The following is a 56203-nucleotide window of genomic DNA, read 5'->3' on the forward strand; positions in this document are numbered from 1 at the left end:
CAGGCGGAAGAAGGTGACGAGGATCTTGATGATCACACGGTCCTTGAAGTGGATCTGCCCGGCGTACTGCTTGGTGACGAGATCGTGCTGCACTGACACGATTCAGGTCTGATTCCCGTCTCTTTGGCGACATACACCGCAGCACACTATCGCAATCTGTTCCGCAACCTTCTCCGCAGCCCCTCTCCGCACCCTCTCTCCGCTATTTCTGCAGCGGGCCTGCCGCACGATAGATATCGATCAGGTCATTGCGGCCGAGTATCGTCTGTAGCGCATGCAGGGCGGTGTCCGGCGCCGTGACCTTGATGGTATGCATGCCCAGCGCACGGGCTGATTTCAGGTTTATGCCAAGATCGTCCAGAAAAACCACGGCCTCGGCGGGCACGCCCGCCTTCTCGCAGGCCAGTTGATAAAACGCCGCTTCCGGTTTTCGCACGCCGGCCTTGCTCGACTCCAGTACGAAGTCAAAGCGTGTCATGGCATCAGCCACGGTGCTTGCCCCTTCGGTGTCCAGACTCATGCCTGCACCATGCCCCACTGGCAGATTATTGGTCAGGCAGGCCAACTGATAGCCATCGCGCAGCGCGTCCAGCACGCGCAGCATGCCGGGGCGCACCTGCGTTGCCAGCAGGGGAGGCAGGTCACGGCCGGGTACTGCGTGCCCGCGGGCGCGGGTCTCGGCCAGAAATGCCGCATCGAATTCCGGCAAGGTGATGTCGCCTCGTTCGAAGCGGGCCCAGGCGTTGCTGTCGGGGTTGATGGCATTGGTCTGGCGCAAAAAGTCCGTCGGCAGCCCTCTGGCGTGCTCATAGTCGCGCAGCGCATCGAACGGACTGGTGCTGATGACGCCGCCAAAATCGAAAAATATCGCTCTGATCGCAGTAGTCATGGTGGTGTTTGCTGCCATGGTTTAGTCTCGCAGAAAGCCTGATGGAGACATTGATGAAGACCCGCATAGCATCTGTGGATGAAGTCCGCGAGAGTTTCAAAGGGCAAGGCTATATCTGTAATGATGAAATCGCCACCGCCGTCTTCCTCGCGGCCCAGCTGCGCAAACCCATTCTGGTCGAAGGGCCGCCAGGTGTTGGCAAGACGGAGCTGGCCAAGGCATCAGCCGCCTTTCTGGAGGCGCCGCTGATCCGGCTGCAGTGCTATGAGGGGCTGGATGAAGCCAAGGCGCTGTATGAGTGGAAATACGGCAAGCAGTTGCTCTATACCCAGTTGCTCAAGGAGCGTCTGGGTGATCTGCTCGGCGATGCCGTGACCCTGGAAGAATGCATGGCGCGCCTGTCCGGCTTTGGTGATGCCTTCTACGCCGAAACCTTCCTGGAGCCGCGACCGCTGTTACAGGCCTTGCGCTCGGAAGAAGCACCGGTCTTGCTGATCGATGAAATTGACAAGGCAGACCAGGAATTCGAGGCGTTTCTGCTCGAGCTGCTGTCGGATTACCAGATATCCATTCCCGAGCTGGGTACCGTGACGGCGCGTACCGAGCCGCTGGTGTTTCTCACCAGTAACAACACCCGCGAACTTTCCGATGCGCTCAAACGGCGCTGCTTGCATCTGTATATCCCATTCCCGGACATGCGACTTGAGCAGCAGATCATTGCCGCGCGCGTGCCTGAGGTTGCCGAAGGGCTGCGCAAGCAGCTGACATTGTTCGTCTCGCGCCTGCGGGATATGGATCTGAAGAAGCAACCGGCGATATCGGAAACCATCGACTGGGCCAGAGCGTTGGTGCTGATGCATGCCGATGTGCTGTCTCCCGCGACGGTGGACGCGACATTGCGGCTGCTGCTCAAGCACGAAGAGGATATGGTTACCGTGCGGGGCGAGATACATCGGTTGCTCAAAGACTGATGGCGACGCAGGTACTGACAGAATTCATCAAGGCGCTACGCGGTGCAGACATCAATGTCTCGACCGCAGAAAGCCTGGATGCCGTGCAGGTGGCGGAGAAGATCGGTTATGCCGATCGGGCCCGGCTGCGCACGGCGCTGTCTCTGGCATTGGCCAAGTCGGTGCCGGACAAGATGCGCTTTGAAAAATGCTTCGATGACTTTTTCCGTTTTACCGACGCCCCGCAGGTGTCGCCGCCGGCATCCGGCACTGCTGCAGCGATGCCGCCGCAGCAAGAGGATGTCAGTAGCGGGCAGGGCGCGGGCGCTGCGGGTGGCGCCGGTGGCAGCGGCGACGGAGAATCCGCGGCAGCGGGATCCGAGTTGGGCCAGTTGCTTGAGCGGGGCGACAATGCCGAGATCGCACAGCGCATGGCTGCAGCGGCGCGACAGGTGGACCTCACCCGTATTACCGTAATTACCCAGAAAGGGCTTTTTGCCCGGCGCATGATGATGGCCATGGGGCTTGAGGCGCTGGATCAGGAAATTTTCCAGCTGACCGCTGCCCGTGACCCCAGAGCATTGTCGCTGCGCGCGGCACGTAACGCGCTACGGGAAGCGAGCATCGAGGAAGTGAACCGGCAGTTCCTGCTGCATGCGCGGGAGACCCGGCAACAACTCCGTGAGGAAGTGATGCGGGAGGTCAGCTTGCGGGACCTGGCGGAGTTCCGCGATGTGCGTTTGTTGGTGGAAAAAATGGCGCGGCGGCTGGTGAGTTTGCACGGTCGCCAGAAGCGGCGCGCGCGGCGTGGCGTCCTTGATGCACGCCGCACGCTGGTGGCCAGCGTGCGGCATGATGCGTTGCCAACAGAGCTCCACTGGAAAGCGCGCCGGCCTCGAAAGCCGAAGCTGTTTGTGATCTGTGATGTCTCCAGCTCGGTTGCGGCGGCGTCGCGCTTCCTGTTGTTGTTCCTGTCTGCGGTTAACGAGGTGCTGCCGCGTGTGCGCAGCTTTGCCTTTGCCTCCCGGACAGGCGAGGTGACGGACTATTTCAACGAAGCGGGCCCGTCAGGGGTGGAGGCGGCCGTTGATCGCGTGCTCAGCGAGTATGCGGGAAGTGGTACAGACTACGGGGAAATGCTCGCGTATTTCTGGCGCCAGTGCGAGTCGAACCTGGACAGGCAAAGCACCGTGATCATTCTGGGAGATGCCCGCAATAACGACCTGCCCGCAGCGCAGCAGGACCTGGCGCGTATCGCGGAACGTAGTCGTCAGGTGTTGTGGCTCAATCCCGAAGGGCGAAATCGGTGGGGGAGTGGTGACTCCGTGATGCCGATGTATCTGCCTTACTGTCGCCGGGCGATGCCGTGTCGGAACCTGAACCAGCTTGAGCGATTCGTTGAGGCCTTGCTGCGTGATATGAAATAGCACAGAGGCGCGCCGTCACCGCTGCTTCATGATGTTTCGCAGCCCCTGTGCGAGCTTTTCGAGGGTGACGGGTTTGGCGATGTGGCTGATCATGCCGGCCTCATGGCAGGCACGGATCTTGTCCGTCACCGCATGGGCTGTCAGCGCGACAATCGGCGTATCCGGGATCCGCCCGTCCTGCTGCATCTGTATGATCTGCCGCGCTGTGGTAAAGCCGTCCATGCCGGGCATTTCGCAATCCATCAGGATAAGATCAAACGCTTCTTTCTTGCCGAGTAATACCGCCAGGGCCTCCATGCCGCTTTCTGCAACATCGACGGTGTGACCGAGTTTGCGCAGCAGCCCTTCGGCGACCATCAGATTGATATGATTGTCATCGACGACCAATACCCTTCCCGACTTCATGTCCGTGGGCGCTTCAATATAGGTGCCGGGATTCTCGGCTACGCTGGAAACAGGCAGCGGCAGACGGAACCAGAAGCAGGAGCCATTCCCTGCGGAGCTGCGCACACCGATTTCGCCGCCCATCATTTCTACCAGTTGACGACTGATGGCCAGGCCCAGACCGGTGCCGCCATAACGACGGCTGGTGGAGTTGTCGACTTGATGGAAGTGTTCAAACAGGCGGGGAAGCTTGCTTTCCGGTATGCCGATGCCGTTGTCCTCGACTTCAAACCGGACATAGTCAGGGCTGGCCTCCTCGCGCCGGGCGCGCACTGTGATGGTTCCCTCTTCCGTAAATTTCACTGCGTTGCTGATGAGATTGACCAGTACCTGCCGTAACCGCATGGCGTCACCGCAGCTATGCTGTCCGTGCGGAACGGAGGATTGTTGTTGTAGCTGGTTTCCGCTCACCTGAGCACGGTGCTGGAACAGTTCAACGCATTCGCTGATCAGTGCCTCCAGATCGAAGGCTGTCTGCTCCAGGGGCATTTTCCCCGCCTCGATACGGGCATAGTCCAGAACGTCATTGATCAGATCAAGCAGGCTGTTGCCGGATTGCTCGATGACGTGCAGATGGCGTTGCTGCGCATCATTCAAACCCGTGTCCCGTAGCAGATCAAGGGTGCCTATGATGCCGTTCAGTGGTGTACGTATTTCGTGGCTCATCACGGCGAGGAATTCACTGCGCGCACTCAGCGCCTCATTCAGTTCGCGCGTGCGTTCGCGTACACGCAGTTCGAGCACCTCATTGGCCTCTCGCTGTATGCGCTCGTTTTCATCTTTCAGTGCCGTCATCCGGCTCGCCAGGGCGAATGACAGCAGCAGAGCCTCGAGGGCCGTGCCTATCTGCATGGAATGTTCCAGCCACCAGCTGCCGGGCAGTACCTGGAAGACTTTGAGTACGTAAAGGGATGCGGCGATGGCGAGAGTCAGAAACGCCGCCAGGAAGTAGCGCGCGGCACGAAAACCCTGTCGTGCCTCAATGGCGGCGATGCCTGAAATGATGATGATCCAGATCAATGCCAGGGCGCTCGAGGCCTGGATGAAGAAGCTGAAATTCAGCAGCGACAAGGGGGCACTGATCAACAACAGGACGCCACAGATGACAAGGCCACGGTTCAGCCGGGGCTTATGCCGTGATAGCTGAAGAAAGCTGCATGCAAAGAGGATGGAAAAGCCCACTGATAAAAGATTCAGTACGGGCAGACTGTGGTGATTCCACCAGAGCGCTTCGGGCCATAACCATTGATAGGCCAGGCCTTCCCGTGCGAAAAGATTAAGACCCAGTGTGCCGAGGTAGAGAACGTACAACAAAAAACTTCTGTCCCGCAGTGACAGGAATATCAGCAGATTGAACAGGCACATGATGGCGATGGCGCCATAGTACAGCCCGTTGCCAAGCTGACGGCGGCTGTCCTGTTGCTGAAAGGCACGATTGCTGGACAGGGACAGGGGCATCTCTATGGCATTGTCCCCCTGGGCACGTAACAGGATCGTTGATTTGCCTTCGGGCAGATGCAAGGGGATCACGAGATGAGGGTGGGGGATAGGACGTTTGTTGAAGGCGACTCTGTCGCCGACGTGCCAATGGCCTATGGCGCGGTCATGTGCATCCAGCAGGTGGATATCAAGATAGTCCAGGTGCGGGCGACCGGCCTGCAGAATCCATTCCGACTCACCCGACTGGTTATCCAGGGTCAACAGAAACCACTGCTGTCCCCGCCGGAACCCCAGGGAGGGAAACGGACGGTCCAGCGGGGCGCCGTTGCCCTCGCGGAACTGACTCAGGGCCAGTTCGGCTGTTAATTCGGCATCGCTGTCATCAATCCACAGCAGGCCTTCCGGGGTGTCGTAGCGCTGCTCCACGGTGGCGAGCTGCTGAGCAGCGAACGCCCCGGCCGATAACATTGATCCAGTAAGGACTATCAGGCCGATTACTAATAGGGGTTGCCAGAATCGCATGTTGTTATGGTCCATTCCCTGTCCCTGGACCTTGATGGTAGCGCGTCCTTGCGAGGACACCAACATCTGTAGTCGTCAATTCCGGATTACCTTGTTTTACAGCGGCCAGGATAAAAGAACGTTAAGTTACCGCTACGATCACAACTTTGTGGATTGGCGCGATAATCACCTGAACAAACTCTGCGGCTCCTCCTCAAAGCATGTGTTACCAGGTGACATTCAATGAAGCATGTCGCGCAATGCAACATCAGTGACTGAAACACATCAGTATCTGAAACAGGAGTACCGCACCATGAAACACAACTATCTGAAGCTACTCGTAGCCGCCGTCGCGTTGGGTGGAAGCAGTGTTGCACTGGCCGCTGGCCCCTACATCGGTGCAAACTACACCCAGTTCCAGTTCGAAGGTGAAGACACTGACAACAAGCTCAAGCCGGAAGGTGTCACGATTCGCGGTGGTTTTGAGTTCAATGATTTCGTAGGTCTGGAAGCACGTGGTGCCATGGGTGTGCGCTCTGATGAGCGGAGCAATGCGCTCGGCAGCGTCAAGTATGACCTTGATCATCTTTACGGCGGCTATCTCAAGCTGTCCGCACCGGTTGGCGAGCATGTGCGCCCCTACGTTGTGGGTGGCTACACAGAGGCGCGTGGCAAGGTGACAGTCAGCTCCGGCGTTGGCAGTGCCTCACGTGAATCAGATACGGTCAGCGATGAGTCTTATGGCGCAGGCGTGGATCTGAAGCTGAGTGATGCGGTGGCGTTGAACGTGGAATACATGCGCTATCTTGACAAGAGCGATTACGATCTCAACGGTATCAGTGTTGGTTTCCGTTCTGCATTCTGAACCGCCAGAATAAAAAGGGCCGCGAAAGCGGCCTTTTTTTCATGTATCTCCTGGTTCATGGTTGCTATGCGTTAACGCGGTCAGCTGCTCATGGATTCACTCATGATAGCTTCCAGTTTTGGCCGGAAACTGGCAACAACGCCCAGATTAACGAGTGTCCAGTAGTGCCCGCCGAGCACCCGGTCAACCAGTAAAGTGCGAGCTGAGGGCTGGAATGACTCCAGATACTTCCATGATGTTTCCCGTGTCTTCTTTGCCAGTTTCAGGTGCAGGCGCGAGCCGGCAAAATCGAAAGGCTGGTCGCCGAAAGGAGGGAGCAGTAATTGCGCCCAGCCGGCGTAGAACTCTGCACTGACCTCCGGTCCTCGGGATTTGCGGATGCCCAGTTCTTTCAGTACGCCCTCGAGTGCGGCGTAGTCTTCAGCGTAGCCGGCTTGTGTCAGGCGGCGTAGTGCGTTCAGATCCTCTTCCGGGATGCGCTTGATGGCACCAAAGTCGTAAATCACGATACTGCCGTCCGGACGATAGGCAAAGTTGCCCGGGTGCGGATCACAGTGGACTTCGCGCAGCACAAAGATCTGGCGCGCGATAGCATCGAAAAGGCGCTCACCGAGTTGATTGCGGAGTGCCTGACCATAAACATGATTGCTGCTGCGTACCGTATCCATGTCATCGCCGGATTCGTACGTCAGCGTCAGCACCTTGTCGCTGCTTAATGCATCGACCACGTCAGGAATGATGAGCCAGCTCTGGTCGGCATGGAAGGCACGAAAGCGCCGCAGATTGTCGGCTTCCTGCCGATAGTCGAGTTCTTCTTCCAGCTGGTTACGGATTTCGCTGAAAATGGCATCCAGTGTTGCTTCCTCCACCTTGAGCAGGCCGCCCAGGCGCAGGATGCGACGCAGGTGGCGCATGTCGGAATCGATGGACTCCTTCACCGCCGGGTATTGCACCTTGACTACAACATCCTGACCCTCGTGAGTCGTGGCCCGGTGAACCTGGCCGATGGACGCGGCAGCGAAGGGCTTCTCGTCAAAGCGTGCAAACAGGGCTTCCGGTACGTCGCCCAGCTCCCGCCGGACCTGCTTTCGGATGACCGAAAAGGGCATTGGTGCCGATGCCTTTTGCAGGACGGACAGCGCTTCGGCGATTTCATCGGGCAGCAAATCCTGCATCTGGGATGCGATCTGGCCGACCTTCATGACGGCGCCTTTCATTTCGCCCAGCGTAGAGGCGACCTCACGGCCAATGTGGCGCATGAGTTTTTCACGGTCCCGAGACTGGGCTTCTTCAGACTGGAACAGTTTCTTGACGGAATGGGTGGCGACCCTTGAGGCGATGGAGGTCGTCATGCCGGTCAGGCGCAGGAGTCTGCCGGTTTGGGTGGTAGTGCGGAATGAAGGTTTGTCGCGAGCCACGATGATCCCGGGTCAGCTTACAGAGGCCCTCAATCTGTGCTTCGCTCGCTAATGTGTCAATGCCCACAGGGGCCAAAACGAATAAAGGGCCCGCAGGCCCTTTATTCGTTACACGTGTCACGGACAGTTCACCAGGAATCGGCCGTAACGGTCATGCTACAGCGTGCTCAGGCGCGCTCTTCGCCGGCAGAGACCAGCTCGTTGAAGAACTTCTCGCTTTCGGCACGGGCGGTCTTCACGGCGCCCAGGCCAGCCAGTACGAATTCACTGGTGCTCTCTGCCTTCTCGCCACGCTCGGCTTTGCCGGTTTCGACAAAACGCTCGTACAGCGCTTTGCGCTTGTCCGGGGCGGTTTCGACCAGCTCGCGTGCTGCTTCGAGCAGACCGCGGCCTGCCAGCAGTGCCTTTGGCTTGCCTTCGGCGCTTTCACCCAGCACCGTTGCACCGGTGGCAGCATACTTTTCATACAGCTCGCCGGAAGAGCCTTCCGCTTTGCTGTAGGCGCCCAGGCCGGCCAGGTAGATCTTGCGGTTCAGGTCTTTGGCGCGTGCGACCAGAGTTTCCTGCTGTTCGCGGAGTTGTTTCAGTTCGCCCATCACTCGATTCCTTCTCAGTGGCTGCAGTTAAAAGGGTATTCTGCATGCGCCGACTGCGATGTCGTCTCATGCAATGGGCGCAGGATAACGACTGAATGCGGTGCTTGCCGGTCTGCTGTCTGACAATCGCACACAGGGCCTCGCCCAGAGAGAAGAGACCGCAAGGCCAGAGAAGTGTGCCACGCTGTGATCTGGGTCATAGAGTCAGGGTTACGTGGTACACGCGAGCTTCATGGATGAGTGATAGACTGCGAAAAAAGAATGAGGTCGCCCCCTCAAACACGCTCTGGAGTCCGCATGATCGAAAAATTCATAGCCAAAGTGCCCGCCAGGATCTGGGAAGAGGGCAGACCGGCCCGATTGCGGGTCTGGGACGGCGAGTACAATATCGCGTCCTGGGTGCGCGTGTCAGGGGCTGTCGGGTCGATCGAGTTGTGCGTGACCTACAGTGATGAGGCTGGTGAGCACCGCGTGCGGGTGGACGGGGCAGAGATCGCCAGCGATGGCAGTGCGTTGCTCTCTGGGACAGCGAAATTGCGTTTCACCGGCCAGGTAGAGCAGGTACAGGCCGTATTGGTGCTGAGTGATCCGGGCATGCGTTTTGTGGTGGAGGAGCTGTATGTACAGCGCCGCGGCAGCACGCTCAGCCGCACCGACAAGCTGATTTCCAACTTCTGAGCAAAAGCGCCGAGCAAAAAAAGGCCGGCTCTTCCTCTCGAAGGCCGGCTTGACTCCCCGTTTTTCTTTCTGCTTCTGCCTACTACCGTTTTGCATTGGCGGCTGGTGCCGCCACGTACTCGCCCCCCGGCGCTGAACACTTTGCGTCGACCTCGGATGGAGGCCCGCCCTGTACCGATTCGCGTAGCAGCGACTCAGGCCAGCTTTCGAAATCGAGACCGGTCAGGCGCTGAAGGCGTTCCAGCGCGGCGTCCGGTGCTCTGTCCTGTATTCTGATGACCTTGCCCATGTCCGTATCCCCCGAAGGCGTATACGGTGATTGATGCGAGAAGCATGCCAGCAGCTGAATTATTATTTAATCCATTTATTTCAATGGGTTGCGATTTCTTTTGGCGACGACCCGCAGGCGCCTGACGAATCAGGCGTCTGCGGGCTGACAGGAAGTGACACTTTGTGTTCGTGGTGGTCCTGGTGCTCGTGAGGGGCCGGTTTGGGCTCAGTCGAGGAAAAAGTCCGGTAGCAGGGTCTTCTCGTCCATGGACGGGTCTACCTGGTACTGCCGGAGATCCGTGACCCCGGCTTCGCGCATGACCTCATCATCAATGAAGAAGTTGCCGCTGCAGGTTCGGGCATCCTGGCACAGGATGTGATACGCGGCATCTGCCATGATCTCGGGCTGTCGCGCGGCAGCCACGCTTTCCTGCCCGCCAAGATGGTTCTGAACGGCCGCTGTGTTGATGGCCGTGCGAGGCCATAGCGCATTGAAGGCGACTTTGCCCCGGTATTCTTCTGCCATGCCATAGACGCACAGGCTCATCCCGTATTTGGCCATGGTGTAGGCGCAATGCCGGGCGAACCAGCCCGCGCTGAAGTGCAGTGGCGGGGACAGGTTCAGGACATGGGGGTTGGCGGCTTTCTTCAGATGGGGCAGGCAGCGCTGGCTGGCGAGAAACGTGCCGCGAGTGTTGATCTGGTGCATCAGGTCAAACCGCTTCATGTCCGTGGCTTCGGTGGGCGTGAGGCTGATGGCGCTGGCGTTGTTGACCAGGATATCGATGCCACCGAAGGTGGCGACGGCCTGGTCGACGGCCGCTTGTACCTGGTCCTCTTCGCGGATGTCGCCGACACAGATCAGGGTCTTGCCGCCTGCCGCTTCCATTTCTTCTGCCGCTGTGTAGAGCGTGCCGGGCAGTTTCGGGTGCGGGGTGGTGGTCTTGGCAAACAGTACGATGTTGGCGCCATCCCGGGCGGCGCGGACACCGATGGCTTTGCCGATACCGCGGCTGGCGCCGGTGATGAAGAGCGTTTTGCCGGACAGGTTGCTCATGGTTGATCTCCTTGTGAAATGCGCAATCAGACTGTAAAGGCCAAACCTAGCAAGCGCTTGGTTATTGGGCCATGACCGAAAAGTTCAGCCCTTGTTCTCATGATGCGCCTCTCGCGACTTGCGGACACCCGTTCACTGACGGTATTGTGTGCGCTCTTCGGTCATTTCGGGCCACCGCCTGGTGCGCGAGGCAACAATAAAATGACAATTCTGAAAATGAACCCGGATGAATATTCGGTTGCAGCAGAATACGTGCCCCTGCTCGTCGGTCTGATGGAGCAGCGCAAGATTTCCCGGGAGGTGTTGTTCCGGGACACGGACATTGCCCCGGATTGCTGGCGTGAGCCTGGCGCCCGGGTTGCTGCCCATCAGTTCGAACAACTGATCAGTCGGGCTATGGCGCTGACCGGCGACGACTGGCTGGGCTGGGAGTTCGGCGCAGCCATGACCATGTCCACCCATGGCTTCCTCGGCTATGCCGCGTTGTCCAGCGAAACGCTGGGCGATGCCATCGAGCTGGCGGTGAAGTTCTTCCGCACGCGCAGCACGGTGGTTGATCTGCAATTCGTGGTGGAGGGCGATACGGCGGTATTGCAGCTGGAGGAGATGATCGCACTGAACGAGTTGGCGCCCTTCGTGGTGGAGAGCCTGTTCAGCAGTTTCCATTTCATGGCATTGAAAGTGCTGCCGGATCTGGAGATGGATGGCGAACTGCGCTTTGCCTACCCGGAGCCCCATTATTTTCGCAAGCTGAAGCCGATGGTGCCGGTCCCGTGTCTGTTTGATTGCGCCTATCACCAGATGCGTTTCCCGGCGCACCGCCTGGAGCGCCGCCTGCGGTTCGCCGATCCGCGTCTGGCGCGTATGGCGGCAGCCCAGTGCGAGCAGGAGCTGGCCAATATCAAGGCTCCACCGCGCTTGCTGGGGCAGGTGCGGCGCATCGTGCTCAGCCGCGCTGGCCGCTTCCCCGGCGTGGATGAGGTGGCCTCGGATCTTCACATGTCCTCGCGTACCCTCAAGCGCAAACTGCAGCAACTGGGCACCAGTTATCAGAAGGTGCTGGATGACCTGCGCAAGGGGCTGGCGGTGGAGCACCTGACCCAGACCAGCGCCACTGTGGACGATATTGCGTTATTTCTGGGGTATTCCGATGCCTCGAATTTTGCCAGGGCGTTTCGTCGCTGGACGGGCAGAAGCCCCACTGACTATCGGGAGTAATTGATGCTGCTGCACCCGCGTCTTGCTGCGGACACTCAGGCAATCGGCGAAACCGGTGAATACTGGCTACGCTGGATGAACGACCAGCGCTTCCCCTGGGTGGTGATCGTGCCCCGCAAGGCGGCGGTGCGCGAATGGCACGAGCTGGACGAGCCGGCCCAGCAGGACCTGCTGACCATGGTGAATCGCTGCAGCCTGCATCTGCAGCGCCTGACCGGCGCAGAGAAGATGAATATCGGTGCCCTGGGCAATGTGGTGCCACAACTGCATGTGCACGTCATCGCTCGCCATCAGGGGGACCCCTGCTGGCCCGGTCCGGTCTGGGGGCAGGGTAGTGCCGAGCCCTGGGCAGACGGGCAGCAGCCTGCATGGCTGCCGGCACTGCGCGATGCCCTGGCCTGGCGGTGCGCCTGACCATGCAGCAGGAGTCGGCTTACATCACCTGCCCCTACTGCTGGGAAACCATTGAGATACTGGTGGACCCGTCAGAGCCCGCCCAGCAGTACGTGGAGGATTGCTCGGTATGTTGTCACCCGATCGAGTTGTCGGTGTCTGTCGCGCCGGGCGGGGATATTGCCGTAGAGGCGCACAGCGACGACGACTGAGGTGGGTGCAGGTGTGGTCGCCGGCTATTGGCCGGAAGAGCGGGGCTTGTCGATGTGGCCCAGGTGCCGTTCCGGCGCGACGACATCACGGACTCGTCGCTTCAGTTCGGTGATTTCCGGAAAGCCGCCATCGCGCTGCCGCTCCCAGATCAACTGCTCATCCGCATGGACGGTGAAAATGCCGCCGGTGCCAGGACGCAGGGCGACTTCCGCCAACTCGTCACTGAAGCTGCTGAGCAGCTCCTGTGCCATCCAGCCCGCCCGCAGCAGCCAGTTGCACTGGCTGCAGTAGGTGATGACGACACGGTGGGCGGGGTTGTCCGGAGAGGTCATGGCGTGCCGGCTTCAGGGATTGTCGTTGCCAGCAAGAAACGACAGCAGTTTCGGGTCTGACAGCAGCCGCACCAGTGTGCGTTCCAGCACGTCATTGATCATCACTTCGTTGCGTCGTGCGCTGGGGGTGATGGGCATGTCGTGGGTGACGCTGCTCTGGTAGCGTCCGGTGTGCTCGACGCTGCCGTCCGGGCTCTCGCGGCGGCCGATGGCTTCGATGCGGGCCGAGACTTCGATACGGTTGACCACAGAGGTGTCAGCTGGCACATAGCTCAGCTCGGTCAGGCGCACTTCCAGTGTGGTGGCGTCTGCCGAGGGGTTGAGCGCGTTGAAGCCCTGTTGGTGCAGCCCCTGCGTGACCGCTTCGTACAGTGCTTTGGGCACGTCATTGGCTGGCCGGATCAGGCTGGTTTCCTGGTAGATGCCGCCACGCGAACCAAAGGCATCACCCTCGCGGGCATCGCGGGCCGTCACGGAAACGGAGGCGTTGCCGCCCAGGGATGAGCGGGAGACTTCGGGCTCAGGCTGGATATTGATGACCTGGGGGCTCAGACCACAGGCGCTGAGCAGTGCTGCCAGGCATGCGACCAGCCATACCCGGGTCGCTGTGCTGCGAATGCCTGCATGGGAAGACATCATTACCGGTTTCTCCATCGAAGGGTGGGGGTGCAGTGTCAGGCCGCGTCAGAACGTGCGTTCTGTGGCCTCGCGTGCCAGACGCTCAAGGGATTCCTTGTACCGGGAGTCGGGTACATCCGCAAGGGACTGTAGCGCAATACCGGTATGTTTGCGCGCCATGTCACGGGTGTACTCCAGGCCGCCGGCCTGCTGCACGGTATTGATGATCTCGTCGAGCTGGTCCAGGCCGCCGGTGCGGATGGCATGGCGGATCAGCGCTGCCTGCTCCGGTGAGCCTTCACGCATGGTGTAGATCAGCGGCAGGGTGGGTTTGCCCTCGGCCAGATCGTCGCCGACGTTCTTGCCCAGCGCCTCGGCGTCGCCAGTGTAGTCCAGCACATCGTCGATCAGCTGGAAGGCGATGCCCATGTGGCGGCCGTAGGCACCGAACACGTCCTGGGCGCGGGCCGCATCGGCATCGTTGTCGGCGGCCAGCACGGCGCCAGTCTGCGCGGCAGACTCGAACATCTTGGCGGTCTTGTGGTGAATCACGCGCATGTAGCGCTCTTCCGTGGTGTCCGGATCGCGGCAGTTGATCAACTGCAGCACTTCACCCTCGGAAATGACATTGGTGCTGGCGGACAGGATATTGAGCAGTGTCTGGTTGCCGATGCGCACCAGCAGCTCGAAGGCCCGGGAAATCAGGAAGTCGCCCACCAGCACGCTGGCGGCGTTGCCCCACACGGCGTTTACCGTGGGGCGGCCACGCCGCATGCTCGACTCGTCCACCACATCGTCATGCAGCAGGGTAGCGGTGTGCAGGAATTCGATCACGGCGGCGATATCCACATGCCGTTCGCCCTGATAGCCGCTGGCTCGGGCGCTGAGAATGGCGACCAGCGGACGCAGGCGCTTGCCGCCGCCGCTGACAATATAGTCGCCGACCTCCCGGATCATGGGGACATTGGAGTCGAGATGGTGGGCAATGAAGCGATTGACGGCGTCGAAGTCGTCCGCCACAACGGCTGAGATGGCCTTGAAGTCCATTGGACCCTCATCATTAGACAGGCTGATCGCACTAAATCGGGGAGAGAGGCTACCCGCCCGAGCGCGAGGATGGCGGCAATGCTAACAGCCGCGGGCGCTGAGTCAAGAAATGCCGGGAGCGCGGGCCTTGCCGCGGTGGCGGTCATGGCGTAGAATCCGCGACCCGCAGTGGCCTTTGCTATAAGGTTGCTGGCAGATCACTAAACCGTTGCAGTGGCCGCCAAGTGGTTATGTCCTTACTGATGTTCCCGGTAAGGGTCGACCCGCCACCCGTGACTCGCTCGGAGTAACAGCAGATGTACGCAGTCATCAAGACCGGTGGCAAGCAGTATCGCGTGGAAGAGGGTGACCTCCTGCGCATTGAGAAGCTTGAAGTTGGCACCGGTGAAACCCTCGAATTCGACGAGGTGCTTCTGGTCGCCGATGGCGACAATATCACGGTAGGTCAGCCGCTGATCGAAGGCGCGAAAGTGACCGCCGAGGTTGTCGAGCAGGGCCGCCACAAGAAAATCAGAATCGTGAAGTTCCGTCGCCGCAAGCACTATCGCAAGCAGCAGGGCCACCGTCAGTGGTTTACGGAAGTGAAGATCACCGGCATCACCGGCTGATCCGGGCACAGCGAGAGGTATAGGACAATGGCACATAAGAAAGCGGGTGGTAGTACTCGTAACGGTCGCGATTCAGAAAGCAAACGTCTTGGCGTCAAGCGCTACGGCGGCCAGGTGGTGCAGGCAGGCGAAATCATCGTCCGCCAGCGCGGCACCCGGTTTCACTCAGGTGCCAACACGGGCCTGGGTCGTGACCACACCATTTTCGCCACGGCGACCGGCCGGGTGAAGTTCGAGACCAAGGGTCCCGAAAACCGCAAGTTTGTCACCATCGATCCGGTGGCCTGACAGACTACTGATCAGCGCTTCCCAGCCTGAGCAGTCAAGGGCCCCGCCGGGTAATGCCGGCGGGGCTTTTTGGTTTATTATTTGTTGTCCGGCACTGACAAGCGCCGGGCATTGACGCTACAGGAGCGCCTCCGAGCGCAATCGCCATGAAGTTTGTAGATGAAGCCGTTATCGATGTGCACGCAGGAAAGGGGGGCGATGGCTGCCTCAGTTTCCGCCGTGAGAAATACATTGAGTACGGCGGCCCTGACGGTGGCGATGGTGGCGCTGGCGGCCATGTCTGGATCGAGGCTGACAGCAATATCAACACGCTGGTGGATTACCGCTACGATCGGCTGTTCCGCGCCGCCAATGGCGCCGGTGGACAGGGTCGCCAGTGTACCGGCAAGTCTGCGGACGACATCGTATTGCGCGTGCCGGTCGGCACTACTGTGGTAGATACGGCCATCGACGAAGTGCTGGCCGACCTTGCCACGCCGGGCGAGCGTATCCTGGTGGCGCGCGGTGGCCGCGGTGGCCTGGGCAACACCCACTTCAAGAGCAGTACCAATCGCGCGCCACGGCGCACGATTCCCGGCTCGCCGGGCGAGTCCCGCCAGTTGCGGCTGGAATTGAAGGTGCTGGCGGATGTCGGCCTGCTGGGTCTGCCCAATGCCGGCAAAAGCACACTGATTCGTGCCGTGTCTGCGGCCAAGCCCAAAGTGGCAGATTATCCCTTTACCACCCTGGTGCCGAATCTCGGGGTGGTGAAGGCCGACCGGTACCGCAGCTTCGTGATGGCCGACATTCCCGGTCTGATTGAGGGCGCCGCCGAGGGTGCGGGGCTGGGGATTCGCTTTCTCAAGCATCTGGCGCGCACCCGGCTGCTGCTGCATCTGGTGGATGTGGCGCCTGCCGACGACGGTGATCCGGTGGCGCACGTCAATGCCATCGCGGCCGAGCTGGACAAGTTTTCCCCGGCGCTGGCGGCCCAGGAGCGCTGGCTGATTCTGAACAAGCTGGACCTGGTGCCGGCCGATCTGCGTGATGAATACTGCAACGACCTGATTCAGCGGCTCGGCTGGGAGGGTGAGGTGTACCGCATCTCGGCCGCCACCGGTGAGGGCTGCGAGGCGCTGGTGTTTGCCCTGATGAATGCCATCGAAGAGCGCCGCCTGCAGGAACAGGAAGACCCGGAATATGCTGCCGAGCAGGAAGCGCTGCGGGCCCAGCTGGAGCAGGAGGCGCGCGAGCGGGTGCAGTTGCTCAAGGCGCAGGCGCGTCTCGAGCGGCTGGCGCAGGAAAGCGATGACGATGATGATGATGACGACGATGATCACGATGTGGAGATCATCTACACCCCGTAAGTGCGGATGTGAAGCGGCATGACAGCCACCAGCAAGCAGGATAACGAGAATATTGCCGCAGCGCGGCCCGCACGTTGGGTCATCAAGATCGGCAGCGCGCTGCTGACCAATGACGGCCAGGGGCTGGACCTGTCCCTGATGCAGCGCTGGGTCGACCAGATGGTGGCCCTGCGGGCGCTGGGCGTGGAAATCGTGGTGGTGTCCTCCGGCGCGGTGGCCGAGGGCATGCGGCGCCTGGGCTGGGCGCGCCGTCCCGATTCAGTACATGCGTTGCAGGCCGCCGCTGCCGTCGGCCAGATGGGTCTGGTGCAGGCCTGGGAATCCCGCTTTCAGGTGCATGGGCTGCATACCGCCCAGGTGCTGCTGACCCATGATGATCTGTCCCACCGCACCCGTTATCTGAATGCGCGCACTACACTGCTGACCCTGCTGGGTCTGGATGTCATTCCCGTGGTCAACGAGAACGACACAGTCGTCACGGATGAAATCCGTTTCGGCGACAACGATACCCTGGCCGCGCTGGTGGCCAATCTGGTGGAGGCCGATCGGCTGGTCATTCTCACCGACCAGAGCGGCCTCTACGAGCGTGACCCGCGCAAGGACCCGGAAGCGCCGATGATTCGTGAGGCACAGGCTTCCGACCCGCGCTTGCTTGAGGTGGCCGGAGATGGCGGGCATCTGGGGCGTGGCGGCATGATCACCAAGGTGCGGGCCGCAACGCTCGCAGCCCGAAGTGGCGCACGCACTACCATCGCCAGTGGCCGCAGCCCGGAAGTGCTGGCGGCGCTGGCGGCGGGCGAGGCGCCCGGGACCACGCTGCTGCCGGATACCACCCCCTACAATGCACGCAAGCAGTGGCTGGCGGGCCATCTGCAGATGCGCGGCCGTCTGGTGCTGGATGCCGGCGCGGTGCGGCGTTTGCGCGAGGCAGGTTCGAGCCTGCTGCCGGTGGGCGTGATCAGCGCCCATGGCCAGTTTTCCCGTGGCGAAATGGTGGCCTGCGAGGATGAATCGGGTCAGCGCGTGGCCTGTGGGCTGGTCAACTATGATGTGGACGAGGCGGCGAAACTGGTGCGCCGCAAGAGCAGCGAGATTCAGGCGATCCTGGGCTACATGAACGAAGAAGAGCTGATCCACCGGGACAACATGGTAGTGCTGTGAGAGATGGTGGTGCTTTGATTTGACGGGCAGTGCTTTGATGCGGGCATAAAAAAACCGGCCAGAAGGCCGGTTTTTTGTCGTGCTGTGCGTCAGATCAGGCTTGCTTCAGGCTGCTGCTGCACCCAGTGCCTTGATCTTGGTGTTCAGGCGGCTCTTGTGACGCGCTGCCTTGTTCGGGTGGTACTTGCCCTTGCGGGTTGCCTTGTCCAGGACCGAAACAGCTGACTTGTATGCTTCCTGAGCAGACTGCTGGTCACCGGACGCAATGGCAGCGTTTACCTTCTTGAGGTAGGTCCGCACCATGGAGCGCATTGCTGCATTGTGCTGACGACGCTTCTCCGCCTGACGAGCACGCTTTCGCGCTTGCGGTGAGTTAGCCAAGGTCCTGCTCCTGTCGAAATTAGGTTGTCATCGCGAGCAGCTGACGGACGATAATCCGCCACCTGCCGGAAAGACGCGCAACTATGCCCACGCAGGGGGCGGTTGTCAAGGCGATCAGGGCAGGATTCGTGTCTTTCTGGTGTGGTTTGTGCGCCGGCATGCTGGCGTGAATCCGCGTATCCGGCTACGCTTCCCCGGTTTCAGGGCATCAGACCTCAAGCACAGACCTCAGGGAGGCCCCGGCGGCATGAGCCAGCCCACTGCAACGCCGACACCTCCTCCGGGAGACGCGCCGCCGCCCACAGGGCCGAGCCGATTGCTGGCCTCCACGCTGGTGGTCAGCAGCATGACCCTGCTGTCGCGCATCCTCGGGCTGGTGCGGGACGTCGTGCTGGCGCGCATGTTCGGCGTGTCGGCGGGGACGGATGCCTTCTTTGTCGCGTTCCGCATTCCCAATTTCCTGCGCCGCCTGTTTGCCGAGGGGGCATTCAACCAGGCGTTTGTGCCGGTGCTCAGCGAGTACAAGAGCGGTGGCTCGCCCGCCGCAACCCGGCTGCTGATCAATCGGGTTGCGGGCTCCCTCGGCTCGATACTGATCCCGGTGACGGTGCTCGGCGTGGTGGGGGCCCCGGTGCTGATTTCGATATTCGCGCCGGGCTTCGGGGATGACCCCTACAAGCGGGGCCTGGCCATCGAGATGCTGCGGCTGACCTTCCCGTATCTGTTCTTTATCGCCCTGACCGCCTTTGCTGGCAGCATTCTCAATACCTGGGGCCGTTTTGCCGTGCCCGCGTTTACGCCGGTGGTGCTGAACCTGTGCCTGATCTCTGCGGCCCTGTTTGTGGCGCCGCTGTTTGCCGAGGAGCGCATGGCGGTTGCGCTGGCCTGGGGGGTGCTGGCGGCGGGCATGCTGCAATTGATGTTGCAGTTGCCTTTCCTGGCGCGCCTGGGGCTGATGCCGAAACCGGCAGTCGCCTTCAAGGACCCGGGGGTGAAAAAAATCATGGCCCTGATGGCGCCAGCGCTGTTTGGCGTCTCGGTCAGCCAGATCAACCTGTTGCTGGATACGGTGCTGGCGTCCTTGCTGGAGACCGGCAGCGTGACCTGGCTCTATTATTCTGATCGGCTGGTGGAGTTGCCGCTGGGGATTTTTGCCATTGCCATCGGTACGGTCATCCTGCCCAGTCTGTCGAAGACCCATGCCACCTCCTCGCCGGCGGAGTTCTCCCGCACGCTGGACTGGGGCATTCGCCTGGTGTTGCTGCTGGGGCTGCCTGCGGCGTTGGCATTGATGGTGATCAGCGAGCCGCTGCTGGCGGCCCTGTTCCTGTATGGCGACTTCACGCTTTTTGATGTGCAGCAGGCATCGCTGTCGCTGCGGGCCTACGCCTTCGGCGTCGTGGCCTTCATGCTGATCAAGATCCTGGCGCCGGGTTTCTTTGCCCGCCAGGACACGCGCACCCCGGTGAAGATCGGCATTATCGCCATGGTGGCGAACATGGTCTTCAACCTGATACTGGTCTGGCACCTGCGGCACATGGGGCTGGCGCTCGCCACGGCGCTGTCAGCGTGGCTCAATGCCTGGCTGTTGTGGCGTGGTCTGCGGCTGGCCGGCTTCTACCAGCCCGCGCCGGGTTGGTGGCAGACGATCCTGCGCATGCTGGTGGCGGGCCTGACCATGGCGGTGGCCATCCATTTCCTGGCGGCGGCGACCGGTATCTGGTTTGACGGCACGGCAGTGATGCGCGCCGCCTGGTTGTTGCTGGTAGTGGCCTCCGGCGTGCTCGTGTATGGTCTTGCCCTGATGTTACTGGGCTTCAGGCCTCGTCACTTGCGCCGCTGATCCTCTATACTTTCCGGCTTCCGCCGTTTGTTCGCCAGCCGCCCTTATCGGGCGGTACCAGGGCCGCGGCCTCACGACTAAACCGAACGCCGTTACCCTGCACAGGGGCGGCGCTCCAGAACCCAGGCTGTGCAATTCCGGCATGCAGTTGATTCGCGGCACACACAATCTCCACCACGCCCAGTTCGGCTGCGTCGCCACCATTGGCAATTTTGATGGTGTGCACCTCGGCCACCGCAAGATACTGGCGCGGGTCAGGGAGCAGGCACGGGATCTGGGCGTGGTCAGCACCGTGATGCTGTTTGAGCCTCAGCCCCAGGAATTCTTCGTGCCCGAGCAGGCGCCAGCCCGGCTGATGTCGCTGCGTGATAAACTGCGCACGCTCGCTGCCCTGGGCGTGGACCAGGTGTTCTGCGCCCGTTTTGACAACAGCTTCCGCAGCCAGAGTGCGGATGCGTTTGTGCGGGATCTGCTGGTGGATGGCCTGGGTGTGCGGCACCTGGTCGTGGGCGACGATTTTCGCTTTGGCAGTGGCCGCGAAGGGGATTTTGCCTACCTGTGTGAGGCCGGGCGCCGCTTCGATTTCAGTGTCGAGGATACCCCGACCTGCGAGTTGCTGGGCGCGCGGGTGTCCAGCACCCGGGTTCGCGAGGCGCTGGCCGTCGGTGATGTGGCGCTCACGGAGCAACTGCTGGGCAGGCCTTACGTTATCAGCGGGCGGGTGCATCAGGGCGACAGGATCGGCCGCACCATCGGTGTACCCACGGCGAACCTGCCGTTGCGGCGTTTGCGGGTACCCATCTCCGGTGTGTTTGCCGTGACGGTGACCGGCGCCGGGCTCAAGGATGCGCCGGCGGTGGCCAATATGGGCTACCGGCCCACAGTGGGCGGTGTTGACTGGCGCCTGGAAGTGCATCTGCTGGATTACACCGGTGATCTGTATGGCCGCCACCTTGAGGTGGCGTTACGGCATTACATCCGGCCGGAACAGAAATTCGACGGGCTCGAAGCACTGCGCTCGGCGATCCACAATGACATCGACAACGCCAGACACTGGTTTGCAGAGACTGGTTTGTGAGAGAAGGCATCAGGTTATGACCGACTACAAAGCCACGCTGAATTTGCCGGATACCTCCTTCCCCATGAAAGCGGGGCTGGCTCAGCGTGAACCGGCACAGCTCGATATCTGGCAGCAGAAAAAGCTGTACCAGGCGATTCGCGAGCGCTTTGCCGGCAAGCCGAAATACGTGCTGCACGATGGCCCGCCGTACGCCAACGGCAGCATTCATATCGGCCACTCGGTCAACAAGATCCTCAAGGACATCATCGTCAAGTCGCGCACGCTCAGCGGCTTTGATGCGCCCTATGTGCCTGGCTGGGACTGTCATGGTCTGCCCATCGAGCACAAGGTCGAGCAGAAAGTCGGCAAGCCGGGTCACAAGGTAGACGCGCGCACCTTCCGGGCGGAATGTCGCAAATATGCTGCCAGCCAGGTAGACGGCCAGCGGGAAGATTTCAAGCGGCTGGGCGTCTTCGGTGACTGGGACAATCCGTACCTGACCATGGATTTCGGCTTTGAAGCCAATATCATCCGGGGGCTCGGTCGTATCGTTGATAACGGGCACCTGCAGAAAGGCTTCAAGCCGGTGCACTGGTGCCTGGATTGCGGCTCCGCGCTGGCGGAAGCCGAAGTGGAATATCAGGACAAGCAGTCCTATTCCATTGATGTCGCATTTCCGCTGGTTGATGTCTCCGACTTTTCCAAGCGCACCGGAGTCAGCGCAAGCAATTATCGCTTGGGGCTGGGTGGGCCGACGCTCGACGAAGCTTATTTAACAAAACTGGCCGTCGCCATTTGGACCACCACACCGTGGACGCTGCCAGCTAACAAGGCTGTGGCGGTGCACCCGGAACTGGATTACGTAGTACTTAGCGGCAGCAACGAACAGGGACCGCAGATACTGATTGTCGCGGCGGAATTGGCCGAGGCAGTTACGCAGCGGGCCGAGTTGACCGAAGCCAGTACCTCGGCGCCTTTCAAGGGCGCGGTGCTGGAACACCTGCAGTTGCAGCATCCGTTTCTGGATGTGGCGGTGCCCGTTATTCTTGGTGAGCACGTCACCACGGACGCCGGTACCGGCTGCGTGCACACCGCGCCTGGCCATGGCCAGGATGACTTTATCGTCGGGCAGCGCTACGGCCTGGAGACTGACAGCCCATTGCTGGACAACGGCCTGTTTGCCGAGAGTGCGCCGGTGGTGGGTGGCCAGCATGTGACCAAGGCCAATGAACCGGTGCTGGATGCGCTGCGCGAGGGCGGCCGTCTGGTGGCCTGCGAAAAGATTACCCACAGCTATCCCCATTGCTGGCGCCACAAGACACCGCTGATTTTCCGCGCCACGGCGCAGTGGTTCGTGAGCATGGATCAGGCCGGTCTGCATGCGCGCGCCAACGAGGCCGTCAACGAAGTGACCTGGCTGCCGGATTGGGGCAAGGCGCGCATCGAAGGCATGCTGCGAGACCGCCCTGACTGGTGCATCTCGCGTCAGCGCACCTGGGGTGTGCCCATTGCATTGTTTGTCGATCGCGAAACCAGCACGCCACATCCTGAAACGCTGCGTCTTATTGAAGCTGTGGCAAAGAAGGTGGAAGGCGAGGGCATCGATGCCTGGTTTGACCTGGATGCGGAAGCGTTTCTTGCCGAACAAGGGCTGGCGGATGATGCCGCACGCTACCAGAAAGTGACCGACACGCTGGACGTGTGGTTCGATTCCGGTGTCACACATTTCTGCGTGCTGGATCAGAACCCGGCATTGAGCGTGCCCGCCGACCTGTACCTGGAAGGGTCTGATCAGCATCGTGGCTGGTTCCAGTCGTCGTTGCTGACCAGTCTGGCGATTCGCAATGCAGCGCCTTACAAAACCGTGCTGACCCACGGTTTTACCGTGGACGAAGACGGCCGCAAGATGTCCAAGTCGCTGGGCAATGTGATTGCGCCGCAGGAAGTGACCTCGACCCTCGGCGCTGACATTCTGCGTTTGTGGGTGTCGGCTACGGATTACCGTGGCGAGATGAGCGTGTCCCACGGGATCCTCAAACAGATGGGGGATGCCTACCGTCGCATCCGCAATACCTCCCGCTTCCTGTTGGCCAACCTGAACGGGTTTGTGCCGTCAGAGAATGCATTGCAGCCGGATGACATGCTGGCGCTGGATCGCTGGATTGTGGATCGTGCCGCAACCTTGCAGGACGAGATCCAGCAGCTGTACGAACAGTTCCAGTTCCATCAGGTGTATCAGCGTATCCATCACTTCTGTTCTGTGGATCTGGGCGGCTTCTATCTGGATATCATCAAGGATCGCCAGTACACCACGCAGGCCGATTCCCGAGCGCGGCGTTCCTGCCAGACGGCGCTGCATCATATCGCCGAGGCACTGGTGCGCTGGATGGCGCCGATTCTCAGCTTTACTGCGGAAGAAATCTGGCAGCATCTGCCGGGCGAGCGCGACAGTTCGGTGTTTCTGGTGGAATGGTACGACGGCCTGTTCCGGCTGCCAGCAGACAGCCCCATGGATGCGGCGTTCTGGCAGCAGGTGCAGCAGGTCAAGCAAGCGGTCAACAAGGCCATCGAAGACGCTCGTAACGAGAAAGTGGTGCGCGCCAATCTGGCCGCCGATGCGGTGTTGTATGTGGAGCCAGACCTGCATGCCGTGCTGACCGCATTCGGAGACGAGCTGCGCTTCGTGACGATTACGTCCACGGCGACGCTGCGGCCGATGGCGGAGGCGCCCGCGTCGCTGGCGTCCTCGTTGTTGCCGGGTCTGAAAGTGGCGATTACGGCGTCACCGCATCCCAAATGCGGTCGGTGCTGGCACCACCGCGAAGATGTGGGCAGCCATGCGGCGCATCCGGAAATCTGCGGCCGTTGTGTCGACAATATCGAAGGCGACGGAGAGGTGCGTGACTATGCTTGACCAACAGCCTGACGAACAACCGGGTATGTTTGGCGCAGTGTCCTGGCGCCGCCTTCACTGGCTCTGGCTGACGCTGATCGTGGTGGTGCTGGATCAGTGGACCAAGGGGCTGGCGGAGGCGAGTCTTGCGCTGTATCAGCGGGTGGAGGTGCTGGGCTTTTTCAATCTGACATTGGCCTACAATCCGGGCGCCGCCTTCAGTTTCCTGGCGGACGCCGGGGGGTGGCAGCGCTGGTTCTTTACCGGGGTTGCCATTATCGCCAGTGTGGTCATTCTGGTCTGGCTGGTCCGGGGGCGCGAAGGCCCGCTGGTGGCGGCGGCGCTGGCGTTGATTCTGGGCGGCGCGCTGGGGAATCTGTGGGATCGCATTGTGCTCGGGAAAGTTGTGGATTTTCTGGATTTCCACTGGGCTGGCTGGCATTTTCCCGCGTTCAATATTGCTGATGCTGCCATCTCTGTCGGAGCGGCCCTGATCATCTATGACATGCTTTTCGGTGGTCGCAACCGTGACGAGGGCTGATGTGATGACGGATGCATTGAAGATTGGCCCGCAGATGCGCATCACCCTGCATTTTGCGGTGCGCCTGATGGACGGCACCGAACTGGACAGCACGTTTGGCGGCAAGCCCGCGTCGTTTGTCTGGGGTGATGACTCCCTGCTGCCGGGTTTTGAACGCGCACTGCTGGGCCTCAAGGCCGGTGACAAGCGCAGCGTGTTTCTCAGTGCCGAGGACGGCTTCGGCGAGTACAACCCGGACAATGTGCAGCATTTTCGCCGCGATGAGTTTCCGGACGACGCCGAGCTCGAGCCGGGCGTGGTGATGAATTTTGCCGATGCGGCCCGCGCCGAACTGCCCGGTGTGATTGCTCGCCTGGAAGATGACTGGGTCTATGTGGACTTCAATCATCCGCTCGCCGGCCGCGAACTGACTTTCGAGGTCGAAATCATCGACGTCGCCCACAACGCGCCCGAACAGCCCGTTACCCTTCAGTAGCCAGTAGCCAGTAGCCAGTAGCCAGTAGCCATTAGCGTGCCTGCCACGGAAAGTGTGGTGTGCAGAGCGGCGTTGGTGTGCAGGGAGCCAAGCGGGCGCGTACAATAGGGGCACGTCACCAGGCAGGCTTTCCCATGCAAATCCGTCTCGCCAACCCGCGCGGCTTCTGTGCCGGCGTTGATCGCGCCATCGAAATCGTCAATCGTGCCCTGGAAGTGTTCGGGGCGCCGGTCTATGTGCGCCATGAAGTCGTGCACAACCGCTTTGTGGTGGAGGATCTGCGCGCCCGGGGTGCCGTGTTCGTGGAAGAGCTGGACGAGGTGCCCGAGGACGCCATTGTCGTGTTCTCGGCCCACGGCGTGGCCCGGGCTGTCCAGGACGAGGCCGGCCGTCGTGAGCTGCAGGTCTTCGATGCGACTTGCCCGCTGGTCACCAAGGTGCATATGGAGGTGATCCAGTACGCCCGCGAGGCGCGTGAAAGCATTCTGATCGGCCACGCCGGCCACCCGGAAGTGGAAGGCACCATGGGGCAGTATGACACGACCGCCGGCGGCGCCATCTACCTGGTGGAAGACGAGGCGGATGTCGCCGCATTGCAAGTGCGCGACCCGTCCCACCTGGCGTTTGTGACCCAGACCACCCTGTCCGTGGATGATACCGCCCGCATCATCGAAGCCCTGCGCGCCCGCTTCCCCGACATCAAGGGCCCGCGCAAGGAAGATATCTGCTACGCCACCACCAACCGCCAGGACGCCGTGCGGCAGCTGGCGCTGGAGTGCCAGCTGGTGCTGGTGGTGGGCAGCCCCAACAGCTCCAACTCCAACCGCCTGCGCGAGCTGGCGGAGCGCTGTGGCACCCCCGCCTATCTGATTGATGGGCCGGCCCAGATTGACCCTGAGTGGCTGGTCGGCAAGGGCGTGGTCGGCGTTACCGCAGGTGCCAGTGCCCCGGAGGTGCTGGTGCAGCAGGTGGTGAATCGCCTGCGCGCGTTGGGCGGGCAGAGCGCGGAGGAGGTGACAGGTCGGGAGGAGAATGTCCGTTTCTCGATGCCGAAGGGGCTGCGCGGCGAGCGCTGAAGGCGCCGTAACCCCCGCCCTGAGCCGCTTGGCGCTGGGTTTGTCCCGCCTGTCTGGATTGCATTGCTCCCTTTTTCGCCAAGGTTAGTCTAGGGCTTGATCCTCTTTTTCTGGACGAGCCTGGATGATGAACACAGTGGGAACCTCTACAAAGACGGCTTCGGAGCGCCTGGCACAGACCCGACGCGCGACGGCGCGCCTGTCTGCGCGACAGCGCGGTGTGACGCTTGTCGAACTGGTGGTCACGCTGGTTGTTGCCTCCATTACCCTCGCCATTGCCGTGCCCTCGTTCAATAACCTCAATGCCAGCGCCAATATGCGCAGCACCGCCACGGATCTGATCAGCGCCATCAATGGTGCTCGGGCGGATGCCGTCAATCTGCGCGGCCAGGTCACCCTGCGCCCGATCACCGGATCTGACTGGTCCAGCGGCTGGGTGATCGACTACAGCAGCGGCACCCTGAACGAGGAAAACCGTGAGTTTCTGCCCGCGCGCGGTGTGACGGTTTCCGAAGAGTCGGATATCGCCAGCCTGGTGTTCCTGCCCAACGGCACGGTCAACACGCAGGCGCGGTTCGAACTGTGCGGCCCGAACGACGGACGACTGATTGACGTCAGTCGCGTCGGGCGCATCTCCAATACCAACCAGAGCTGCCCATGAACGCATTATCGGTTTGCAAATACTCGAGGGCTGAGCGCCAACAGGGTGTCAGCATGATCGAGATACTGGTGGCGCTGCTGATTGTCAGCATCGGCGTGCTGGGGTACGCGGGCCTTCAGTTGCGCGCATTGAACAGCACAGAAGATGCCCACTATCGCACGCAGGCCACAGCGCTCGCGCAGGATGTGATCGAACGGATGGCCGCCAATCCGCGTGGACAGAATGGTTACACCACGGGTAACGACTGGCCGCTGGAAGCCCCGACCTCCGGGATGCCTGCCAGCTGGGGCGCATGTCTGGGCGCAAATGATTGCACGCCGGCGCAGATGGCCGCCTCGGATATTGAGCAAGCGCGCTGGTTCGCAGCGCAGATGCTGCCAGGTGGGCGGGTACGGGCGGAGCAGTGCACGGGGGCGCAGGGCGTCTGTGTGACCGTGGCCTGGGGCAATGCATCGCCGGCGGAATGCAATCCGCTTCGCGACCAGTGTGTGCGTATGGAGGCGATCATATGGACCGCACCGTGAAAACCGTTCGGGGCAATACTGGCTTCGGCATGCAGCGCGGCTTCAGTCTGGTTGAGTTGATGGTGGCATTGTTGCTGGGGTCGCTGATTGTGATTGCGTCGACGCAGCTGTTCATTACCAATCAGCGCACATTCCAGTTGCAGCAAGGGCTGACAGATATTCAGGAACAGGGTCGGTTTGCACTGGATTTTGTCGCCCGGGATTTGCGCCGCACAGGGTTGCGCCAGCCGGATTTCGTTACCGGCCCGGATGTCGGTATCGAGCTTGATGCGCTGACCGTCAATGGCCAGAGCTTCCCGGCGAGCAGCGAAGGGGGCGGCGATAATGCGGCCAATGACAGACTGACTTTCTCGTTTCACGGCAACGCCGGAACCCAGGACTGCGAGGGCAGTACCCTGGCCGCCGCCGCGGCGCCGGCGCGCGTCGTCAACACCTACTGGGTCAACGACCAGGCGGAGCTGATGTGTCGCGGCAGTATAGATGCCGGCACCAATGGTATTGCCATCGTGTCGGGCGTCGACAGCTTTCAGGTGCTTTATGGCGTAGATACTGATGAGGACAGGGTGCCGTTTGCCAGCCGGTATGTGCGGGCCGATCAACTCACTGCGGCGGATCCTGTTGTGACGGTACGGGTGGGGTTGCTGGTGCGGGCCACTCAGGGAAACCTGCCCGAGTTGGCGGAGCCGGTGGATTTCATTGTGCTCGACAAGCTGGTGGAGGCAGGCAGTGCGCCGCTTGATGTCGCCGCTGTAAGGCGCCTGTTCATTACCACGGTGCGCGCCCGTAACTATACTTGGGAGAGTATCTGAATGAACGCATTCCCGATATCCCGTCGCGGTGATCAGCGCCCGAAGAAGCAGCAAGGCGCCGCCATGCTGGTGGCGCTGATGATTCTTATTGTGGTGACGATCATTGGCGTTGCTGCGATGCGCTCCAGTGTTTTCAATTCGAAGATTGCCACCGGCGCCCGGGCCAGCACCATGGCATTCCAGGCGTCCGAATCAGCGCTGGCGGCACTGTTTACAGAAGCCGGCGATCAGAATGATGCCAACCCTGACAATGCGCTCAATGTCGCCATCGGCCAGCTGAGCCTGGGCGTGTTCGAGAGTGTCGAGCGCTGTCTGACGGTGTCGGATATGTCCAAGCCGGGCGCCTGTGCCCCTCGTGATCGTTACGACAGTGCCGGGTTGATGCAGGCCTCGTACCGTCTGGCGGTGAACCCCACTCCCCGTGTGGCGCCACCGTCCCTGGATGTGAACGACGGCGGTCAGATCAGTCGTGCCGGGGAAGGCACTACCATTTTCGGTGACTATCAATTTGTCGGCGTCGGCCACGGCCGTCTGGATATGCTTGATGTCAATCAGTTTAACGTTCAGGAATTTGCCCGACGCGGCATTATCCCGGGAGATGATCTGTGAATAATCATAATCCTACTCAGGAAGGCTATGGCAGCGCTACGCGCTCAGCCGTGACGCACATTGCTGACAGATTGCGGCGTTCCCGCCTGTTCTTGCTGGTGACAGCCTGCGTGCTGTTGTCGGCGCGTCCGGTCTATGCCGAAGATATCCAGATCTACCTGCAGGCGGGCAGCGAAAGTGCTGGTGCCAACGTGGTATTTCTCCTGGAAACAGCGGGGCAGGTGAATACCAATTTTGCCAACGGCCATCCGGGCTGTCCGGGTCGCAGCGTCAGTGACGAGATGTTTTGCGCCATGAACATGGTAGTGAACGCGCTCTCTGGCAATATGCGGGTCGGGATTGCGGCCCAGAACCGGGGGGGCACTGATGGTGGGCACATAGGTTTTACCGTCACCAACCTGGAAGAGAGGGCCGGCACACGCGTGGTATCGCGCGTCCGCGACGAGGCCGCAGATGCGGTACAGGATCGGGCGAATCGGGATGATCCCTGGAACGCGATTGATGTGCAGGCCACTCAGATGCGGCTGCCGGGCAGTCGGGGTAACGCTGGCCATCTGGAGGCCACCCGTCGGGTGGGGTTTGTCTTTAACGACGTGGCCATCCCGAGCTGGGCAAAAGTCACCAGCGCGCGGCTGGAGTTGCGCATGCCGATGAGTCGCTCGGGCAATGCACAGGCCTACGTGGCTTTTGAAGAAGTGGATCATCCCGCCCTGTTTTCGGATCAGCCTGGCGAAGATCTGGCTGATCGTCTCTGGAGTGACACGGTCGCCAGCGATCTGAAGATGGAAGGCACGCAGATGTCCATTGATGTCAGCGCCGCCATGCAGGGTGCGGTGGCGCGCTCCGACTGGTGCGGCAGAAACTCTGTGACGCTGATGATCGATCGCACATCGTTTGGCAATGGTTCAGAGCCGGATGTGTACAGCTACCGTGCGCAGAACGCGGACGGTAATCGGTTGGGGCAGCCAGAGCTCGTCGTCGAGTGGGACCCGGACACGTCGCACAATCAGCCTGCGGGTGCGCAGTCCTGTATGGGAGGCGTGCGTCTGGACCTTCAGGCGGATGCGGATGATGCATCGGAGAGTCTGTCAAACTCGTCGGTGGTGGCGACGGCGGCGCAGCTTCTTGCAGGCCGAAACGCCAACCCCGCTCGTGTGGCCGGTCTCAACAATAACCAGAATTACATCAGTGGGCTGCGTTTCAACAGTGTGGCCTTTGGCAGTGATGCGAGCATCGCTGAGGCAAAACTGAATCTGCGCGTGGACGAAGCTGGCAGCCAGCCGCTGATCATCCGCCCGATGCTGGGGAATACGCCGGCTTTTGCGGGCAACGGATCAATATCCTCCCGGCCACTGGGTACGCCCATCGAGACCACGGTGGCGGTGGGCAACCAGGTCATCGATGTAACTGATGCGGTCCGCAGTATTCTTGCCTCCGCCGGCTGGGTGGCCGGGGGGGCAATGGGCTTCCGTCTGGATGCCAAAAACAGTACCACGGTTGCTGAGCGCATCAAGGTTCAGGCGCGGGAAGGGGGCGCGGCCTCTGCGTTTCTGGTCATGTCGGTACTGAGTAACAAGCCCGGGGATTTTGCCCAGTCATTGACCCGGCGGGATGACGTCAGGCTGACGCTCGATGCCATGCAGAGCGGTGCGGGCGGTGGTAATACCAAGACCGGCGCCTCCTATGTGGAAACGATCCGTTACCTGCGGGAAATGTCGCCCCGTTACGGCAATCAGAATTACGCTGATCCGAACGCGTTCACCGATGCCTCGCGGACCCGTTATACCGGAGTCGAATACGATATTGATGAATGCCCGGGCGAGACCCATGTGATTATGGTGAGCAACAAGGACCCCAACGGCCAGGATCCTGCCGAGGCGGCCAAGGGATATCAGGAATTGTCTGGCAATACCTGCTCATCGGGAGACCAGTCAGGTTGGGGATGCATCCAGAGTCTGGCAGGTTATTTGCGCTCTGAAGGTGTCGTGACCCATGCGGTCAACTTCGCCGAGACCGAAGCGCTCGCGGACAAGATGAAGAAAGTGGCTGCCCGTGGGGGTGGTGAATATCGCTATGCCAGCAATGCCCTGGAATTGTCAGAAGTGATTGCCGAAATTCTCGACAGCATCGTGATCAGTGACGCCTCCATGGCTGCGCCGGGTGTGGCGGTCAACCAGCTCAACCGGTTCCGGCATCTTGACCAGTTGTATTACGCCTTGTTCCGGCCGTCTCTGGATACCCGTTGGGACGGCAACCTCAAGCGCTATCGCCTGGATTTCAGCACAGATCCTCCCTCCATCGTGGATGAAAAGGGCCGTGCAGCGGTGGATCCGGTCACAGGCTTCTTCAAAGGCACCTCCAACAGCTGGTGGGGGATGCGTGATGACGGCTCCGATCCGGACGATGGCTCCGACGTGACACTGGGTGGTGCGCGGGAGGAGCTGGAGATGAGCGACACGCCGCGGCGATTGCTGGTGGCGGAAACGTCGCCGTCCGCCGGGGGCAGTGTCAGCGCTACCACCAAACCTGCCGGTATGACGCTGCATCAGGTGCGTTCTTCGGCAGATATCTCGTCACCATTGCTGTTGGGCATGGAGTCTGATGCCTCCGACGCGGAAGTGCAGAGAGGGGTGGAGTTCCTGCTGGATGGCTGGGGCGATCCGCTGCACTCCGAACCGCGGCTGGTCAACTATGGCTTCCAGGGCAGCTTCGGCGATGCCAGCCAGGACGACAGCCTCCAGGACAACACCCTGTTCGTCGCCACCAACGATGGCATGCTGCACGCCATCGAAGCCAAGACCGGCAGAGAGCTGTTTACCTTCATGCCGCCTGAAGAGCTGGCAAAAACCGAAGATCGTCTCGTCGGCGGCCGGCTGGACGCAGACGACCCGCAGCGGACCACTTACGGCCTGGACGGTGGTATCACTGTATGGCGTCAATCCAGTGGTGATGGTTCCGGTAGCGCCAAGAACGTCATCCTGTACGTGGCGCAGCGTCGTGGAGGCCGTAATTACTATGCGCTGGATGCGAGCGACCGGGAGAACCCTCGTCTGCTGTGGAGCATCAATGGTGGTAGCGGTGCTTTCAGTAATCTGGGGCAGACCTGGGCCGCACCGACGTTGGCGCAGATCGTGCTGGACGGCAAGCTGGTGCCGGTACTGGTGATTGGTGGTGGCTATAGCCCGAACGATCACGACACCCCCGGGAGCGTCAGCACCGGTGATGCGATGGGTAACGGCATCTATATCGTCAATGCCAATAACGGAGCCTTGATCTGGTCTGCTTCCGACTCCGGTGCGACGGTCAATCACCCGGATATGAAATGGGCCATGCCGGCAGCGGTATCGGTCGTGGATGTGGATTTCAATGGTGTGCTGGATTACCTCTACGCCACGGATCTTGGCGGGCAGGTATTCCGTGTGGATTTCAACCATAACAACACGGGCAGCAGCGATCTCGTTCACCGTGTGGTCACACTGGCTCAACTCGGTGCCGGTGACCCGGATACCAGCGGCATTGCCAATCACCGCCGTTTCCACTCACCGCCCGTGGTGGCGCTGGGCCGTCGTGACGGTGAAACCCTGCTGCAGGTGTCAATCGGTTCAGGCTACCGGGCACACCCGCTGGATACGCGCACGGACGATCGCATCTATCTCCTGGATGATGTCGATGCGCTTGAGGCTCGCGGCCCTGGCACGATCACCACGCCAGCGATCACGGAGCCGGCCTTGCTGGATGTGACCAGTAATCTTGATCCCACCCCCGCGGAGATGGAAGGCAAGCGAGGCTGGATGATCCGTCTCGACAAGGGTGAGAAAGTCCTGGCGCCGTCAGTCATCACAGAAGGGGTGATATTCATGAGCTCCTATTTGCCGGAGACGGCCTACGCCGATAAATGCCAGCGTGTGATCGGTGGCTCCCGCCTTTACGGTCTGCGGCTTTCCGATGGTGGTCCGGCATTGCGCAACAACTCCGGTGATCTGGTGCGCTCTGAGGACCTGATTCTGCCGGGGCTGCCCCCGTCGCCCCAGGTGCTGCTGGGTCCCGAGGCGGAGCGTGTTGTGCTGGTGGGCACGGCTGCGGTGGATGTGGGGCCCTCCGGTGGATTTGGTCTGCGTCGCACCCGGTGGTACGAGGTGCCCACGGAGGCAGAGGCTGACGCTATCCTGAATGAGACGATGACCAAGACCGAGCAGGAAGAGTGATCATGAGACAGCGTAATGCCGGGTTCACCCTGATGGAGTTGATGATTGTTGTCCTGATCATTGGCATCATTGCGGCCATTGCGGTGCCGTCTTATACGCGCCAGGTGCAGGATGGTCGTCGGGCGGCCATGCAGGGCGATATGATGGATTTCTCCTCAAGGCTGGAAGTCTATCGCTCCCAGCGTTTCTCTTATGAGAGCTGGGGAGATTCACTGACCGCCCCGACCAATGATTACTTCACGCTGGCGGTGACACTGGGCGCGAATAATCAGACCTTCGTAATGACGGCAACACCCAAGGGCCAGATGGCGGGCACAGGTGTCATGATGCTCAATAGCCAGGGGCGCAGTTGTTTTGTACGTAACGCCGGTTCCTGTGATCTGAATGATCCTGATCAGTCCTGGAGCAGTCGCTGAACACGGTTGATGGCTGGCGTGGGATCAAAGGCAGGCGTCGGGCGCCGGAGGGTTTCTGTCCACCCTTGGACGCCCGATACGGGTTACTACGACCCGACTTGCCCGGCCTCGATAACACAGCAGGAAGTGGCCATTCTGGAAGTAGCTGGTGGCGTGGGCCCCGTAATGCAACCAGGGGCGATTGCGGAAGCTCCGCCACTGTATCGTCATGCCTTCCGGCAGTATCAGTGAATCGATGGTTTCTCCCATTGGACCGGGGTGGGAGGTCGTGCCGGCCGCACGGGCAACCAATACGCCGGTACTGATATCGAATTCCTCGCAGTCACTGCCAAGGGCGCATACTAGCGCACCACCGTTTTCCGCTCCGGCAATTCGCGCCCGGTAGAGCAGGCCTGTGAGCGCGTTGCTTTGTGCAATGAGTGATTGCCGCGTCGCCAGGTCGCGCATGGCCGGTAATGCCATGTTGGCCAGCAGTGCCATCAGGCAAAGGCCGATCAACAGCTCTGGCAGTGTAAATCCCTGCGTTCTGTTCATTTCAGTCTCATCCGTGAGTCTCGAAAATATTCTCCGACAGTAAGGGAATCCGGTTCTGCCCGGGGCGGTGCGCTGGGCTGGCGGCCGGCGACGTAGCCCCTTTGGCGGCGGTATCAGCCTGTCTCCCTCCTTTTTTTCAGCAATATCCTGCAGCAAGTAACGGCATGGGCTGACGCGAGCACAGGCGAATGTCGCACAGCTTGGGTGCAGTGGGTGCGGCGGGTATCATGGCGGTCTTCATTTCACGGTCCATTTCACCGGGTGGTACAGCATGCGAGCAGTGGTCATCGGGGCGGGCGTTGTCGGCATGCTGTCGGCGCTTGCGTTGCGCGAGCGTGGTTACCACGTCACCGTGCTGGACATGGCCACAGCCCGGCCGCCGGCTTCCTGGGCCGGGGGCGGCATCCTTTCGGCGCTGTTCCCCTGGCGCTATCCAGCCCCCCTGACGGCACTGACGCAGGATGCAGTGCCCCGTTATACGCAGCTGGCGGCGCGGATCCTTGCCGCAGGTGGTCCCGATCCCGAGGTTTACACCTGTGGCATGCTGGTGGATGCGGGAGGAGAACATGACGCCGCCCTGGCCTGGGCGGCCCGCCACGGAAAGCCGGCGGACTACCGCTCGGCAAGTCAGGTGGCGCCGGTGCTGCCGGACGCACCCTGGATATGGCTGCCGGAAGTCGGCACGGTGCGGAATTCCCGATTGCTGAAAGGGCTGCATTGCCTGCTGGCCCGTGAGGGTGTATCCCGGGCACCGTCAGCGGCGGTATCGGCGATCGTGCCAGAGCAGGGGGCGTGGCGGGTATCCAGTGCTGAGGGCGCCATCATGACGGATCAGGTGCTGATCGCGGCAGGCGCCTGGAGCGCCGAGCTGTTGGCCGATGCGGGCCTGCAGCTGGGGTTGCAGCCCGTTCAGGGGGAAATGCTGCTGTATCCGCCGGGTCTTGCGCCGCCGCCCTGTGTGTTGCTCAGTGACGCCGGTTACGTGATTCCGCGGCGTGACGGCCATGTGCTGGCTGGCTCAACGTTGCGTCATGGCAGCCAGGATCAGCGCCCGACTGCCGGGGCCGCACAACAACTGCGTGCTATGGCGGAGACGCTCTGGCCGCCATTGAAGGACACGACACCTGTGGCACATTGGGCCGGCATCAGGCCCGGCAGCGCGCGACAGTGGCCCTGGCTGGGCGAAGTGCCGGATGCGCCGGGCCTGTTCCTGGCGACGGGGCATTATCGCAACGGGTTGGTCAGTGCGCCGGCCAGTGCAGAGCTCATTGCGTGTCTCATGGCGGGGAAGCGCCCGTCCATTGATCCGCGGCCTTATGCGCTCTCTTCAGCACTGTCCGCGCCATCATCCTCGTCATCACCGCCTTGATCCAGGCCAAGCTTCTTCAGCCGATAGCGCAGGGATCTGAAGGTCATGCCCAGTTTTTTTGCGGCCGCCGTGCGATTCCACAAGGTGGCATCCAGTGCGCGCAGGATTTCACGCTTCTCGATTTCCTGCAGGTAGTCTTCAAGAGGCTGGCTGGCGGGACGTGCGGCCTCTGAACTGGACGGGCTTGCTCCGCCGCCGGCGGGTTCGACGTTGTTGCGCAACTGCAGATGCCGGCTGTCGATCTCCGTGCCATCGGCCAGCGTGAGTGCGCGCTCGAGAATATTCTCCAGTTCGCGGACGTTGCCCGGGAAAGCATAGTGCGCCAGTGCCTCGGTGGCTTGCCTGTTCAGTGTTGGAACGCTGATCTGCCATTGTTGGCACAGGCGCTCGAGAATGTGCTGTATCAGCAACGGCAAGTCCTCGATGCGCTCGCGCAGCGGCGGCACGTTGGCCTCGATCACATTCAGACGATAATACAGATCCTGCCGGAAGCGCCCTTGCACGACTTCTTCCGCGAGATGCTTGTGGGTTGCACAGAGAATGCGCAGGTTGACCTGGAATTCCCGCGGCTCACCCACCGGGCGTACACTTTTTTCCTGAATTGCGCGCAGTAATTTCACCTGCATGTGCAAGGGCAGGTCAGCGACCTCATCCAGGAACAGGGTGCCGCCATCCGCTTCACGGAACAGGCCTTTGCGATCCTCGAATGCCCCGGTAAAACTGCCTTTGCGGTGCCCGAAGAACTCGCTCTCCATCAATTCAGACGGGATGGCGCCGCAGTTGACGGCAATGAACGGCTTTTCCTGGCGCGGGCCCAGCATATGGATCAGGCGTGCGACCCGCTCCTTGCCGCTGCCGGACTCCCCGCTGATATAGATCGGCGCCTGGCTGCGCGCCAGCTTGACGATCTGCCGGCGCAACTGCTGCATGCCTGGCGCTTCACCAATCAGCTGATCTTCAACCGGGGTATCAGGGGTTCTGTCGCGAATGCCGAGGCCGTCGTCCACCAACTGACGAAGCCGGTCCAGTGAGACCGGTTTGGCAATGAAATCGAAGGCGCCTTCTTTCATCGCCAGCGTTGCCGTTTCCATATTGCCGTGGGCGGTGATCATGGCCACAGGCAGATCGGCGTGATGCTGATTGATGTGGCGCACCAGTTCGATGCCGTCGCCATCCGGCAGATTCATGTCGGTCAGACACAGGTCAAACCCGCCTTTGCCGAGGGCCTCCAGCGCTTCACTGACAGTGCCCACGGCGTGGGCGTCAAGTTTCATGCGGCCAAGGGTGATGACCAGCAGTTCGCGCAGATCTGCTTCGTCATCAATGACCAGAATACGTCGTTGTTGTGTCATTTACTGGAATACCCGATCCGGATGAGCAAAGGTTATCACAAAGCTGGCGCCCGGATCGGCAGCCTCATGATCGAGCCGGGCCTGGTTACTTTCGCAGAGTTCCCGGCACAGAAAAAGACCTAGCCCGGTGCCGTCGCGCGATGTAGTAAAAAACGGCTCGAAAAGATTGGCCACTGCCTCGGGGGCAACCCCCGGTCCATAGTCACGCACCTTCAGCCATGGCAGGCCTGTTGTGGGATGTGCGCCGGCCAGAATATCGATTTTGCCGCCGCCACCATGACGCAATGCATTACCCAGCAGGTTATCCAGGACCTGATCCAGCTGGCGCGCATCAAAGCGAACATCCGGCAGATTGTCCGGAATCATGGCACGCAGCAGCGAGGCATCCCGCCCGGCCTCGCGCCAGCGGTTTACGCAATGGCCGACGACTTGCCGCAGATCGAGTTTCTCGGCGCTGCTGGCCTGGCGGCGCGACAGCGCGAGAATGTCTGTAATGATGCCGTTCACTCGCGCCACGTGCTTCTGGATGATGCCCAGCAGCTTCTTGTCTTCTTTTTCGGCGATGCCCTCTTCCAGCAGTTGTGAGGCATGGTTGATAGCGCTCAGGGGGTTGCGGATCTCGTGGGCGATGGTGGCGGACATGCGCCCCAGGGACGCGAGTTTGAGCTGCTGCACTTCCTGCATCAGGCGTGCACGGTCCTCCAGGAAGACGATCACGGAAGCGTTGGCGGGGCTCTTGTCGGCATTGCCGCTATCCAGCAGTGCGAAGCGCGCGTCCAGTGCGGGGCGCTCGCGGTCAGCGGGCAGGGGAGGGAGCTGTTCGTTCGGGTCGGCTTGCCATTGGCGAAAATGCGTCATGAGGCATTCAGGCAGTGTTTTGCCTGCCGCGGTGCCAGGGAACAGCTCCTGCGCCGAGTGGTTGCACAGCTCGATGGTGAATGCGTTGTTGAAGACCAGAATGCCGGTGCGCATGCGCTCGACGACTTGCTGATTCAGCGCCTGCAGATGCTGGATTGCACCATGCTGGAGCACCGCCAGCTGCTCGCTACGGGCGAGCCGCTGGGCAACCTGGCGAGTGATGAGTGCGACAGCGAAGAATGCCACGCCCAGGGTGCCGGATTCGGTCATCAGGAATGGATCATCGGCTGCTGTCTGCAACGCGAAGTACACCTGCTCGAACATGACCGCGAAGGTGGCCAGTGCCGCCGTCAGCAGCCCGAGCCGGCCCGGCAGAATAATGCTTGCCGATGCCACAGTGACCAGCAACAAGACTGTCAGGTTGCTTTCTATGCCGCCGCTGGCATGGATCAGCAGAGTCAGCACCAGTACGTCGGAGAGCACCGGCACGAGTGGCATCAGCGGACGGCCGCGATACAGTGGCGCTTTCAGCAACACCGACATGAAGGTCAGTGCGACGTAGGCCAGGGAGGTGTAAAGAAACAGCGAGGGGTTGGACTGCCCCAGCAGTGACGGGCCCCTGTTGGCCAGAAAGACCACCAGCAGTAACACCGCGAGCAGAATGCGGTAGGCGGTGTAGACGCGTATCGGCGTCCACAGCTGGGTGTCTTCCAGCGGCCGGCTGGTATCAATCACCCTGTTGCTCCAGCCAGGCCTGACGGTGATCGTGGCAGCAGAAATGATGCGCTTTGTGCGGCAGTGCCAGATGCTCGGGCACATAGACACCGCAATGGGCACAGCGCAGCATGCGCTCGGTGCTCTGTGGCACGGACGATTTGCCGCGCCCGGTGACGGTCTTGATCAGGCGCCAGACCAGATAAACCAGCAGCGCGAGGATGATGAGTCGGATCAGGCCCATTTCCCGGATTCCTTGAGGATCGATAAAAACAAGACCACTAGATTCTACGGAACCGGCGCGCATCGCAAGTGCCGGGAATCGCGGCAGAGGGTACAATCGCGGCTCTGGCAAACGAGAGGCGGACAGTCATGCGAGTAGTCATCGCACAGCGCAACATGCTGGTGGGCGACATTGAGGGCAATGCCGAGCGTATCCTGGCTGCGGCCGACGAGGCCCGGCGCCTGCTGGGCGCTGATCTGGTGGTCTTCCCTGAACTGGCTCTGACAGGCTATCCGCCAGAGGATCTGCTGCTGCGACCGAGCCTCAACACGCGCATCGAGGAAGCCATCCGTGACATCGCAGCAGGCACGGAAGTGCCGCTGGTCATTGGCTACCCGGGCGTGCGTAACGGAGTGCGCTACAACGTGGCCGGGCTGATACGTCCAGGCGAAGCGACCGCCGCGTGCGAATACTTCAAGCAATGCCTGCCCAACTACCGTGTGTTTGATGAGAAGCGCTATTTTCAGGCCGGCCATCAGTCGCAGCTCTTCGAGCTCGATGGATTGCGTTTCGCCTTGTCCGTGTGTGAAGACATCTGGCATCCGGGGCCAACGATTGCCGCGCGCGATGCAGGTGCCGAGCTGGTGATCAATCTCAACGCCTCGCCGTTTCGGCGCGACAAGCATGAGGAGCGCCTTGAGCAGGTGCGGGCGCGCGCCCGGGATACCGGACTGCCGGTGATCTACTGCAATCTGGTGGGCGGCCAGGACGAACTGATTTTTGATGGTGGTTCCTTCGCCGTGGACGGTGCCGGGCAGTGCGTGGTGCAAGGCGGATTTTTCGAGGAGGCTCTGATTCCGCTGGATATTCATCGTGGCGCAGACGGCCTGATTATCGATGGTGAGCAGCTGCCGACCCCTGATGAAGAAGAGAGTGTGTACCGCGCGCTGGTCCTGGCCGTGCGTGACTATGTTGGCAAGAACGGCTTTCGCGGCGCACTGCTGGGGTTGTCTGGCGGCATCGATTCGGCCCTGACGCTCGCCATTGCCGTGGACGCGCTGGGCCCGGAGCGGGTTGAGGCGGTCATGATGCCGTTCCACTATACCTCCGATATGAGCCGCGAGGATGCTGCTGCCCAGGCGCGCACCATGAACGTGAACTATCGCGTACTGCCGATTGAGGGCATGTACGACAACGCCATGACCGTGCTGGCTGACAGCTTTGCGGGTCTCAACGCCGATACTACCGAAGAAAATCTCCAGGCGCGCTGCCGTGGCGTGCTGCTGATGGCGCTGTCGAACAAGCTCGGGCATGTCGTGCTGCCCACCGGCAACAAGAGTGAAATGGCGGTGGGATACGCCACGCTGTATGGCGACATGGTGGGCGGCTTCAGCGTGTTGAAAGATGTGTCCAAGACCTGGGTCTATCGCCTGGCGACCTATCGCAACAGGAAGGCCGGGCAGGACATCATTCCGCAGCGCGTGATTGATCGCCCGCCCTCAGCAGAACTGGCCCCGGACCAGGTGGACCAGGACAGCTTGCCGGATTACAGCGTTCTGGACGCCATCCTGGCGCTGTACGTCGAACAGGATTACAGCGCAGAAGCGGTGATTCGCGCTGGCTTCGAGCGGGAGGATGTGTACCGGGTGGTGCGCATGGTGGATCGTAATGAGTACAAGCGCCGCCAGAGCGCCGTTGGCCCCCGGGTAACGCGGCGCGCCTTTGGCAAGGACCGTCGTTACCCGATCACCAATGGCTGGCGACCGGGCGATTGAGTGGAGCGTGATACAGGGCTGTAGCGGTAAACCGTGCCGTTACAGCAGATCAAAGGTAATCAGGCTGAGCCAGTTGCGCTCATCCCGCGGCCACCACTCCAGTGCCACCCGCTGGCGACTATCCAGGTATTCGCTTTCCGGCCAGTTGTGCACCAGCACCGTCTGGCTGCGGCTGGCCAACTCGTCCTCACCGAGCGAGCGGTAGGCACGCGCCATGATGGCCAGTGCCTCCTCGACGGCGGGGGTTTCCTGATAATGCAGCACCACCTGTTGTGCCCGATTGATCGCCGCGACGTAAGCGCTGCGGCGCGCATAGTAGCGCGCGACGTGCAGTTCCTGTGCCGCCATCTGGTTGCGGATATACACCATGCGCGAGCGCGCATCCGGGGCATAGTCACTGTCGGGATAGCGGCTGGCCAGTTCATGGAAATCCCGGAACGCATCACGCCAGGACGACAGATCCCGAGATGCGCGATTGGTGCGCACGAGGCGGTCAAACAGGCCGCGCTGCATGTTGTAGTTGGCCAGGCCTTTCATATACAGCACATAGTCCATGTGCGCGTTGGCCGGATAATTGCGGATGAAACGCGTGGCGGTGGCCACTGTCGCCGGGTAATCCAGCGCCCGGTACTGGGTGTAGATCAGATCAAGCTGCGCCTGCTCGGCAAAATCACCATAAGGGAAACGTGCTTCCAGCTCGCGCAATTCGTCAATCGCCGACAGGAAGTTATTGCGGTCGAGCTGCTTGCGCACCTCCTCGTAATGCTCCGATTCCGTGCGCTCCGGCCGTTCTTTGGGTTTGTTGGAGCAACCGGCGACCGACAGCAGCAGGGCGAGGATGACGACAAGGCCGACAGGAAGGCCGGTACGAAGACGAGTATGTGCGCGCATGATGACCTGATGCATGATGACCTGATGTTGGTAACTCATTGATTGCCGGACGTGTCCGACCTGAATATCCGGCTGCCCTGCTATGCAGGGTGCCACGCCCTTGTTGCGGCGTGATCAGCGCCCGCCATTTAAGCATGGGCAGGCTGGCGCGGCCACCCGGCCGCCGACCCGGAACCGACACGTCCCCGGGCTGTCTGCGTTATACTGCCGCCTGACGCAGGGTGCCGGGCAATCGGCACGCTTCACATCTGATGCCGACACTGTCTACCGAGGTTCCCTGATGGGACAACCGACCACCGATAAAATTCAGCTCAGCGCCCGGGCTGCCCCCGAGCATGCAGGCCAGCGCCTGGATCAGGTCGCTGCCGAGCTGTTTGACCGCTTTTCCCGGTCCCGCCTCCAGCACTGGATCAAGGCCGGTACCCTGACCGTGAATGGCAAGCAGGCCAAGCCCAAGGACAAGCTGATGGGCAGCGAAGAGCTGGTCATCGACGCCGAGCTGGAAATCGAGGTTGATGACGCGCCCCAGGCCATCGATCTGCCCGTGATCTACCAGGACGACGATCTGCTGGTGATCAACAAGCCCGCCGGACTGGTGGTGCACCCGGCCGCTGGTCACCATGACGGCACCCTGCTGAACGGGCTGCTGCATCAGGACCCGGGCCTCAACAACCTGCCGCGCGCCGGCATTGTGCACCGTCTGGATCGCGACACCACCGGCCTGATGGTCGTGGCGCGCACGCTGGAGGCGCACACTTCGCTGGTGGCTCAACTTCAGGACAAGTCCCTGTATCGGGAATATGAAGCGGTTACCGTTGGCGTAATGACCAGTGGTGGCATGGTAGATGCCCCCATCGGCCGCCACCCCCAGGACCGCAAGCGCCAGGCCGTGGTCGAGGGCGGCAAGCCCGCCGTAACCCACTACCGTGTCATCAAACGCTACCGGGGCCATACCCACATCCGGGTGCAGCTGGAAACCGGGCGCACGCACCAGATTCGCGTGCACATGACGCACATTCGCTACCCGCTGGTGGGCGACCCGGTCTACAGCGGCCGCCTGAAACTGCCCGCTGGTGCAACCCCGGCCCTGCGCGAGGCGATTCAGGGTTTCCGCCGTCAGGCGCTGCACGCCCGCAAACTGGGTCTGATACACCCGACGTCCGGTGAGTACATGGAATTCGAATCGCCGTTGCCCGCTGACTTCGAGGCGCTGCTGGCCAGCTTGCGCGCCGACGTGGCCGAGCAGGCTGAACGTCCGTGAGCCGTGCTGGATGATGAAGGACGCCGTGGCACTGCCCGCCCTGGGCGACTGGCTGATTCCCGATTGGCAACCGCACCCGAGCGTGCGCGCCTGCGTGACCACCCGTGCCGGCACGCTGTCGCCCCCCCCCTGGCGCGGCTTCAACCTTGGCGCCAACTGTGGCGATGAACCGGAGCGGGTGGAGCAGGCCCGGCGGCATGTGCATCGGTTGCTGGGCACCCCGCACCCGCCCACCTGGTTGCGCCAGGTGCATGGTGTGGCCCTGGTGCCCGCCGGGCATGCTGATGCTGAGGCGGACGGTGTCTGGACCGATAAAGCCGGTTGGCCTTGCGCCGTACTCACCGCAGATTGCCTGCCAGTGCTGCTGGCGCGTTGCGACGGCCAGGCGGTGGCGGCGGTGCATGCCGGTTGGCGTGGTTTGCAGGCCGGGATTATCGAACGTGCCGTGGCGCAGCTTGCTCCCGATGGCGAGCCACTCTCGGCGTGGCTGGGCCCGGCGATTTCCCAACCTTGCTATCAAGTCGGGCGGGACGTGTACGAGGCCTTTGTCGGCAGTGATCCCGCCGCGGCTGCCGGTTTCGAGCCAGATGGCACCCCCGAGCACTGGCACTTGAGCCTGACCGGGCTGGCGGGTCAGCGCCTTGAGCGCGCTGGCGTTACGGATGTCAGCGGCGGTGAGCAGTGCACCGCGTCCGACCCCTCACGTTTTTATTCCTACCGTTATGAAGGCCAGACCGGCCGCTTCGCCAGCCTGGTCTGGCTCGATGCAAGTGCTGATTAAGCCTTCCCTCCGCATCGCTGTTTATTGATCTGGCGCAACTATTGATCTGGCGCAACAAGCGCGCTTGGGCACCGCTTGAAAATCATCCAGGTCGACCTCATTTTCAGGCTATCTGAAGTACTGCTAATCAAAGTGCTGCGACGATTGAGGGAAAATCATGCGTCCTGACCGTTTTACAAGCCGTTTGCAAGAAGCGCTGGGTGAAGCCCAGTCCCTGGCTGCCGGCGCCAGCCATACCACCATTGAACCGGTACACCTGATGCTGGCGCTGTTGCGTGCCCGTGGCGGTAGCGCCCGGCCGTTGCTGGAAAAAGCCGGCGCCAACGCCAACGATATTGATACTGCCCTGCAACTGGCCGTGGAAAAGCTGCCCACCACACAACAATTCAGTGGTGACGTGCATCTCTCCCGCGGGCTGGGCAATCTGCTCAACCTGGCGGACCGCGAAGCACAGCAACGCGGCGACCAGTACATTTCCAGTGAAGCCGTTCTGCTGGCAGCCTGCGACGATAGCGGCGAGCTGGGCAAGCTGCTCAAGCGCGCCGGGGTGGTGAAAAATGTGCTGGCGCAGAAGATTGATGACGTGCGCGGAGGCGAAAGCGTGAACGACCCCAATGCGGAAGAAAAACGCGAAGCGCTGGACAAATACACGGTGGATCTCACCAGCCGCGCCGAAGACGGCAAGCTGGACCCGGTGATCGGTCGCGACGATGAAATTCGTCGCACGATTCAGGTGCTGCAACGCCGGACCAAGAACAACCCGGTGCTAATCGGTGAACCCGGTGTCGGCAAAACCGCTATCGTCGAAGGCCTGGCCCAGCGCATCGTCAATGGCGAAGTGCCGGAAGGCCTGAAAGACAAGCGCGTCCTGTCTCTGGACATGGCGGCGTTGATCGCCGGTGCCAAGTATCGCGGCGAATTTGAAGAGCGCCTGAAAGCCGTGCTCAACGAACTGTCCAAACAGGAAGGTCGTATCATCCTGTTTATTGATGAGCTGCACACCATGGTGGGCGCCGGGAAAGCCGATGGCGCCATGGACGCCGGTAACATGCTCAAACCCGCCCTGGCCCGTGGCGAGCTGCACTGCGTCGGCGCGACCACACTGAATGAATACCGCCAGTACATCGAGAAAGATGCCGCCCTGGAACGTCGCTTCCAGAAAGTGCAGGTGGACCAGCCCACGGTGGAAGACACCATCGCCATCCTGCGCGGGTTAAAAGAGCGCTATGAAGTGCACCACGGCGTCGAGATTACCGATGGCGCCATCATTGCTGCGGCCAAGCTGTCCCAGCGTTATATCACCGACCGCCAGCTGCCGGACAAGGCGATTGATCTGATTGATGAATCGGCCAGCCGCATCCGCATGGAAATGGATTCCATGCCGGAAGAAATGGATCGCCTCGACCGCAAGCTGATCCAGCTGAAAATGGAGCGCGAAGCGGTGCGCAAGGAAGAAGACGATGCCAGCAAGAAGCGCATGGCAAAGCTGGAAGAAGACATCAGCCGTCAGGAAAAGGAATACGCCGACCTGCGCGAAATCTGGGAAGCGGAAAAAGCCAGCCTGATGGGCGCCCAGGAATACAAGGCCGAGCTGGAGAAGGCCCGGGTTGAAATGGACCAGGCCCGCCGTGCTGGCGATCTGACCCGCATGTCAGAATTGCAATACGGCCTGATTCCCGAGCTGGAAAAGAAAGTGGCTGAAGCCCAGGGCCAGGAACAGCAGGATATGCAGCTGCTGCGCAACAAGGTGACGGACGAAGAGATTGCCGAAGTCGTGTCCAAATGGACCGGCATTCCGGTATCGAAAATGCTCGAGGGCGAGCGCGACAAGTTGCTGCGCATGGAAGACGCCCTGCACGAACGTGTAGTGGGCCAGCACGAAGCGGTGGAAGCCGTGGCGAATGCTGTGCGCCGCTCCCGCGCCGGCCTGTCCGACCCCAACCGCCCCAATGGCTCCTTCCTGTTCCTGGGCCCGACCGGTGTCGGCAAGACGGAGCTGTGCAAATCCCTGGCTTCTTTCCTGTTCGATACCGAAGAGGCCATGGTGCGCATCGATATGTCAGAGTTCATGGAGAAGCATTCCGTGGCTCGACTGATCGGCGCACCGCCGGGATACGTGGGGTATGAGGAGGGCGGTTACCTGACCGAAGCGGTGCGCCGCAAACCCTATTCCGTGCTCCTGCTCGATGAGGTGGAAAAAGCGCACCCGGATGTGTTCAACATTCTCTTGCAGGTGCTGGAGGATGGCCGCCTGACCGACGGCCAGGGTCGCACGGTGGACTTCCGCAACACCGTGGTGGTGATGACCTCCAACCTGGGCTCAGACCTGATTCAGCGGATGGCGGGTGAAGAACAGTACGACACCATGAAGGCAGCGGTGATGGAGGTGGTGGGCACCCATTTCCGGCCCGAGTTCATCAACCGGGTGGATGAAGTGGTGGTGTTCCATCCGCTGGCCAAAACGCAGATTCGTGGTATTGCCGAGATTCAGCTGGCCGGGCTACGCAACCGCCTGGCAGAGCGGGACATGCGCCTGGCGCTGACCGATGGTGCACTGGACCTGCTGGTGGAAGCCGGGTTCGATCCGGTTTACGGCGCGCGCCCGCTGAAGCGGGCGATCCAGCAGAAGATCGAGAACCCCCTGGCGGCCGCCATCCTGCGCGGCGACTTCGCCGCCGGCGACCTGATTCAGGGGGATGTCAGTGGCGAGGGCCTGGTATTCGGCAAAAGCCACTGAGGCGAGAAAGACTGACGGGCCGGATGGATGATCAGTTGCAGGCGCGCAGGCGCTCGCGGGTGTCATCCAGCATCTTCTGGCGTGCTTCGGTATCCAGCGTGGTGACTTCGCCAGTGTCCGGGTCTTCCATGCGTACGACCGGGCGGTTGGTGAGGGTCTCCAGATTGTCCCGCAGTTGCTTGCAGTAGGCCTCGTCGACCGGGGGTACGGCAGGCTCTGCGGGCGTTTGCTGGCGGTTACTGCCTGCGCGGGCCGGCGGATTGCCGGCTTCCCGATCCCCGCCGCCCTGGCGTTGACGGCGATCCGATCCCTGGCCCCAGGTGCGGACTTCACGGCTTTCCTCACCTTCCGGCGCGCTCTCGGAATAATGGGTAACCCCTTGTTCATCCACCCAGCGGTAGAAGGTCTGGGCGCTGGCGGCCTGAGCCAGCAGGGCAAGGCCCAGCAATGGCAGGATCGTGCAGATCGTTATTATACGGTTCACCCTGTTTTCTCCCCATCTTGTTGCGCCACAGGTTCGGCGGCTTCGCCGTGCGGAGCCGGTGCTCCGCCTGCGGTTAGAATGCCTGCGCCGGGCTGTGCTCCGCAACTGCCCGTGTCACGTTTTCCTGCCCCCAAGTGTTTGACACCACGCATAAATCTGCGACAATCGGGGCTTCCGGAAATCGGGACCCCTGCATCTTACCCAGGTGACAGTGCGGCCGGGACCGGGGGCGTCATTACCGTGGCGCTCAATGCAGTGACACTGCCGCATCGTCCCAGCTTCCACCTGTCCGCGTTCTTGCCGGTCACCTCCGCAAGAGCCCCCGGGAAACCAAATCAGGGTTTTCTATCTGCGGACACTCTTACTGAAACGTTGAAGAAACGTAGATGAATTTATCTGCTGCGCAGACCGCGTGGCGCAGGCGTCGATGCCTGCGTTGCCTTGTGTCCGGTGCGGCGTGCAACCGAGGTGACAGTCGTGGAAAAGCTTAGCGGTGCGGAGATGATCGTCCGTGCGCTCCAGGACGAAGGGGTGGAATACCTGTTCGGCTATCCTGGTGGTGCGGTACTGCACATATACGATGCAATTTTTCAGCAGGACAAGGTGCACCACATTCTGGTGCGCCACGAGCAGGCAGCGACCCACGCGGCAGACGGCTACGCCCGCGCCACCGGCAAGCCCGGCGTGGTCCTGGTGACCTCCGGCCCCGGTGCCACCAATGCTGTCACCGGCATTGCTACCGCCTACATGGATTCCATTCCCATGGTCGTGATCTCCGGCCAGGTGCGCTCGGACTGGATCGGCGATGACGCCTTCCAGGAAACCGACATGGTCGGCATCTCCCGGCCCATCGTGAAGCACAGCTTCATGGTGCGTGATCAGTCCGAAATCCCGGAAATGATGCGCAAGGCGTTTCACATCGCCACCACCGGCCGTCCTGGCCCGGTGCTGATCGACATCCCCAAGGACAAGACAGCGCCGAACGTCAAGGTGCCCTACGAGTACCCGAAAAAGGTGAAGATGCGTTCTTACACCCCGGTGACCCGTGGCCACGCCGGCCAGATCCGCAAGGCCGTGGAAGAACTGCTCAAGGCCCGGCGCCCGGTGATTTATGCCGGCGGTGGCGTCATCAGTGGCGGCGCCAGCGACCTGCTGACTGCGCTGGCGCGCAAACTCGGCTACCCCGTCACCAATACGCTGATGGGCCTGGGCTGCTATCCGGCCACCGACAAGCAGTTCGTCGGCATGCTGGGCATGCACGGCACCTACGAAGCCAACATGGTCATGCACAACTCCGACCTGATCCTGGCCGTGGGCGCCCGCTTTGACGACCGCGCCACCAACGACACCAGCAAATACTGCCCGGGCGCCACCATCGTCCACATCGACGTGGACCCGGCCACTATCTCCAAGAACGTCCGTGCCGACGTGCCGATTGTCGGCCCGGTGCAGCAAGTGCTGGAAGACATGATCACCATGCTCGACGAGCATGGCGGCCAGCCGGACCAGAAAGCCCTGGCCCGCTGGTGGGAAGAGATCAACGGCTGGCGCGAAGTCCACGGCCTGCGCTACGAGGTCAACAAGGACGGCCCGATGAAGCCCCAGCAAGTCGTCCAGGCCCTGTACAAGGCCACAAAGGGCGACGCCTATGTCACCAGTGATGTCGGCCAGCACCAGATGTTCGCGGCCCAGTACTATCACTTCGACAAGCCGCGCCGCTGGATCAACTCCGGTGGTCTGGGGACCATGGGCTTCGGCCTGCCCGCCGCCATGGGTGTGCAGCTGGCGTTTCCGGATGCCATGGTCGCCTGCGTCACTGGTGAAGGCAGCATCCAGATGAACATTCAGGAGCTCTCCACCTGCCTGCAGTACAACCTGCCGGTGAAGATCGTCAACATCAACAACCAGGCCCTGGGCATGGTGCGGCAGTGGCAGGACATGCAGTACGGCGGCCGCCACAGTCACTCCTACATGGACTCCCTGCCGGACTTCGTGCGTCTGGCCGAGTCCTACGGCCACGTCGGCATTCGCGTGGATCACATCGAAGACCTCGATGCGGCCATGGAGAAAGCCTTCAGCCTGAAAGACCGCCTGGTCTTCCTGGACGTGTATGTAGACCCCTCGGAGCATGTGTACCCGATGCATATCGCAGACGGCGCCATGCGTGACATGTGGCTGAGCAAGACGGAGCGGACCTGATGCGACGCATTATCTCGATCCTGATGGAAAACGAGCCGGGTGCCCTGTCACGCGTCATCGGCCTGTTCTCCCAACGCGGATACAACATCGAAACCCTGACCGTGGCCCCGACAGAAGACCAGACCCTGTCGCGCCTGACCCTGACCACCATTGGCGATGACCGCACCATCGAGCGCATCACCAAACACCTTAATAAACTCATCGAGGTGGTCAAGCTCGTGGACCTTACCGAAGGTGCCCACATCGAGCGCGAACTGATGCTGATCAAGGTCAAGGCCACCGGCGCCCAACGCGCTGAAGTGAAACGCTCCGTGGATATCTTTCGCGGCCAGATCGTCGACGTCACCAGCACGGTCTACACAGTGCAACTGGCTGGCGCCAGCGACAAGCTCGACGCTTTTATCGGTGCCATCGGCGAAACCCAGGTGCTGGAAGTGGTGCGTTCCGGCGTCAGCGGGATTGCTCGTGGAGAAAAGGTGCTGAGCATATAACGGTGTCTTTCGAGTGATGGCGCTTTGACATCAGACCCCGCCTTGTGCGGGGTTTTTTGTGCGTGGCGAGCAGGCTGAATTGTTCCGGCTTCAAGGAATCCGGACAGATGTCTTGTGTCGAGCGTTCTCGGCGAGCCTTTGCCAGTAGGAGGCAGATGCCACAATGCTGCGCACTACAGGTGGCCAATGCAGCCCCTGCTGTTCCCGGAAGTGCGCCATTACGGTGGTATCAAAGCGGACTGGCTGAAGAAAATGCAGCGACTCCGGCGCTGTGTTCATGAGTCTTGGCAGCCCCGGCACTTTCAGCAGTGCCCGGAGCACAGTTATGGGGATATGCCGTTTCGGCGGCTTGCGTCCCAGCGCTTCGGCGATGACGGATAGCAGGCCGGCCAGGTTGGGTGTATCCGGGTCGAGAGCAAGCAGGCGTTCCGGTACCGCGTCAGCCAGGGTGGCTGCGGCAATGGTTGCTGCAAGGGCATCCACACTGATCAGCGGCAGCCAGTGATCCGGGGTGCCGGGAATCATGGACAGGCGACCGGTGGCGAGATTGGAGATCAGGGTAAACAGCGGTTGTGCGGGGTCCAGCTCGCCGGTGATGCTGTGGCCGGAGACGGTAGCAGGCTGGATTTCTACCCAGTCCATTTGCTGGCGCCTTGCGAAAGCCCGCACACGCAGTGCGCCCTCAATCTTGCTGGTCTCGTAAGCACCTGCCTGTGCATTGACCTGCGCCCAGTCGGTGCGCTCCGGCGCGTCTGGCAGGATGCCAAGCCGTGCCAGATGGGCCTGATTCTCCAGCATAAAACCGCTGATCATCACCAGTCTCGCGTTGTGGCGTTGCGCCAGCTCAGCCACGGCGACTGCGCCATCGACGTTGATGTGTCGGGCCTCTTCGGGGTCCAGTCCCCAGGCGAACACCGCCCCCAGATGGATAACCGCTGTGATGGGTGCAAGCGCGTCTGTGATCCCGAGATCCGGTGCGGCCAGGTCGCCGGCAACGCTGCGGACCAGCGTGCCGTTGCCGCCCAGGGCGTCGATGCACTCGCGCAGGTCCTGCAGTTGTGCCGGGCACCGCATGAGGGCCAATACGGGGTGATGATCGGCGGTGAGTGCCGCCAGGACATGTCGACCGATGAAGCCGGTGGCGCCTGTCACGAGAATCGTCATGCTGTTCTCCTTATGGTGTGGAGAGCATGCTCAAGTGTAGAGTGGGGTCTACAGTCAAGAGGGGATTCACATGCGCATTGCTGAGCTGGAACGTCGTACCGGGGTTGGCCGTCATGCATTGCGTTACTATGAAAAGCAGGGCCTGCTGGTGGATGTTTACCGCGGTGATAACAACTACCGGGAGTATCCGGAGGCGGCCGTGGCTCAGGTGAATCTGTTACGGCAGCTGCAAACACTGGGTTTCTCGTTGAAGGAAATACGGCAAGTCCTGCTAGCCATGCGCGCCGGTCATATGGATTGCGCCGAGGGGGCGCAGCGCATGGCTGAGCAGCGCAAGAAGGTGGACGCGCAGATCGCCAGTTTGCGGCAGGCAAGCAAATTACTCGCCCGGGAGCAGCGGCGCCTTGAAGAAAGTGCGGCCCGGCAACGTGCTGAGGGTGAATGCTGACGCCCGGGTTGGGCGTGTCATTTCCGGATTATGGCTCTTTATAAGGAATAATTATGATAGCGGCTTTCAGGGTTCTCGGGATAATCATTGCATGGTTTGCGCTGAATGAGGTGGTGCGGACAGGTTTATACCTGTTTCTGGGAGATGATGCGGACTATGGCGTTCCCGCTGTAGTGGTGTATACGGCAATATTTTCAATTGCAATAAAAGTTGCGGGTGCGGCGCTGCTTCTCTTCTATACTGAGAAGGTAGTGTCGATGCTTCAATTTGGCTTTAATGAGAGCGTCCGGGAACTGGATCTTTCGTTGTCAGTGGCGGCTGCCAGCTTGGTGGGAATCTACTTCTTTATACAAGGCCTCTCTACATCGATATCGACGTATGTGGTGATGCGGATGCGGGTATCAACAATGGATGGGCCTCGCATTGGAGTGTTTGATCTCAATCGGTTTCACTGGGCCTGGCAAGATTTTGTGTATGGCCTGGTCCAGGCGATTCTTGGTGCCATACTGGTCATTGCGGTGATTGCTTATGGAAAATCGATAAAGTCCCGTGGTGAGAGAATTTCCTGAATGGTGGATTGGTGGGCTTGATATGGGGCGGGTAATCGCTTTGTTCATTTCGCTGATGATCGGCGTGACATCCCTGTCGTCCGCCGCGCCTCTTCGCGATGAGAATATAACGGACTCTGAAGTGATCGAGATTCAGAGGCAGGTCGAAAATATGTATCCCGGCGCCATCGTCATGATCTCTGGAGTGACAGCGCCATGCGGGTGCCGCGAGGGTGCCGCTTGTTCAGCAGAGGTCAGGGTGGCTGGTGTTTCCGGGAGTGACCAGGTATCCATGTCGTTATCGAGGATTGATAATGAATGGGTGCCCGGGATCTATTGGCTGTGGTCTCACGAACTCACGCACCTTCTTGAGGTGCGGAGGCAGTCTTCCCGGCGCGAGGCGCTGGTTGCCCACGTAGAAGCTATGCCGGAATGTATCGGGCCAGAACGATAAATACACTATTCAGGAGTGCTTGCGATGACGATAACGATAGAGCTTCTCGGGCCTGTAATCGCGTTGGTTGCCTGGTCAATGGTCATGTGGGTCTGGATGTACGTTACGCGCCTTCCTGCCATGCGTGCGGCAAAGATGACGCCCGATCCAAACGCTCCTCGTGGGCAGCAGATGTCACTGCTGCCGCCGCAGGTGAGGTGGAAGGCCGATAACTATAACCATCTCATGGAACAGCCAACAGTATTCTATGCGCTTGCCATCTCGCTTGTATTGCTGGGGGTGCAGTCCGGGGCGGCCTTGTACCTTGCGTGGGGGTACGTTGCCCTCAGAATTGTGCATAGCCTGGTACAGTCATTGATCAACAAGATTGAAGTGAGATTTTTGCTGTTCGCGCTGTCCAATATCCCGCTGATTGCGCTGACATACATGGCCGTGAAGGCATTCTTGAGCGCCACAGGGGCCGGGTAGCTGCCGGGCTCTTCCGTGGTATATGGGCTGCTTGCTGCCGGCGGCCAACCGGGTCGTCGGCCTCTGGAACGGGGGGCGCGTGAAAGGCACGCCATGCCAGATGTGCCGCTGACTGGAGACTGCACCCGTAATCGGATTACCATGCCAGTCATGGCTCCGGAAGGTCCCCACGGGGCATGATGACGGTGCGCGGGATGGATGGATCAGGCCCATGGCGACAGCGAAGGACAAGCGACGTTACCCCAGAACGGCCCACGAGGTGGCGCTGGCGTTGATTCTGCGGCCCCGGATACCGGGTTCCCCGGAAGCGTCTCGCGGATTGCACGTCAGTACGCGCGATATCTCCCTGACGGGCATCAGTGTCCTCCTGTCTGAGCCGATCAGGCCGGACACGGATGTGGAGCTGTCACTGGTGCTGGAGGAAGACGCTGACAGCGTCTGCCATTTGCATGGCACCGTGGCCTGGTGTGGCCGCAACGATGGTCAGTTGCTGGCCGGCATTGCACTGGATCTGGAGCGCGCCGACGGCCGCACCTGGGCGGGTTGTTTCCAGCCGGATGGCAGCTTCGATTAGGCCCTTGTTATCAGGTCCTTGTTATCAGGCCCTTGCCCTCGCAGCTCCACCTCTCTCATCCCGCCTTCAATCATATACCCCACCATGTCCGCCAGCCCCTCGGCCAGCTGGTCGAAGCTGATGGTCGGGTTATCCTCACTGAGCTGACTGATCATGCTGGCGATACCGCCCTGGATGATGATGTAGGCCATCACCGGGATATTGGGCAGCCGCGCGTACTGCGGGTTGTGGCTGAGGTACTGCATGGCCAGATCCGAAAGGACTCGTTTCACCGGCTCGACATGGGCAGAGGGAAATTGCCGGCCGAGCCAGCGTGCGCAGTTCAGGTAGCGGCCGTTGTCACGTTGTAGCAGGTCCCTGAATGCGAACTGCAGCGTGCGCACGGCGTCGCGCGGGGGCATCCGGGTCAACTCGGGGATCAACGGCTGGACCATGGCCACCACATCGTTGGCGAACTGCTGGTTCATGGCGTCCAGGATTTCTTCCTTGTTGGCGAAGTACTCATACAGGGTGCCGACGCTCACGCCAGCGATATCCGCCACCTTCCGCGTTCCCAGCCCGTCCGAACCGTCCCGTGCCACGGCGATGAATCCGGCCTCGACGATGGACGTAACCGTCTGTTTTGAGCGGGATTGTTGGGGCTTCCTGATTTTGGCCATAACCGAATTGAAACCGATCATCTGTTCGGCTTACTTTGGCAGTGCGGTCCTGCGAGGTCAAACGGTTGTGAGCGAACCCGCCGATGGGTGCCTTTGATCCGCAACCTTTGATCCACAAGGAGACAAACGATGGCGATGATCGACCTGGAAAAGATGCTGGACAAGGTCAAGGTCTCACAGTGGGCCCTGGTCGACATCGACTGGGACGCGCCTGGTGCGGAGCTGATTACGGCGGAGCAGTGGCCGAAACTGCGCGACTTCATGATTGATCTGGTCTGGATCGAACATGTCGGTGCCCGTGGTTTCGCAGCCATGGCAAAGGGCGCGCCAAACGAGACGCTGCGCCAGCTGTACACCTTTTTTTATGCAGAAGAGCAGCGCCACGCGAATGCCGAGATGGCACTGATGAAGCGCTGGGGCATGCTCGAAGGCGATACGCTGCCCGAGCCCAGCAACAATATTCGCCTCGCCGTGGCCTGGATGCAGAACTACGCGGATGACATGCCCTACCATGTGATGGGCACGGTGATCCCGGCACTGGAAGTAGCCCTCGACGGTGCCCTGTGCCAGTTCCTGCTGGACACCGTCGACGACCCGGTATGCCATGCCGTGTTCGACAAGATCAACGACGACGAATCCCGCCACCTGGGTGTGGGTTTTACGGTGATGGAGATGCACGGCCACAGCCCGCAAAGCATTGAGGCTGTGCGCATGATGGGGCGTCTTCTGAAGCCGCAAGTACTGTTGGGCCTGGCGGTGCATTTCCCGCTGCTGAACAAGATGCGCGACAACGTCGTCAAGGCGGGGTTGCCCGAAGAGAAACTGTACGCCGCAATGGCCAAGTTCGAGAAGATCGGCGGGCGAACCAGAAACGGCCGCAAGAACCCGCTTTTCCGCGCGATCAGCAGCCATAACAAGATAATGGCTGACCGCACACAGAAGCTCTACCACATCCCCGTGGACCTGATGGTCAAGGTGACCGACATGATCCCTCAGTGGGCGTTACCGGCCAAGCCCAGTTGGGTGGGCGATGTCACCTGGAAACCCACGGATTGATGGACGCTACCTCGTTGTTGTGATTTCCTTTACTGAACATGCCGTCACAATGAGCCCGCCGTATGGGGCTTCCGTTGCTGCAGTAAAATCCTGGCTGCGTTTCGTGCCCGTCGAGGGCGAGGTGGATAACCATGGCCCGTCAGTCAAAGACCCGGGGGACCTCCCCCCAGGCGCTGCGCGAGCGAGTGCGCGAGATCATCCAGCGGGAGCTCGACGATGCGAGGGCGAAGACCGAGGAGTCCTGGTACTGGGGCAACGTCGGGCCCACGGTGCGCGCAGCCGCCGAAGGCGCATGGGCTCTGGTTGAGTCGGTGCCGCTGACGGATGATCCGCTGGATGACCTTCACTCGCTGATCCTGAAGCTGCAAGCGCGCCGAACGGCCGTGCGTGCGAGTTTGTTCGACGAAGACGGCTATGCCCTGGCCACCTACCATATGATCATCCGTGACGTTCTGGCCCTCTATCGCGCCGCCGGCGGTACGCAGCTGACCGACGAGACGGATGAGTAGCAGATGATTTGGCCGCACATCACATTAATGCAGAGGTGATGACGCAAGTAAGCTGATCAAGTAGATTCTGGTTCTCTTGTATTCATACTTAATAAAAAAGGAAAGAGGTATGTCAGAGGGGATTGAGGGGGGCAATGTGCGTGCCCGGGCGGCGGCTGTGGCCTCCCTGGTTGTTGTTGTCGCTATATATATGCTTTACAAGTTTGTGTCGCCGGGCTTCCCGTTCAGTGTGCTGTTGGCGCCGGTCATCTTTGGTCAGGCCATACTTTACCTGGTGCTTGATAAGGTCGGCTTGGCCAATGCCGTTGGCGAGGATGCGCTGCTGGTGCTTACCTGGATCGCCGGGGGGCTGGCGCTCTGGTATGTGTACTACAAGTTGGTGTACTTCGTATTCTGGTTGCTGGGCTTGTACAAGCCAGTTCAAGCTGTCACAGAAGGCGAGGAAGGTGCGCAGCCGGCCACTACCGAAGATGGCTGGCTGTATCGTGTGGGCCTCGTGCTCAGTGTGCCCCTGTTCGCTGTCGTGGTGCTCTGGTGGCATGCGACAGGCCATGACTCGCAGCATTCTCGCCAGCATAGCGTGGTGCTCACCGCTGCTGAAGCATCATGCTCCGGCAGACCACTCTGTGTTGAGCGGATCGAGCAGCACTTCGAGTCCTGCTTCAGTAGTCACTTTACGCGTCAGGGCACCCGGTGGCTGAGAGCGCGCTATGCCATAGAGCGAGAGGCTTTTCGCGATTGCCTGTTTCCACAAAAGAGGTCGTAGGTGGGCAGCGAATCGTTTACCCAACCAGTGACTCGTAGAGGTTGAAGCCCCCGGGAGAGAATGAATGCGTACAGCTATCCTGGTATCAAGCGCGATGCTGGCTTTTCAGGCTCATGCCGAAGAGCTGTTTGCGCTTAACGCCGGCGCCGAGTGGTTCTATGAGATGGAGGGTGGCGAGGCGCCGGAGGCGGTAGTGCGCATCGACGAGACGCGCTCTGTCCATGGTGTGGTCTGGTACCGCCTGGATGAGTTCGGCGATGTCTTCTGGGTCCGCAATGGCGATGGCGGCCAGATCGAGGCTGTTGAGGCGGGTGACAATGGCCCTGATGAGAAGCGCTTTTATGAGGAGGTGCTGGTGTTCCGCTATCCGGCGGAGCCGGGAGAGCGCTGGGAGCTCTTCGACACTGAGTTTACTTATCAGGGTTTGCGGCCTGTTGATGTCCCGGCCGGGCGCTTCGATTGTCATGCATACCATCTGGATATGGGCGATGGTCGTTACGCCCTGTCATGTTTTGTGCCGAAGATCGGGTTGGTCTACAGCGAGTCGGTGCTCGATGACGGGGAGAAAACAGTGGCCCGCCTGGTGCGATTCGATATATCGCCTGAGCAATGACCCGGGCCATCAGAAAGTGCCCC

The 56203-nt window shown here is 61.0% G+C and carries 57 protein-coding genes (1 of these 57 running past the window's edge); 39 read left to right on the forward strand and 18 right to left on the reverse strand.

Features of this window, described 5'->3' with window-relative positions; all coding sequences use genetic code 11:
* On the forward strand, positions 1-96 hold the 3' portion of the coding sequence (locus tag K8B33_RS15415; protein WP_223428297.1) for a putative quinol monooxygenase. Its footprint begins 291 nt before the window's first position; only the last 96 of its 387 coding nucleotides appear in the window; its start codon lies off the left edge, out of view; its stop codon occupies positions 94-96.
* Positions 97-202: 106 nt separating this feature from the next.
* Here K8B33_RS15415 and K8B33_RS15420 read toward each other — a convergent pair whose 3' ends face one another.
* Positions 203-907, reverse strand: coding sequence for an HAD-IA family hydrolase (locus tag K8B33_RS15420; RefSeq protein WP_223428162.1), 705 nt, complete (start codon positions 905-907; stop codon positions 203-205).
* A 35-nt stretch (positions 908-942) separates the two neighbouring features.
* Here K8B33_RS15420 and K8B33_RS15425 point away from each other — a divergent pair, with 35 nt between their 5' ends.
* Together K8B33_RS15425 and K8B33_RS15430 are read left to right on the forward strand one after the other, a co-directional pair.
* A complete protein-coding gene (locus K8B33_RS15425) occupies positions 943-1860 on the forward strand; it encodes an AAA family ATPase (protein ID WP_223428163.1) in 918 nt (305 codons plus the stop codon).
* Positions 1860-3266, forward strand: a complete 1407-nt coding sequence (locus K8B33_RS15430) for a VWA domain-containing protein (RefSeq protein WP_223428164.1) — start codon at positions 1860-1862, stop codon at positions 3264-3266. The genes K8B33_RS15425 and K8B33_RS15430 overlap by 1 nt, the downstream gene beginning before the upstream one ends.
* A gap of 15 nt (positions 3267-3281) precedes the next feature.
* On the opposite strand, the gene K8B33_RS15435 is transcribed toward K8B33_RS15430, so the two are convergent.
* Positions 3282-5618 carry a hybrid sensor histidine kinase/response regulator gene (locus tag K8B33_RS15435; RefSeq protein ID WP_223428165.1) on the reverse strand — a complete coding sequence of 779 codons (2337 nt, stop codon included), beginning with the start codon at positions 5616-5618 and terminating at the stop codon, positions 3282-3284.
* A 346-nt stretch (positions 5619-5964) separates the two neighbouring features.
* Here K8B33_RS15435 and K8B33_RS15440 point away from each other — a divergent pair, with 346 nt between their 5' ends.
* On the forward strand, positions 5965-6516 hold the full coding sequence (locus K8B33_RS15440; RefSeq protein WP_223428166.1) for a porin family protein: 552 nt from the start codon (positions 5965-5967) through the stop codon (positions 6514-6516).
* A gap of 80 nt (positions 6517-6596) precedes the next feature.
* Here the strand turns inward: K8B33_RS15440 and K8B33_RS15445 are convergent, their stop codons facing one another.
* Entirely contained in the window at positions 6597-7934 is a 1338-nt protein-coding gene (locus tag K8B33_RS15445) for an ABC1 kinase family protein (protein WP_223428167.1), read from the reverse strand.
* 167 nt (positions 7935-8101) lie between these two features.
* Entirely contained in the window at positions 8102-8530 is a 429-nt protein-coding gene (locus tag K8B33_RS15450) for a phasin family protein (protein ID WP_223428169.1), read from the reverse strand.
* Positions 8531-8827: 297 nt separating this feature from the next.
* Here K8B33_RS15450 and K8B33_RS15455 point away from each other — a divergent pair, with 297 nt between their 5' ends.
* Complete coding sequence (locus tag K8B33_RS15455) at positions 8828-9208, forward strand: hypothetical protein (RefSeq protein ID WP_223428172.1); 381 nt, start codon at positions 8828-8830, stop codon at positions 9206-9208.
* A gap of 82 nt (positions 9209-9290) precedes the next feature.
* On the opposite strand, the gene K8B33_RS15460 is transcribed toward K8B33_RS15455, so the two are convergent.
* Together K8B33_RS15460 and K8B33_RS15465 are read right to left on the reverse strand one after the other, a co-directional pair.
* Positions 9291-9497, reverse strand: coding sequence for a hypothetical protein (locus tag K8B33_RS15460; RefSeq protein ID WP_223428173.1), 207 nt, complete (start codon positions 9495-9497; stop codon positions 9291-9293).
* A 207-nt stretch (positions 9498-9704) separates the two neighbouring features.
* Positions 9705-10535: an SDR family oxidoreductase gene (locus K8B33_RS15465; RefSeq protein WP_223428174.1), complete on the reverse strand. Its 831-nt coding sequence runs from the start codon at positions 10533-10535 to the stop codon at positions 9705-9707.
* Positions 10536-10736: 201 nt separating this feature from the next.
* On the opposite strand from K8B33_RS15465, the gene K8B33_RS15470 reads away from it, so the two are divergent.
* From K8B33_RS15470 to K8B33_RS15480, 3 genes are read left to right on the forward strand one after another with little or no spacing between them, the layout of a single operon-like run.
* Positions 10737-11753 (forward strand): AraC family transcriptional regulator, encoded by a 1017-nt coding sequence (locus tag K8B33_RS15470; protein ID WP_223428175.1) that lies wholly within the window; start codon positions 10737-10739, stop codon positions 11751-11753.
* Between the two features lie 3 nt (positions 11754-11756).
* On the forward strand, positions 11757-12167 hold the full coding sequence (locus K8B33_RS15475) for an HIT domain-containing protein (protein ID WP_223428176.1): 411 nt from the start codon (positions 11757-11759) through the stop codon (positions 12165-12167).
* A 2-nt stretch (positions 12168-12169) separates the two neighbouring features.
* Complete coding sequence (locus K8B33_RS15480; protein ID WP_223428177.1) at positions 12170-12358, forward strand: CPXCG motif-containing cysteine-rich protein; 189 nt, start codon at positions 12170-12172, stop codon at positions 12356-12358.
* Positions 12359-12382: 24 nt separating this feature from the next.
* On the opposite strand, the gene K8B33_RS15485 is transcribed toward K8B33_RS15480, so the two are convergent.
* The 3 genes from K8B33_RS15485 to K8B33_RS15495 are packed head-to-tail and all read right to left on the reverse strand — an operon-like array spanning position 12383 to position 14356.
* Positions 12383-12691: a SelT/SelW/SelH family protein gene (locus K8B33_RS15485; protein WP_223428178.1), complete on the reverse strand. Its 309-nt coding sequence runs from the start codon at positions 12689-12691 to the stop codon at positions 12383-12385.
* 12 nt (positions 12692-12703) lie between these two features.
* The gene (locus tag K8B33_RS15490; RefSeq protein ID WP_223428179.1) at positions 12704-13330 is read right to left on the reverse strand and encodes a YajG family lipoprotein; all 627 of its coding nucleotides are present in this window, start codon (positions 13328-13330) and stop codon (positions 12704-12706) included.
* A gap of 45 nt (positions 13331-13375) precedes the next feature.
* Positions 13376-14356, reverse strand: coding sequence for a polyprenyl synthetase family protein (locus K8B33_RS15495; RefSeq protein WP_223428181.1), 981 nt, complete (start codon positions 14354-14356; stop codon positions 13376-13378).
* Between the two features lie 296 nt (positions 14357-14652).
* Between K8B33_RS15495 and rplU the strand changes: the two genes are divergently transcribed.
* From rplU to proB, 4 genes are all read left to right on the forward strand, one after another.
* Positions 14653-14964 (forward strand): 50S ribosomal protein L21, encoded by a 312-nt coding sequence (gene rplU, locus K8B33_RS15500; RefSeq protein WP_223428183.1) that lies wholly within the window; start codon positions 14653-14655, stop codon positions 14962-14964.
* 27 nt (positions 14965-14991) lie between these two features.
* On the forward strand, positions 14992-15252 hold the full coding sequence (gene rpmA / locus K8B33_RS15505; RefSeq protein WP_223428184.1) for a 50S ribosomal protein L27: 261 nt from the start codon (positions 14992-14994) through the stop codon (positions 15250-15252).
* A 146-nt stretch (positions 15253-15398) separates the two neighbouring features.
* Positions 15399-16598 carry an Obg family GTPase CgtA gene (cgtA, locus tag K8B33_RS15510; protein ID WP_223428185.1) on the forward strand — a complete coding sequence of 400 codons (1200 nt, stop codon included), beginning with the start codon at positions 15399-15401 and terminating at the stop codon, positions 16596-16598.
* An 18-nt stretch (positions 16599-16616) separates the two neighbouring features.
* Entirely contained in the window at positions 16617-17759 is a 1143-nt protein-coding gene (proB, locus tag K8B33_RS15515; protein WP_223428189.1) for a glutamate 5-kinase, read from the forward strand.
* A gap of 105 nt (positions 17760-17864) precedes the next feature.
* Here the strand turns inward: proB and rpsT are convergent, their stop codons facing one another.
* Positions 17865-18140 carry a 30S ribosomal protein S20 gene (rpsT, locus tag K8B33_RS15520; protein ID WP_223428191.1) on the reverse strand — a complete coding sequence of 92 codons (276 nt, stop codon included), beginning with the start codon at positions 18138-18140 and terminating at the stop codon, positions 17865-17867.
* A gap of 247 nt (positions 18141-18387) precedes the next feature.
* Here rpsT and murJ point away from each other — a divergent pair, with 247 nt between their 5' ends.
* The 12 genes from murJ (at position 18388) to K8B33_RS15585 (ending at position 33252) form a co-directional block, all read left to right on the forward strand.
* Entirely contained in the window at positions 18388-19983 is a 1596-nt protein-coding gene (gene murJ / locus K8B33_RS15525; protein ID WP_223428192.1) for a murein biosynthesis integral membrane protein MurJ, read from the forward strand.
* 142 nt (positions 19984-20125) lie between these two features.
* Entirely contained in the window at positions 20126-21061 is a 936-nt protein-coding gene (ribF, locus tag K8B33_RS15530) for a bifunctional riboflavin kinase/FAD synthetase (protein WP_223428193.1), read from the forward strand.
* 16 nt (positions 21062-21077) lie between these two features.
* Positions 21078-23957, forward strand: coding sequence for an isoleucine--tRNA ligase (gene ileS / locus K8B33_RS15535; protein WP_223428197.1), 2880 nt, complete (start codon positions 21078-21080; stop codon positions 23955-23957).
* Positions 23950-24477, forward strand: coding sequence for a signal peptidase II (gene lspA, locus K8B33_RS15540; protein WP_223428299.1), 528 nt, complete (start codon positions 23950-23952; stop codon positions 24475-24477). Before ileS ends, lspA begins: the two co-directional genes overlap by 8 nt.
* A gap of 4 nt (positions 24478-24481) precedes the next feature.
* Positions 24482-24952, forward strand: a complete 471-nt coding sequence (fkpB, locus tag K8B33_RS15545; RefSeq protein ID WP_223428198.1) for an FKBP-type peptidyl-prolyl cis-trans isomerase — start codon at positions 24482-24484, stop codon at positions 24950-24952.
* Between the two features lie 134 nt (positions 24953-25086).
* Positions 25087-26028 carry a 4-hydroxy-3-methylbut-2-enyl diphosphate reductase gene (ispH, locus tag K8B33_RS15550; protein WP_223428199.1) on the forward strand — a complete coding sequence of 314 codons (942 nt, stop codon included), beginning with the start codon at positions 25087-25089 and terminating at the stop codon, positions 26026-26028.
* 127 nt (positions 26029-26155) lie between these two features.
* Complete coding sequence (locus tag K8B33_RS15555; RefSeq protein ID WP_223428200.1) at positions 26156-26689, forward strand: GspH/FimT family pseudopilin; 534 nt, start codon at positions 26156-26158, stop codon at positions 26687-26689.
* On the forward strand, positions 26686-27213 hold the full coding sequence (gene pilV / locus K8B33_RS15560; RefSeq protein ID WP_223428201.1) for a type IV pilus modification protein PilV: 528 nt from the start codon (positions 26686-26688) through the stop codon (positions 27211-27213). The genes K8B33_RS15555 and pilV overlap by 4 nt, the downstream gene beginning before the upstream one ends.
* Positions 27198-28022: a PilW family protein gene (locus tag K8B33_RS15565; protein ID WP_223428202.1), complete on the forward strand. Its 825-nt coding sequence runs from the start codon at positions 27198-27200 to the stop codon at positions 28020-28022. The genes pilV and K8B33_RS15565 overlap by 16 nt, the downstream gene beginning before the upstream one ends.
* A complete protein-coding gene (locus tag K8B33_RS15570; protein WP_223428204.1) occupies positions 28023-28631 on the forward strand; it encodes a pilus assembly PilX family protein in 609 nt (202 codons plus the stop codon).
* Positions 28628-32836 (forward strand): pilus assembly protein, encoded by a 4209-nt coding sequence (locus K8B33_RS16240; protein ID WP_223428206.1) that lies wholly within the window; start codon positions 28628-28630, stop codon positions 32834-32836. The genes K8B33_RS15570 and K8B33_RS16240 overlap by 4 nt, the downstream gene beginning before the upstream one ends.
* 2 nt (positions 32837-32838) lie before the next feature.
* On the forward strand, positions 32839-33252 hold the full coding sequence (locus K8B33_RS15585) for a type IV pilin protein (RefSeq protein WP_263284717.1): 414 nt from the start codon (positions 32839-32841) through the stop codon (positions 33250-33252).
* 24 nt (positions 33253-33276) lie between these two features.
* Here the strand turns inward: K8B33_RS15585 and K8B33_RS15590 are convergent, their stop codons facing one another.
* Positions 33277-33786: a pilus assembly FimT family protein gene (locus tag K8B33_RS15590; protein ID WP_223428208.1), complete on the reverse strand. Its 510-nt coding sequence runs from the start codon at positions 33784-33786 to the stop codon at positions 33277-33279.
* A gap of 271 nt (positions 33787-34057) precedes the next feature.
* Between K8B33_RS15590 and K8B33_RS15595 the strand changes: the two genes are divergently transcribed.
* A complete protein-coding gene (locus tag K8B33_RS15595) occupies positions 34058-35155 on the forward strand; it encodes an NAD(P)/FAD-dependent oxidoreductase (RefSeq protein WP_223428210.1) in 1098 nt (365 codons plus the stop codon).
* Here the strand turns inward: K8B33_RS15595 and K8B33_RS15600 are convergent.
* The 3 genes from K8B33_RS15600 to K8B33_RS15610 are packed head-to-tail and all read right to left on the reverse strand — an operon-like array spanning position 35101 to position 38323.
* Positions 35101-36507, reverse strand: coding sequence for a sigma-54-dependent transcriptional regulator (locus K8B33_RS15600; protein WP_223428212.1), 1407 nt, complete (start codon positions 36505-36507; stop codon positions 35101-35103). The two genes, K8B33_RS15595 and K8B33_RS15600, sit on opposite strands and share 55 nt — an antisense overlap.
* Entirely contained in the window at positions 36508-38100 is a 1593-nt protein-coding gene (locus K8B33_RS15605) for a sensor histidine kinase (protein WP_223428215.1), read from the reverse strand.
* The gene (locus K8B33_RS15610; protein ID WP_223428216.1) at positions 38093-38323 is read right to left on the reverse strand and encodes a PP0621 family protein; all 231 of its coding nucleotides are present in this window, start codon (positions 38321-38323) and stop codon (positions 38093-38095) included. The genes K8B33_RS15605 and K8B33_RS15610 overlap by 8 nt, the downstream gene beginning before the upstream one ends.
* A gap of 128 nt (positions 38324-38451) precedes the next feature.
* On the opposite strand from K8B33_RS15610, the gene K8B33_RS15615 reads away from it, so the two are divergent.
* Complete coding sequence (locus K8B33_RS15615) at positions 38452-40077, forward strand: NAD+ synthase (RefSeq protein WP_223428217.1); 1626 nt, start codon at positions 38452-38454, stop codon at positions 40075-40077.
* Positions 40078-40116: 39 nt separating this feature from the next.
* On the opposite strand, the gene K8B33_RS15620 is transcribed toward K8B33_RS15615, so the two are convergent.
* Positions 40117-41007, reverse strand: a complete 891-nt coding sequence (locus K8B33_RS15620; RefSeq protein ID WP_223428218.1) for an outer membrane protein assembly factor BamD — start codon at positions 41005-41007, stop codon at positions 40117-40119.
* 241 nt (positions 41008-41248) lie between these two features.
* On the opposite strand from K8B33_RS15620, the gene rluD reads away from it, so the two are divergent.
* The 3 genes from rluD (at position 41249) to clpB (ending at position 45747) form a co-directional block, all read left to right on the forward strand.
* On the forward strand, positions 41249-42229 hold the full coding sequence (gene rluD / locus K8B33_RS15625) for a 23S rRNA pseudouridine(1911/1915/1917) synthase RluD (protein ID WP_223428219.1): 981 nt from the start codon (positions 41249-41251) through the stop codon (positions 42227-42229).
* Between the two features lie 10 nt (positions 42230-42239).
* Positions 42240-43010 (forward strand): peptidoglycan editing factor PgeF, encoded by a 771-nt coding sequence (gene pgeF, locus K8B33_RS15630; protein ID WP_223428224.1) that lies wholly within the window; start codon positions 42240-42242, stop codon positions 43008-43010.
* A gap of 157 nt (positions 43011-43167) precedes the next feature.
* Positions 43168-45747: an ATP-dependent chaperone ClpB gene (gene clpB, locus K8B33_RS15635; protein ID WP_223428225.1), complete on the forward strand. Its 2580-nt coding sequence runs from the start codon at positions 43168-43170 to the stop codon at positions 45745-45747.
* A gap of 31 nt (positions 45748-45778) precedes the next feature.
* Here clpB and K8B33_RS15640 read toward each other — a convergent pair whose 3' ends face one another.
* On the reverse strand, positions 45779-46231 hold the full coding sequence (locus K8B33_RS15640) for a DUF4124 domain-containing protein (RefSeq protein WP_223428226.1): 453 nt from the start codon (positions 46229-46231) through the stop codon (positions 45779-45781).
* Positions 46232-46708: 477 nt separating this feature from the next.
* Here K8B33_RS15640 and K8B33_RS15645 point away from each other — a divergent pair, with 477 nt between their 5' ends.
* Positions 46709-48430, forward strand: coding sequence for an acetolactate synthase 3 large subunit (locus tag K8B33_RS15645; protein WP_223428227.1), 1722 nt, complete (start codon positions 46709-46711; stop codon positions 48428-48430).
* Positions 48430-48921 carry an acetolactate synthase small subunit gene (gene ilvN, locus K8B33_RS15650; protein WP_223428229.1) on the forward strand — a complete coding sequence of 164 codons (492 nt, stop codon included), beginning with the start codon at positions 48430-48432 and terminating at the stop codon, positions 48919-48921. Before K8B33_RS15645 ends, ilvN begins: the two co-directional genes overlap by 1 nt.
* 90 nt (positions 48922-49011) lie before the next feature.
* Here ilvN and K8B33_RS15655 read toward each other — a convergent pair whose 3' ends face one another.
* The gene (locus K8B33_RS15655) at positions 49012-50085 is read right to left on the reverse strand and encodes an SDR family oxidoreductase (protein ID WP_223428230.1); all 1074 of its coding nucleotides are present in this window, start codon (positions 50083-50085) and stop codon (positions 49012-49014) included.
* Positions 50086-50155: 70 nt separating this feature from the next.
* Between K8B33_RS15655 and K8B33_RS15660 the strand changes: the two genes are divergently transcribed.
* The 4 genes from K8B33_RS15660 (at position 50156) to K8B33_RS15675 (ending at position 52577) form a co-directional block, all read left to right on the forward strand.
* Positions 50156-50533: a MerR family transcriptional regulator gene (locus tag K8B33_RS15660; protein ID WP_223428232.1), complete on the forward strand. Its 378-nt coding sequence runs from the start codon at positions 50156-50158 to the stop codon at positions 50531-50533.
* Between the two features lie 53 nt (positions 50534-50586).
* On the forward strand, positions 50587-51102 hold the full coding sequence (locus K8B33_RS15665; RefSeq protein WP_223428234.1) for a hypothetical protein: 516 nt from the start codon (positions 50587-50589) through the stop codon (positions 51100-51102).
* A 457-nt stretch (positions 51103-51559) separates the two neighbouring features.
* On the forward strand, positions 51560-52003 hold the full coding sequence (locus tag K8B33_RS15670) for an MAPEG family protein (RefSeq protein ID WP_223428235.1): 444 nt from the start codon (positions 51560-51562) through the stop codon (positions 52001-52003).
* A gap of 211 nt (positions 52004-52214) precedes the next feature.
* Positions 52215-52577: a PilZ domain-containing protein gene (locus tag K8B33_RS15675; RefSeq protein WP_223428236.1), complete on the forward strand. Its 363-nt coding sequence runs from the start codon at positions 52215-52217 to the stop codon at positions 52575-52577.
* On the opposite strand, the gene K8B33_RS15680 is transcribed toward K8B33_RS15675, so the two are convergent.
* Positions 52574-53236 carry a TetR/AcrR family transcriptional regulator gene (locus tag K8B33_RS15680; RefSeq protein ID WP_223428237.1) on the reverse strand — a complete coding sequence of 221 codons (663 nt, stop codon included), beginning with the start codon at positions 53234-53236 and terminating at the stop codon, positions 52574-52576. The two genes, K8B33_RS15675 and K8B33_RS15680, sit on opposite strands and share 4 nt — an antisense overlap.
* A gap of 129 nt (positions 53237-53365) precedes the next feature.
* Between K8B33_RS15680 and K8B33_RS15685 the strand changes: the two genes are divergently transcribed.
* The 4 genes from K8B33_RS15685 (at position 53366) to K8B33_RS15700 (ending at position 56180) form a co-directional block, all read left to right on the forward strand.
* Positions 53366-54292, forward strand: a complete 927-nt coding sequence (locus K8B33_RS15685; RefSeq protein ID WP_223428238.1) for a ferritin family protein — start codon at positions 53366-53368, stop codon at positions 54290-54292.
* A 131-nt stretch (positions 54293-54423) separates the two neighbouring features.
* Positions 54424-54801, forward strand: a complete 378-nt coding sequence (locus K8B33_RS15690) for a hypothetical protein (protein ID WP_223428240.1) — start codon at positions 54424-54426, stop codon at positions 54799-54801.
* 109 nt (positions 54802-54910) lie between these two features.
* Positions 54911-55567, forward strand: a complete 657-nt coding sequence (locus K8B33_RS15695) for a hypothetical protein (protein WP_223428242.1) — start codon at positions 54911-54913, stop codon at positions 55565-55567.
* A gap of 64 nt (positions 55568-55631) precedes the next feature.
* Entirely contained in the window at positions 55632-56180 is a 549-nt protein-coding gene (locus K8B33_RS15700; protein WP_223428244.1) for a hypothetical protein, read from the forward strand.
* The last annotated feature ends 23 nt before the right edge of the window (positions 56181-56203 follow it).

It is taken from the genome of Alcanivorax limicola (genome assembly GCF_019931215.1).
Lineage (GTDB): Bacteria > Pseudomonadota > Gammaproteobacteria > Pseudomonadales > Alcanivoracaceae > Isoalcanivorax > Isoalcanivorax limicola.

Coding starts and splice junctions, on each gene's coding strand:
- rpmA (WP_223428184.1), top strand. CDS start 14,992: ATGGCACATAAGAAAGCGGGTGGTAGTACTCGTAACGGTCGCGATTCA.
- K8B33_RS15600 (WP_223428212.1), bottom strand. CDS start 36,507: ATGACACAACAACGACGTATTCTGGTCATTGATGACGAAGCAGATCTG.
- K8B33_RS15490 (WP_223428179.1), bottom strand. CDS start 13,330: ATGATGTCTTCCCATGCAGGCATTCGCAGCACAGCGACCCGGGTATGG.
- pilV (WP_223428201.1), top strand. CDS start 26,686: ATGAACGCATTATCGGTTTGCAAATACTCGAGGGCTGAGCGCCAACAG.
- K8B33_RS15615 (WP_223428217.1), top strand. CDS start 38,452: ATGCGAGTAGTCATCGCACAGCGCAACATGCTGGTGGGCGACATTGAG.
- K8B33_RS15590 (WP_223428208.1), bottom strand. CDS start 33,786: ATGAACAGAACGCAGGGATTTACACTGCCAGAGCTGTTGATCGGCCTT.
- ileS (WP_223428197.1), top strand. CDS start 21,078: ATGACCGACTACAAAGCCACGCTGAATTTGCCGGATACCTCCTTCCCC.
- cgtA (WP_223428185.1), top strand. CDS start 15,399: ATGAAGTTTGTAGATGAAGCCGTTATCGATGTGCACGCAGGAAAGGGG.
- K8B33_RS15685 (WP_223428238.1), top strand. CDS start 53,366: ATGGCGATGATCGACCTGGAAAAGATGCTGGACAAGGTCAAGGTCTCA.
- K8B33_RS15620 (WP_223428218.1), bottom strand. CDS start 41,007: ATGAGTTACCAACATCAGGTCATCATGCATCAGGTCATCATGCGCGCA.
- K8B33_RS15695 (WP_223428242.1), top strand. CDS start 54,911: ATGTCAGAGGGGATTGAGGGGGGCAATGTGCGTGCCCGGGCGGCGGCT.
- K8B33_RS15595 (WP_223428210.1), top strand. CDS start 34,058: ATGCGAGCAGTGGTCATCGGGGCGGGCGTTGTCGGCATGCTGTCGGCG.
- K8B33_RS15495 (WP_223428181.1), bottom strand. CDS start 14,356: ATGGACTTCAAGGCCATCTCAGCCGTTGTGGCGGACGACTTCGACGCC.
- K8B33_RS15680 (WP_223428237.1), bottom strand. CDS start 53,236: ATGGCCAAAATCAGGAAGCCCCAACAATCCCGCTCAAAACAGACGGTT.
- K8B33_RS15675 (WP_223428236.1), top strand. CDS start 52,215: ATGGCGACAGCGAAGGACAAGCGACGTTACCCCAGAACGGCCCACGAG.
- K8B33_RS15610 (WP_223428216.1), bottom strand. CDS start 38,323: ATGGGCCTGATCCGACTCATCATCCTCGCGCTGCTGGTTTATCTGGTC.
- K8B33_RS15475 (WP_223428176.1), top strand. CDS start 11,757: ATGCTGCTGCACCCGCGTCTTGCTGCGGACACTCAGGCAATCGGCGAA.
- K8B33_RS15690 (WP_223428240.1), top strand. CDS start 54,424: ATGGCCCGTCAGTCAAAGACCCGGGGGACCTCCCCCCAGGCGCTGCGC.
- K8B33_RS15420 (WP_223428162.1), bottom strand. CDS start 907: ATGGCAGCAAACACCACCATGACTACTGCGATCAGAGCGATATTTTTC.
- K8B33_RS15570 (WP_223428204.1), top strand. CDS start 28,023: ATGAACGCATTCCCGATATCCCGTCGCGGTGATCAGCGCCCGAAGAAG.
- lspA (WP_223428299.1), top strand. CDS start 23,950: ATGCTTGACCAACAGCCTGACGAACAACCGGGTATGTTTGGCGCAGTG.
- K8B33_RS15460 (WP_223428173.1), bottom strand. CDS start 9,497: ATGGGCAAGGTCATCAGAATACAGGACAGAGCACCGGACGCCGCGCTG.
- rplU (WP_223428183.1), top strand. CDS start 14,653: ATGTACGCAGTCATCAAGACCGGTGGCAAGCAGTATCGCGTGGAAGAG.
- K8B33_RS15700 (WP_223428244.1), top strand. CDS start 55,632: ATGCGTACAGCTATCCTGGTATCAAGCGCGATGCTGGCTTTTCAGGCT.
- K8B33_RS15430 (WP_223428164.1), top strand. CDS start 1,860: ATGGCGACGCAGGTACTGACAGAATTCATCAAGGCGCTACGCGGTGCA.
- K8B33_RS15425 (WP_223428163.1), top strand. CDS start 943: ATGAAGACCCGCATAGCATCTGTGGATGAAGTCCGCGAGAGTTTCAAA.
- ispH (WP_223428199.1), top strand. CDS start 25,087: ATGCAAATCCGTCTCGCCAACCCGCGCGGCTTCTGTGCCGGCGTTGAT.
- murJ (WP_223428192.1), top strand. CDS start 18,388: ATGAGCCAGCCCACTGCAACGCCGACACCTCCTCCGGGAGACGCGCCG.
- ilvN (WP_223428229.1), top strand. CDS start 48,430: ATGCGACGCATTATCTCGATCCTGATGGAAAACGAGCCGGGTGCCCTG.
- K8B33_RS15565 (WP_223428202.1), top strand. CDS start 27,198: ATGGACCGCACCGTGAAAACCGTTCGGGGCAATACTGGCTTCGGCATG.
- K8B33_RS15470 (WP_223428175.1), top strand. CDS start 10,737: ATGACAATTCTGAAAATGAACCCGGATGAATATTCGGTTGCAGCAGAA.
- K8B33_RS15465 (WP_223428174.1), bottom strand. CDS start 10,535: ATGAGCAACCTGTCCGGCAAAACGCTCTTCATCACCGGCGCCAGCCGC.
- K8B33_RS15655 (WP_223428230.1), bottom strand. CDS start 50,085: ATGACGATTCTCGTGACAGGCGCCACCGGCTTCATCGGTCGACATGTC.
- fkpB (WP_223428198.1), top strand. CDS start 24,482: ATGACGGATGCATTGAAGATTGGCCCGCAGATGCGCATCACCCTGCAT.
- K8B33_RS15585 (WP_263284717.1), top strand. CDS start 32,839: ATGAGACAGCGTAATGCCGGGTTCACCCTGATGGAGTTGATGATTGTT.
- K8B33_RS15480 (WP_223428177.1), top strand. CDS start 12,170: ATGCAGCAGGAGTCGGCTTACATCACCTGCCCCTACTGCTGGGAAACC.
- K8B33_RS15555 (WP_223428200.1), top strand. CDS start 26,156: ATGAACACAGTGGGAACCTCTACAAAGACGGCTTCGGAGCGCCTGGCA.
- K8B33_RS15670 (WP_223428235.1), top strand. CDS start 51,560: ATGACGATAACGATAGAGCTTCTCGGGCCTGTAATCGCGTTGGTTGCC.
- K8B33_RS15660 (WP_223428232.1), top strand. CDS start 50,156: ATGCGCATTGCTGAGCTGGAACGTCGTACCGGGGTTGGCCGTCATGCA.
- K8B33_RS15485 (WP_223428178.1), bottom strand. CDS start 12,691: ATGACCTCTCCGGACAACCCCGCCCACCGTGTCGTCATCACCTACTGC.
- K8B33_RS15435 (WP_223428165.1), bottom strand. CDS start 5,618: ATGTTATCGGCCGGGGCGTTCGCTGCTCAGCAGCTCGCCACCGTGGAG.
- K8B33_RS15440 (WP_223428166.1), top strand. CDS start 5,965: ATGAAACACAACTATCTGAAGCTACTCGTAGCCGCCGTCGCGTTGGGT.
- proB (WP_223428189.1), top strand. CDS start 16,617: ATGACAGCCACCAGCAAGCAGGATAACGAGAATATTGCCGCAGCGCGG.
- clpB (WP_223428225.1), top strand. CDS start 43,168: ATGCGTCCTGACCGTTTTACAAGCCGTTTGCAAGAAGCGCTGGGTGAA.
- K8B33_RS15455 (WP_223428172.1), top strand. CDS start 8,828: ATGATCGAAAAATTCATAGCCAAAGTGCCCGCCAGGATCTGGGAAGAG.
- rluD (WP_223428219.1), top strand. CDS start 41,249: ATGGGACAACCGACCACCGATAAAATTCAGCTCAGCGCCCGGGCTGCC.
- K8B33_RS15450 (WP_223428169.1), bottom strand. CDS start 8,530: ATGGGCGAACTGAAACAACTCCGCGAACAGCAGGAAACTCTGGTCGCA.
- ribF (WP_223428193.1), top strand. CDS start 20,126: ATGCAGTTGATTCGCGGCACACACAATCTCCACCACGCCCAGTTCGGC.
- pgeF (WP_223428224.1), top strand. CDS start 42,240: ATGATGAAGGACGCCGTGGCACTGCCCGCCCTGGGCGACTGGCTGATT.
- K8B33_RS15665 (WP_223428234.1), top strand. CDS start 50,587: ATGATAGCGGCTTTCAGGGTTCTCGGGATAATCATTGCATGGTTTGCG.